Below are 57,671 nucleotides of genomic sequence, written 5' to 3'. Positions count from 1 at the left end.
CACTGGGTGGGTGTGGCCGTGATCATGGGCGGCATTGCGCTGCTGGCCGAGGGCGAGGAAAACTGAGGAAATCGACGGTGGGAGCCTGCTGGCTCCCACGTTGTGTACGGTTCAATCCTTGCGATGCGCCACCAGAAACCCGAGGCCATGGGCCACCGGAATATCCTTCACCCCCGCCTCCCGCTGCTGCTCGCCAATCTCCCGGTGAAAGGCCTTGACCCGGGTCCAGTGCATTTTCGGCCGGTAGTGGTGTTCGGCGTGGTAGCCGTTGTTCATCCACAACAGGTTGTAGAGCGGGCTGTAGGCGCTGACGCCCCAGGCAATCGGCGAATCCGGGTTGCCGCCAAAATGCTCGTAGTAGCCGTTGAGCGATGACAGCGCCTGACCCAGATACCAGAACGGCAACAACACCAGCACCGCCCGCCAGTCATACGCAGCCAGCCCCAGATAAAACGCCACTGTCACGCCGATTTCCACTTTGACCCAGCGCGCATCGTCGGGACGCTTGCGACGCATCTCGTCGTAGATCGGCTTGGGATCATCGCGAAAGAAACTCAAAAAGGTGTAGGCCCAGGGATTCTCGGGCTGGCCGTCCTTTCCCCGCTGGTAGATCGACAGCGGATCGATGGTCTTGCCATCGGCCCCCGGCCGGTCCGAATTGCCCCGGTGATGGCGGTTGTGGATGTCGCGGTAGAGGGTCTGGGAGAAACCGATGGTCACCGACAGCAGCAGGTCAAAGGCTCGGTTGAGCCACGCCGGCGTGAAGTAGGCGTTGTGGATCTGGTTGTGGGAAATGCTGTTGATGCTCCACGACAGGCTCACCGCATAGCCCAGCGCCAAAGGCAGCAACGCCCACCAGGACAGCGCATGAAAGGCTGTGACCAGCCACACGACAAAAGCGAAATGGGCCAGGCCGAGGGCGATGGGAATCAGGTCCCACAGCGAGTGAGCCAGCAGACGATAAACAGGGCGAGCCATGAAGAACATCCTGAAACAATGGGTTCGACACGGCTGTCTGCAAAGGCCAGACCAGTTCCCGCCTGGCTCACTTGAATTTATAGGCGATCGCCATCTGCACCTCGCCCTGATTGGTATCGCCGACGCTTTTGACAATGCTGCTGTCGGCCGCCGAGTTCGTCAGGTGAATCCAGCTGGCGCTGGCCACCAGCGACCACTGCGGCGCGATAGGGAACTCGAAACTCTGGGTCAGCGCAATATTCTGCAAGCCGCCGCCGGCGTTGTACGCACGGATGCCGGAGGCCAGGGCTTCCTTGTCGCTGACGCCGAAGAACGTGTTGTTCTGCCGGGCATTGGCGAAATGCGCGGTCAGATTGCTGCTGCCGATCACGCCGCCGCCCAGTGGATAGCCGATCTCGCCACCGACCCGACCGAGCACGCCGCCCTGCCCGCCGCCACCGCCGATGGCCTGGCCAACGGACGCGAACACCCGCCAGAAGTCGGCCGGGGCGTACTGCACGAAACCACCGGCCTCGGCCATGTCGGGCACATCGCGCAATCCGCGCAATTCGCCGTTGGAGGTACGGCCCGGCAGGTAATTCACATACGGACCGGCGCTGAAACCGTTGGCCTTCAAGGCGCTCCAGGTCAGGCCATCGTCGGTGCTGAGGCTGACATCGCCCCAGTCCAGATCGAGATACGGTATCGGTCGGGTTTCATAACGGCTGCCGCTGGGATCATGAGGCTGATAACCCAGGCCCACGCCCGCCTCCCCGGTAATCCCCTGCGCCATTGCGCCTGCTGAAAAAGCGCTCAGCGCCGCCAGTAAAAGCAGTGTCTTCCTCTTCATGAGGCCATTCCTTTAATTGAACATGCGCGCATCAATCCCCGGATGCCGCCCACCGCGCAAGCACTCATGTTGTTTGTAGCAAGCTACAAAAATTGTAGCTTCGAATCGCCAAAGCACCTCATCAGCCCCGCCAACAAGGGGGCCGAAGCACTTGGCACAGTCCCTGCTCTACCCCTCGGCAAGCGCACACAACGCGCTCTGACCAATAGGTAATGCAGATGATTGACTGGCATATCGTGTGTGATTTCGACGGGACCATCACCCGCACCGACGTGATCGACAGCATTCTCGAACGCTTCGCCGACCCGAGTTGGGAAGTGATCGAAAACCAGTGGCTGGCCGGTGAAATCGGTTCCCGTGAATGCCTCAGCCGCCAGCTCTCGCTGGTCAAGGCCACGCCCGGCCAATTGCTGGAATTCTTCGACAGCATCGAAATCGATCCGGACTTTCCCGACTTCGTCGACCACGCCATCGGCCTGGGCGCATCGTTCGAAGTGGTCAGCGACGGCATCGAACAAGGCATCGCGCGGATTCTTTCGCGCAACTACGTGACCCTGCTGCCGATCCTCGCCAACCGCCTGCGACAGCTGGATCACGAAAGCTGGCGCATCGACTTTCCGTATTCCAGCGATGCCTGCCGCGCGGCCTCCGGCAACTGCAAATGCAAATCCACGCCCGGCAACAAACGGGTGCTGGTGATCGGTGACGGCCAGTCCGACATGTGCGTGTCGTCCACCGCCGACTTCGTCTTCGCCAAGGGTCGCCTCGCCGAATACTGCGAACGCAACGCGATCCCTTACGCCCGCTTCGACAGCTTCGCTGAACTGCCGGCGCTGCTGGCCCTGCTGCCAAAGGCCAGCGCCGCCAACGCCACCTCTTTCAATGCCGAAGCTTTCAACTCGGAAACTTTCAATACAGAAACACAGGAACTCTTCCACCATGTCTGATATTCGAATTGCTACTGCGGAAGACCAGATTCTTCTGGAAAAAGAAGCCAAGTACTGCTCCTACGGCGACACCGTTCACTACATCGAACCGCCGCGCATTTTCAGCCGCTGCGAAGGCTCCTACGTCTGGGACACCGAAGACCAGGCCTACCTCGACCTGCAAATGTGGTACTCGGCGGTCAACTTCGGTTACGCCAACCCGCGCCTGAACAATGCGCTGAAACAGCAAATCGACACCCTGCCGCAGATCGCCAGCCAATACCTGCACAAAGGCAAGATCGAGCTTTCGGAAATGATCGCCGTGGACGCCAAGAAGAAGTTCGGCCTCGACGGTCGCGTGCACTTCAACGTCGGCGGTTCGCAGTCCATCGAGGACTCGCTGAAAGTCGTGCGCAACGCCAGCAACGGCAAGAGCCTGATGTTCGCCTTCGAGGGCGGTTACCACGGTCGTACCCTCGGCGCCTCGTCGATCACCTCCAGCTACCGCTATCGCCGCCGCTACGGCCACTTCGGCGAGCGCGCCAATTTCATCCCGTTCCCGTACCACTTCCGCGGCCCGAAAGGCATGACCAAGGAAGAGTACGGCAGCCACTGCGTGCAGCAGTTCGCCCGTCTGTTCGAAACTGAATACAACGGCGTCTGGGACCCGAAAGTCGGCCAGAGCGAATACGCAGCGTTTTACGTCGAGCCGATCCAGGGCACCGGCGGCTACGTGATTCCACCGATGAACTTCTACAGCGAACTCAAGCATGTGCTGGACCAGCACGGCATCCTGATGGTGGTCGACGAAATCCAGATGGGTTTCTATCGCACCGGCAAGCTGTGGTCGATCGAACACTTCGACGTCAAACCGGACGTGATCGTCTTCGGCAAGGCACTGACTAACGGCCTCAACCCGCTGGGCGGCATCTGGGCCAAGGAAGAACTGATCAACCCGAAAGTCTTCCCGCCAGGCTCGACCCACTCCACCTTCGCCTCCAACCCGCTGGGCACTGCCGTGGGCCTGGAAATGTTCAAGATGACCAGCGAAGTCGACTACGGCGCGATGGTCATGGCCAAGGGCAAATACTTCCTGGAAGGCCTGCAGGATCTGCAGAAGCGCTACCCGATCATCGGCGACGTCGATGGCCTGGGCCTGGCACTGCGCTGCGAAATCTGCGGCCCGGACGGTTTCACCCCGGACAAGGCCACCCTGGACTTCATGGTCGAGGAAGGCATGAAAGGCGACATCGAGATCGACGGCCGCAAACTGGGCCTGATCCTCGACGTGGGCGGCTACTACAAGAACGTGATCACCCTCGCGCCATCGCTGGAAATCAGCTACCCGGAAATCGACCTGGGCATCGCCCTGCTCGACCGTCTGCTGGCCCGGGCGATGAAACGATGAACGCTGCCGGGATCGATCTGGGCGAAGGCGACGCCGGTTTCGTTCTCGGCACAGGGGAGGTCGCGGTGTTGTTGATCCACGGCCTCACCGGCACCCCGACGGAGTTGCGTCGGGTCGCCGTGGGACTGGCCAAGGCCGGTTGCACGGTGTACGTGCCGACCCTCGCCGGGCACTGCGGCGGCAATGCCGATTTGCAGGCCACCGGCTGGCGCGACTGGTACGAAGGTGTGCGCAAGACTTTCGTCGGCATCCGTCGCCAGCACAGCAAAGTGTTTGTCGGCGGCCTGTCGATGGGTGCTGTGATGTCGATGTACGTGGCGTCCGAGCATCCGGGTCAGGTGGCCGGGTTGCTGATGTATTCCACGACCCTGAAATACGACGGCTGGAGCATCCACAAACTGGCGTTCCTGACGCCGTTGCTGATGAAAATCCCGTTCGGCGTGCACATCTGCAAGTTCGAGGAGAAACCACCCTACGGCATCAAGAATGAACGCCTGCGGGCCATCGTCGAACGGCAGATGAAGGAAGGCCACAGCAGTGAGGCCGGCCTGCTGACCATGGAGGGCGTGACCGTGCGCGAACTGCATCGGATGAACGCCGTGGTGCGCAAACGCATGCCTTCCATCACGGTGCCGGCCCTGGTGCTGCACTCCATCGAGGACGACATCACCAGCCGCTGGAACGCCGACTACGTGGAACGCAAGCTCGGTGGCGAAGTGGTGAAGATCCTGCTGGACGACTGCTATCACATGATCACGGTCGACCTGCAGTACCGACGCGTCGTGGAACTGAGTGTGCAATTCATCCAGAACCACCGCACCGACCTGCCGCTCACCGCGCCCTCCCTGCCGGCCGAGGAATACCGGCAGCGGGCGTGAGTCGACTGCAAAAACGATACGCCTTGCCGGTTAAGGAAACGACGTGATCACGGCCCAAGCCTTTTCAACCATCGAAGCGATTGATCGCGACGCATGGAATGCCTGCTTTCCCGAGGAGCTCGAAGACTGGGCCTATTATCGCGCCGTTGAACAGGCCGGCATCGACGGCTTCCAGTGGCGCTACCTGGCGCTGTTTGAAGACAACCACCTGATTGCGGCGGTCGTGGCCTTCACGACCGCCTATTCGCTCGACACCACCCTGCAGGGCACCGGCAAACGCTTGAGCCAATGGCTGCGCAGTTGCTGGCCGGGGCTGTTCGACATCCGCCTGTACGCCCTCGGTTCGCCGGTGGCGGAGCAGTGCCACGTCGGCACCCTCCCGTCTATTGATCCGACCCGCTGGCCTGACCTGTTCGCGCGCCTGCTGAAACTGGCTCGCGAGGACGCGGACCAGGCCGGAATCGGCCTGCTGGCGGTCAAGGATGCTTCCCACCGCAATCCGCAATGGCTCCAGGCCTGTCGCGAGGCCGGGTTGCAGAGCATGCCGGGGTTGCCCGGTGCCGAGCTGCCGATCACCTTCGCATCGGTCGACGCCTACCTCGGCACCCTGGGCAAATCCACCCGCAAGGACTTGCGCCGGACCCTGCGTGGTTCGGGCCCGCGCATCGAATGGCGGCGCTCGGTCGACGACCTGCTGCCGACCATGATGCGTCTGTACGAAGCGACCCTGGCCCGCAGCGACCTGACGTTCGAGTGCCTGCCGGCTGCGTACTTTCGCCAGGTGCTGGAACACCTCGACGAGCGTGCCGCCTGCGTTTTGTACTGGGTCGGCGATGAGCTGGTAGCGTTCAACCTGGTGCTGCTGGACGAACAACGGCTGGTCGACAAGTTCTTTGCCCACGATCTGGCCCGGACCCGCGAGCACAAACTGTACATGCGCAGCTGGCTGGCCAATGTCGGCTACTGTATTGAACACCGCATCCCGATCTACGCGTGCGGCCAGGCCGGTTATGCCAGTAAGCTGCGCCTGGGTTGCTCGTTCGTCGGCAACACCGTGTTTTTCCGCCACCGCCATCCCGTGCTCAATCAACTGCTGCGGCTGGTGAAGTTATTCATCCGCCCGGATCGTACCGACCCGGCCATGGCGACTGCGATAAGCGAACAACAATAAGCGAGCATGATGATCAACGACCGACGCGCCACCGCCCGACCCTTCGCCCTCTCCGGCTGGAGCCTGCAACGCAAACTGGTGCTGGCGTTCTGGCTGGTCAGCGTGATCCCGACCATGATCGCCGCGGAACTGGCGGCCACCACCCTGTCGCAGATTTTCGACAGCAACGTGCGGATCTGGCTGCAGGAATCGACCAAGATCGTCGAGGACGAGATTCGCGAGATCGTGCGCGACAACGCCCGCGTCGCACAGTTGTTCCTGCGCTACACCCGCCCGCCCACGGACCGGCAGTCGTCCAGACGCGACAAGCTCACCGCTGACATCGCTGACTCCATGGGCATCGACGTGGTCGCCCTGGTGCGCAACAGCGATCACAAAGTGGTATTCAGCACTGCCGCCGATGACATCGTGCGGCAAATCAGCACCGCGCCCAAAGCCGTGCTGCAGACTCTGCAGGTCGGCGGCGTGGCGACCGGCGCCGTGGTTTCAACCTTCGAAAGCGATCAGGACGGCACCGACTACAAACTGATTGTCGTGACCTACCTCGATAACAGTTTCCTCACCAGCGTCGCCGACGTGCACTCTCTGGATCTGCGCCTGTACCTGGCCAAGGGCGCCGACTTCTCGGAAATCTTTTCCACTCAGCGTTTTGAAGATCACCCGGCGATCGTGCCTGCAAAAATCGAGGACCAACTGCGCAGCACCAAGTTGCCGATCGAGCAGTCGACCAACCGCTACAGCGGCATCTACCGACCGATTCTCAACGAAAACGGTGAACTGCAAGGCGTGGTCTTCAGCGGTCTGCTGCGCCACACGACACTGGTCGGGCTGGTGAACCAGAGCAACCTGTTCATCCTGATCTTCATCCTCAGCTCGGCGGCTTCGCTCGCGGTGGGCTGGCTGGTATCCCAGCGCCTGACCATGCCGCTGCGCGGCCTGGCCAAAGGCGTGCAAGCGGTGATCGCCGGCGACTACCGTCAGCGCCTGCCCGTCACCGGCGGCGATGAACTGGCGGAACTGAGCAGCACCTTCAACCACATGAGCGAACGCCTCGGCGAGTTGCAGCACCTGGAATCGCAACTGCGACGCCGCGACCGCTTGCATGCGCTGGGTGAAGTCGCGATGGGCCTGGCCCATGAAATCCGCAACCCGCTGGGCATCATCAAGACCGCCACGCAGTTGCTGCACCGGCGCGCCGACCTGCCGGAGACCGACAAGCGTCATCTGGAATACGTGGTCAGCGAAGTCAGCCGCATCAACGACCTGATCACCGAATTTCTCGACTTCGCCAAACCCAGTGCACCGCTGCGCTCGACCCAACTGGCGCGGCCGCTGGTGGATGAGCTGGTGGGCTTCTGCGCCCCGGAACTGGCCAGCCACAATATCGATGTGCGGATCGACGACCGCGCTCCCGCCGCCACCCTGTATGCCGATGCGCGGCAACTCAAGCAGGCCGGCCTGAACCTGATCGTCAACGCCATCGACGCCATGCCCGACGGCGGTCGCCTGACCCTGGGCATCCACAGCGATAAGCACAATACGGTCATCAGCGTCAGCGACACGGGCCAGGGTATCGAAGCGGACATGCTCGAGCGGATCTTCACGCCGTTCGTCACCACCAAGGCGTCCGGCACCGGGCTCGGCCTGGCCAAGGTGTTCTCGATCATGGAAAGCCATGACGGGCGCATCGAATGCGTCAGCGAAAAAGATGCCGGGGCCACGTTCAGCCTGTACATTCCGGCCAACGGTGAAGATTTCGACGAGGACAGCGATGACGCATAACGTACTGGTGGTCGACGACGAGCCCAAGCTCTGCGACCTGCTGGCATCGGCCTTGAGTCAGAACGACATTGTGGTGTTCACCGCCGGCAACGGCCTGCACGCGCTCAAGGTGCTGGAAGCCGAAGACATCGATCTGGTGATCAGCGACTGGCGCATGCCCGGCATGGACGGCCCGCAACTGCTGGCGGAAATCAAAAACCGTTTCCCGCAGTTGCCGGTGATCGTCATGACCGCCTACAGCACGGTGAAAAACGCCGTGCAGTCGATGCGCAACGGCGCCTTCGACTACATCGCCAAACCTTTCGACATCGATGAACTGGACATCACCGTCAGCAAGGCCCTGCAATTTCGCGACATCCTCAAAGACAACCAGCGCATGCGCGCCGAGCTCGACGAACACCAGCAGATCGACAGCCTGGTTGGCGACAGCCCGAGCTTTCGTCGGGTACTGAGCGCGATCGACTCGGTGCGCGAAAGCAACGCCACCATCCTGCTGACCGGCGAAAGCGGCACCGGCAAGGAAATGGTCGCCCGGGCCATCCACAAGCACGGCAACCGCGCCGACAAGCCGTTTGTCGCGGTCAACTGTGCGGCGATCCCGGAAGGGCTGCTGGAGAGTGAAATGTTCGGCCACCGCAAAGGCGCGTTCACCGGTGCGGTGGCGGACCGGGTCGGGCGTTTCCAGCAGGCGGACAAGGGCACGCTGTTTCTCGACGAAATCGGCGAAATGCCGCTGGCGCTGCAAGCGAAAATCCTGCGCGCCTTGCAAGAACGCATCATCGAACCGGTGGGCGATCCGCGCGAGCGCAAGGTCGATGTGCGGGTCATCGCCGCGACCAACAAGAACCTGCTGGATGCGGTGGCCAACAAGGAGTTTCGCGAAGACCTGTATTACCGCCTCAACGTGTTCCCGATTCCGTTGCCGGCCCTGCGTGAGCGGGTCGAAGACATCGCGCCGCTGGCCCGGCATTTCGCTCACACCCTGGGCGCCGCGGCGGGCAAGCGCTTTAGCGGTTTCAGTGCCGAAGCGTTGCAGGCAATGGCCCGCTACTCGTGGCCGGGCAATATTCGTGAACTGCAGAACTGCGTCGAACGCGCGACCATCGTGGCGTCCGGCGCAGAGATTGAAGAGCAGGACTTGCCGGCCTATCTGTTTGCCTCACAGCCGACCGAGCCCGGCGCCCTGGTCGCTGAAGGCAGCGTGCCGGCCGACCTGGAAGCGGCACTGGCCGAGGTGGAAAAAGCCTACATCCTCGCCGCGCTGGCGCAGAGCAACGGCGTGCAGGCTGCGGCAGCGCAGTTGATCGGGATTTCCGAGCGCAGTTTCTGGTATCGACTGAAAAAACTGGGGATTCACGTGGACAAGATCGTCCGCTAGCCACGGTTCCCGGACAGTGCCCGGGAACCCTCGCAGCATCAGTTCACCGTGCCGCCCTTCGCCTCGCTCATGATCTGCCGGATCGCCCCGACAAAGGTCTCGACCGGCTGCCCGCCACTGACCGCGTATTGCCCGTTGAACACCACGGTCGGCACCGAGCTTACGCCGCGCGACAGCCACAATTGCTCTTCTTTGCGCACGTCGCTGGCGAATTCGTCGGATGCCAGAATCGCCTCGGCACGCTGTCGGTCGAGGCCGACGCTTTCGACAATCTGCGCCAGTTGCGAGTGATCGGACGGGTTGCCGCCATCAGTGAAATACGCCTTGAACAGCGCCTCTTTCAACGGCAACTGCAAGCCCTCCTCCCCGGCCCAGTGCAGCAGCCGATGAGCATCGAAGGTGTTGTAGATGCGGCTGTTCGAATCGGTGCGAAAACTGAAACCGACATCGGCCCCACGGGAGCGGATCACTTCACGATTCTTCTGTGACTGCTCTGGCGTCGATCCGTATTTTTCAAAGATATGCTCGCCGATGTTCTGCCCTTCCGGCCCCATCTTCGGGTTCAGCTCGAACGGCTGGAAACGGATCTCGGCCTGCACCTCGTTGCGCAGAATCTCCAGCGCCCGCAGCAAACCGTACAGACCGACGACGCACCACGGGCAGGACACGTCGCTGACAAAATCGATTTTCAGGGCAGAACTCATGACTCACCTCGCGCGTTCAATCGTGGCCAAAGACCTGCACGATACACCCGCTAGAGCAGATTGCGCTCGGTCACCGGTTCGATCTGCGCCCAGTGCGAAGTGTCTTCACGGTGTTGCTGCAAATACGGCAACACCGCCGCCAGCAACGGCGCCTTGAACGCCTCCTGAAAGCGATGGGCCAGGCCCGGAATCAGTTTCAACTGGCTGCCGCGAATGTGCGCCGCCAGATGCACGCCATGCATCACCGGCAGCAATGGGTCGGCCGTGCCGTGCACCACCAGCGTCGGCACCCGCAATTGATTGAGCAATGCCACGCGGCTCGGCTCGGCAAGGATCGCCATGATCTGACGCTTCACGCCTTCGGGGTTGAACGCCCGGTCATAGGACACCGCCGCCTGATGCAACAGCATCTGACGATCATCGGTGACCGTCGGGCTGCCCAGTGCTGCCAGCAGATCGGCCTGTTGTTCCAGCGCCACTTCGCGATTGGGTGCGCCGCGTCGCGACAGCAACTGCACCAGCGCCGCGCTCGGTGCCGGCAGGCCTTCGGCACCGGAGCTGGTCATGATCAGCGTCAGGCTTTCGACCCGTTGCGGCGCCATGGCCGCCAGGTGCTGGGCGATCATCCCGCCCATGCTCGCGCCGAGCACGTGGAATTGCTCGACGTGCAACGCGTCCATCAGGCCCAGCGCATCCTCGGCCATGTCGGTCAGGCTGTAAGGCGCCGCCACCGGCAGACCGAGCTTGTAACGCAGCACTTCAAACGTCAGGTTGGCCTCGGCCGGCGCCTGGCGCCAGGTCGAAAGACCCACGTCACGATTGTCATAGCGAATCACCCGAAAACCCTGCTGACACAGGGCGATCACCACTTCGTCAGGCCAGTGAATCAACTGCCCGCCCAGCCCCATCACCAGCAACAACGCCGGATCCGACGCACGACCAATGCTCTGGTACGCCAGGCTCACCTGCTGCAGATCGACCCGTTCGGTCGGTACATTGACGTCGCAACGCGACGCCGCATAAGACGCCTGCCCGAAAAAAACCGCGGCCAACAACGCCGCGATTGCAAAAAATCCCTTGAACATGAAAAACACCGAAACGCAGAACCCCAGTAGAGCGCGAGTCTGATGAAGTTTGTTCAAGCGCGCTGCCACAGTTCGATGACAGTTTGATGAAGAGTGCCAAGCGGTCATTTCCAGGCGCGATAACTATGCAACACCACTGCCCCCAGGCATTTCTTTTCAATGGTTCGTTATATGGAGTGGATCTCCCGCTCCCCGTCGCGAGCCACTGAGCATGTCCGAACACATTTTTACCGATCACCCGATGCCTGCACCGCACGTCTGGCCTGCTTCGTTGCCTTTGCCGACAAACATCGACAGCGCGCTGTTACACAGCGCCATGGATCGCTGGCGCAGTGCCAGTCATGGTTTGCGTGACCTGTTTGCCGGCGTACCGTCCATCCGCACTTCGCTGACTGACCTGCTGGAACGTGAGCTCGATCTGGGGGAGCGGGATTCAGGCCTTCTCTTTCCGGCGACTGATAAATACCCCGAGCAATTTGTCGGTTTCACGCCGCTGCTTGCCTTCATCTATCCAAAAGACCAACCGGAAACGACGCTCGCCCGCCCCTGTGCAGTAACCGGCCTCGACAGCAACCATGCGATGGCGTCCCTTACCCCCCATCAATTGCTGGTCCGGATCACGGCGCTGGCCCCGGAAACTGAACTGAACCGGCGCTGGGAGTCGTACTGGAATGCCCGCGCCCCCGGGACGGCTTTTTCACGTCGTGAACAGGCCGGCCGGCTGTACCAGTCTCATCTGGAGGCAACCGCTCAGGTAGCGCTGGCGCAGCGCAGCCTGACCGCCGACCATTTAGAACCGTTATGGCTGCTCATGAATGCCTCGTCGTCCCCGCCACGCCTGGGTGATCAACCCGTGCATAGCGAAGGGTTGGAGCTGGTGCTCGGCAACGACTCCCGGGGCAAAATTCCCGGTACGTGGGTGATCAGCGTCGGAGACCGACAATCCGGGCGGCAACTCCTGTATTTGCCCCATCATCCGGTGCCCTTGCAGTCCTTCGACGGACGCAGCGATATGGAGGCCTGGTTGTCTGGCCTGGGACTCGTTCCGAACGGACTGCTCACAACCGGGCTGCGCTTTGAATACAGTGCCAGAGCCCTGCCATTGACCACAGGCATGACGGACGTGCTGGCCCAGATGCAACAGGCCCGGATCAATACCTTGCGTCAGGGCTCGGCCGGCAAGTCCGGACTGGCCGAGCATGGCGCTCAGGCTCTGGACCAGACAGACAGGCTGGAACGCCAACTGCGCATTGCGGGGTCGCCGGCCTCCCCTCCTGCTGTGCCGGAGTGGAGGCCGTCCACCCGGGATGAAGAGCAACCGTTGTTCGGTGCGCTGACCACCGATATTCCATGGCCAGTGCGCCAGGCTGCACTCGAGCGACAGCGCGACGCCCTGCAAATCTGGTCAACCGTTGCCAGAAATGAAGAGCGCCAGGCGTTCAAGGATCAGCTCCAGCGTCTGGAAGCTGCTGAACTGGCGGCCGATATGGCAGCTCAAGCCATGCTGTACCGCGAACGCGCACTGGATACGGTTACCCTCGATCGCGAATTCACCGCCCTGCACCAGGCGCACAAAAAAGGGCTGCTCGCCGAAGCCGGACTGCAGCACACACTCAAGCAACTGAGTGAAGAACAGTACGTGGCACTGATGTCTGTTCTGGACACCTCCGGCGACGCCGATGCCGACTGGTGCGCAGCCGAGATATCGCTATCGGCGCGCGACCGGCCCAACGCCTCCCGACAGACGCTCAACGGACCGCTGGTCATCACCCACGAGGCCGCCCTGTCGGATCCCGCTGCGCCTCATGCTCTGCTGTTGTATTGGCCGGGTACTGGTGGCGGATTGCAACGGTTCGACAATCGTCGTGAACTGGAGTGCGAGGTGTTCAAGGTACAGGAGCAAGACCCGTTGCTGATGTTGCAACTGAGCCGGATCACAGGCGATCCGTTGCAGCATGTCCTGAATCAGGTGTCCGTCGAGTTCGAAGAGCAGGCAGGCGCCCTACGCCGGAACGACAGTGAAACACCCCGGTCGGCGCTACATGCCGAATATCTCGAAACCTTGCGCCGGCAGTTTGTCGCCAGACTGCAAGTGCCCGTCAGCGCCGCACGGCAACTGGCCTTGTCGCACCTTGGAGAACAAGACACCAGCGCTGCTCTGGCCTCCAGCCTGCCGGACTGGCTGAGCAATCTGTCCGGGTTCGACCGTAGCGAACTCAGGTGGCTGGTCGAGGCATACATCAAAGCCATACAACGTAGTCAGACCCTGATGGAAACGGCCCTGCCACCGCGTGACGAATTCACCCGAAAACATTTGCAAGCCCGCCTGCGCGAGGATTTTTCGCTCAAGGGGATTTTCGATGTGCAATTGGATCTGCCCGATTCAGTCGCGATGGAACACCATGCGTTCAACGCCCCTGGCGCGCCGGGCACCCCGAAGAAACTGGTATTGGTACCCAGCAAGACACGCAGCAAGATGTCCCTTGAAACCCTCGCCCAGACCAATATCGACAACACACCGTCGATGAGCATGGAGCCCCTGGCGCTACGCCTGGGCTTCATGAAAGTCGACGTCACCGCATCAGACGAGACCGAGCGCCAAATCCTGGCCGCCGGTATTACCAAGGCTTACCTGACCAGGACACTGCCCGACCTGGACCTGCCCAAAGCTTACGAAACCCTGATCCACCAGGTATTCATGGGATCGAACGCTGACACGCCGTTCGTCAACGAACATCGCCGCGAGTGCCTGCTGGAACCGTGGCGGTTGGTACTCAGACTGCAAGGCGAATGCGCCCGGCTGCAAAAACACATCAGCGCGCAGGACCTGCAAATCCTCGACATCGCCATCGATGCCGATACCGCCCCTGCCTGGCGTGCGAATAACAGGCACATCGTCTTGCTGCCGGCCCTGCTGACTTCCGGCGGCAGGGACACACCAAACGAAGGCCCGGTGACAATCTCCGGCGTGAGCTTCATAGAGGAACAGGTCAGCGGGACAACATTGCTGTACCTGACCGACAGCCCCGATGGGCAATGTCTGCGTCGCTACGACAATCTAGAAACCGCGCGCAAGGCGCTCTTCAACCTGTGCATGCAGAAAAAATGGTCTGGTTACCTGGCCGGCCGGGCTGTGCAAGGCGACGTACGCGCCCACGAGCACCGTATAGGGCAAGCCGTGTTCAAGCATTTCGATGCCCTGATCGGAGTGGGTGAACGCTGGCCGGCGACAACATCTTTGGCCGCGCACCTGCTCAATGCGCAAATGGGGCGACTGATCCAGGCCCATCGCAGCACTTCGCACTCCAATGCCGACCTGGCTGGTGAGCGTTACGCGTTGAGCGGCTCAAGAGTGTTTACCTACATCAAACTGGCGCTGAGTCTCGTGCCATTTGTCGGCACTGTCATTGGCCTGTACGACGCCTGGACCAGCGCCAATCAGGCCGTGTCTGCATTTCTGCGGGGTGCTGTGGGCGATGGACTGTCGGAAATCGAAGGGTTGCTGCTGGCGCTGATCGATGCGGCGATGGACATTCTGCCCACCGTAGGCGCAGGCACCGGGGCCGCAACAGTGACGCGTGGCCGGCAGTTGCGCAAATTGGCTGCCAGCCCTGCCACGTTTCACGTACCCGACAGGCGCAGCGCGCAACATCTGAGTGCGCGGTTTGCCGGCTACGAGTGCCAGCAGCCCATTTTCCTGAGCGGCATGGAACCGGCCAGCGCAGGTCTGTTTCGCAACGTCTACCGACATGCCGACGGCGATTTTGTTATCCGTCAGGGACGGATCTATCAGGTCGAACTGAGCAAGGACTCACGGGGCTGGCGCCTGGCCGGAAGTTCGCAGAAAACCTACAAGCAGCCAATCGCTCTGGATGAAGCGGGTAACTGGGACACCCATTTCGGGGTGTATGGAACGACATTCGACGGCGGTGGCGCAGGAGGCGGCAACGTATTCGGGCACCTCGCGGATGCGCTGGATCCTGTCTGGCCCATGAGCATTCGTCAACGTCTGCCACGCTGGTGGGGTGACCGGGTGTTTCGTCGCCATCACCAATTGACCCGGCAGACTGATGACCTCGCCCGGCAGATCGACGCCCGATTCGCCGAAAGCCACGCCGCCATCACCCGCTACAACGACGCCCCCCTCGATCAACGCCCGGCCTTGCGAGCGACCGCCGATGCGGCCTGCATCGGCGATATCGAAATAGCCAGCCGGCGTTACCGGTTACTGACCGATCTGTTGCCTCTGACCCATGGCAACAAACGACGCAAGGTCATCGAATGCATGAGCCTGGACGCCTGGAAAGTGACTGATCGGGTTCAACTGCGCGTTCATCACGTCAATCACCAGGTCAGCCCGCTGCTGGACCGGATTGACCCGCTGATCGAGCGTCTGATCGACCTGCCAGCAGAGCTGCTCGATGAACACATCTCCATTCACCGGGAGATTCGCAGATTGCGCCTGGAAACGATGCAAAAAACCGAGGAGATCGAAAGCCTGATGCGCGATCTCAACCAATGGTACGAACGCATCAGCCTGCCCCGGGACAAAGCGCATCTCCGTGCCGAAGTCGAGGGTTTGAACAAGCGCTTGAGCGAGAGCAACCTGCTCTATCTCAAGACCGGCAGCTTGCTGGAGATCGTCCAGCGCTACGACAACCTGAGCGAGCTGTCCTGGCACTTTCTGCAGAGTCAGGCACGAGAGTTGCGCGCCGGGATGGATCGTGCCCTCTACATCCAGTTCAGCCTGCCCGAGACCGGCGCGACCCGAGGCCAACGCAATCAGATCCTGCAGGACTGCCTCGATACGTATGCACAGTTTCGGCGAGCCATGACCGCGTGGACGGCCAGTTACTCCCAACATTTTTACATGGAAGACGTCCCTGCCCTGCTGGCCGGCATCGAGAAAATGGCCGACCGGGCCCGCAGAACCCTTGAACTGCCGACAGTGTCCGCACCCACCGGGCGCAGCAACAAAAAGATCTTCATCACCGAAGACGATCAATTACTGATCGGTGTCGAACACTGGGAGTCGACCACCCAGACACGCCGCTATCACTTGACCGGCAAGGGCGGTGTCGATGAGGTGTGGGAACAGGGCAGCAACGGCAAATACCGTCTCTTGAACACCCCTGCCCGATCGACTTCCCCCATCGAGCGAAATCTGGACGCGTTAGTCACCGAGGCGCGCACGCGACTGGATCGCTTGCCGACTTACGAGACCAAGGTGAACAACCATGCCCGGCAAGACATGCTCCCGGTCGACCTGGAACACATGATGGTCAGTGAAGCGGACGAACTGATTCGCCGCGCACAACGTATCGAGCAGATCGATGCGCAGCACCCGATCATCGCTACCCTGCGCGGCAAAGCGACCGAAGTCCGGATTCGCGGAAGACAAATGCGCACCCAGCAGTCACTGAACAGCAAGAACCCGACCGATGGCATGCTCGACGACCTGATCGGACAGCACGCCGTGGATATTCAAAAGGTTCAGCCACTGAAAAATCTCGGCAAACGCAAGGACGGTCGTATCGATTACCTGCAGGAATATGAAGTCCGCGACAGGACACAGGCACCACCACGACTGCTGTGGTATGCCCACTTCCATTATTCCAAGGCAACCCCCGGCTTTCGCGAATTCGAAAAGGCCCATTTGAAGCTGCCCGAACACCGGTCATTGACCCACGCCGACGATCCTTCCCTGCCTTATGCCGACATCGGCAAGCGCTCGTCGGTACTGATCCATTTCGAGAACCTGTGAAAACGAACGGGGGAGCGGTCAATGCGCTCCCCCGCTTTGTCAGGCCAACTGACTGCGCAACTGCCGTGCCGCCGCAACCATGTTCACCAATGCCGCTTCAGTCTCCGGCCAGGCACGAGTCTTCAACCCGCAATCGGGGTTGACCCACAAGCGCTGCGCCGGAATACGCTTCACGGCTTTGCTCATCAACTTGACCATTTCCGCCGTGTCCGGCACCCGTGGCGAGTGGATGTCGTAGACGCCCGGACCGATGTCGTTCGGGTAGTCGAACGCTTCGAAGGCTTCGAGCAGCTCCATGTCCGAGCGCGAGGTTTCGATGGTGATCACGTCGGCGTCCATGTCGGCGATGGCCTTGATCACGTCGTTGAATTCGCTGTAGCACATGTGGGTGTGAATCTGGGTTTCATCCTTCACGCCCGAGGCCGTCAGGCGGAACGCGTCCACGGCCCAGTCGAGGTATTCCTGCCATTGCTCACGGCGCAGCGGCAGGCCTTCACGGAACGCGGCTTCGTCGATCTGGACGATCTTGATCCCGGCGTTTTCCAGATCCACCACTTCGTCACGCAGGGCCAGCGCCAGTTGCTGTGCCTGGACTTTGCGCGACACGTCTTCGCGGGGGAACGACCACATCAGCATGGTCACCGGGCCGGTCAGCATGCCTTTCATGACCTTGTCGGTCAGGCTCTGGGCGTAGGTGATCCAGTCGACGGTCATGGCGTTCGGACGGGACAGATCACCATAAATCACCGCCGGTTTGACGCAACGGGAACCGTAGCTCTGGACCCAGCCGAACCGGGTGAACAGGTAACCATCGAGCTGCTCGGCGAAGTACTCGACCATGTCGTTGCGCTCGGCTTCACCGTGCACCAGCACATCCAGGCCCAGACGTTCCTGGACTTGCACCGCATGGCGGATTTCGCTGCGCATGGCATCGTGGTAATCGTTGGCCGACAGCTTGCCCTGCTTGAACGCCTGACGGGCCAGACGGATCGAGCCGGTCTGCGGGAACGAACCGATGGTGGTGGTCGGGAACGTCGGCAATTTCAGACGCGCCTGTTGTGCGGCGATGCGTTTGGCGAACGGCGAATGGCGCTGGCTGTCGCTGGCGCCGATCGCGTTGATCCGCGCCTGCACATCGGCCTTGTGAATGCGTGGCGAGCGGGCGCGGCTTTCTTGGATGGCGCGGCTTTCGGCCAGTGCGCTTTGCACTTTCGGCGCTTGCGGATCGTTCAAGGCATCACGCAAAACCGAGATTTCGCTGCACTTCTGCACGGCGAATGCCAGCCAGCTTTTCAGTTCCGGATCGAGCTTGTCCTCACGCTCGACATCCACCGGGCTGTGCAACAGCGAGCAGGAACTGCTGACCCACAGGTTGTCGCCAAAACGCTCCTGGGCCGGTTGCAGTTGTGCCAGCGCCTGCTCCAGTTCGCAGCGCCAGACGTTGCGACCGTTGACCAGGCCCACCGAAAGAATCTTGTAAGTCGGCAGTCGATCCAGCACCTGACCCAGTTGATCCGGCGCACGTACAGCGTCGATGTGCAGGCCTTGTACCGGCAGGCCGACGGCGAGGCCGAGGTTGTCTTGCAGACCGCTGAAATAGGTCGCCACCAGTTTCTTCAGCGGCGAGTACTGAAGGATGTGATAGGCGCGTTCGAACGCACTTTTCCACGCCTGCGGCAGGTCGAGGGTCAGGATCGGTTCGTCGATCTGCACCCACTCCACGCCCTGCGCGGCGAGGCGACCGAGGATTTCGTTGTAGACCGGCAGCAGGCGCTCGAGCAGGTCGAGCTTGTCGAAGTCGTTGCCTTTCGCCTTGCCCAGCCACAGGTAAGTCAGCGGGCCGATGATCACCGGTTTGACGTTGTGACCGAGGGCCTTGGCTTCTTCGACCTCATCGAACAGCTGTTCCCAGCTCAGTTTGAACGACTGGTCTGCGGTGAATTCCGGGACCAGGTAGTGGTAGTTGGTGTCGAACCACTTGGTCAGTTCTTGCGCATATTGGGTCTTGCCATGTTCGCCGCCACAGCAGGAGGTCGTGGCGCCACGGGCCATGGCGAAGAGTGTGTCGAGGGTCGGCAGGCCGCGTTCATCGCGCACGCCATCGAAGCGCTCGGGGATCACACCGAAGGTCAGCGAATGGGTCAGCACCTGGTCGTACCAGGCAAAGTCGCCGACCGGCAGCAGATCGATGCCGGCATCTTTCTGCAGTTGCCAGTGTTTGGCGCGCAGCTCACGGCCGACCTGATTCAAAGCGGCCTGATCAAGATCGCCTTTCCAGTAGGCTTCGAGGGCTTTTTTCAGTTCGCGGTCGGCGCCGATGCGCGGGAAACCAAGGGTGTGGGCCACGGCCATGTCGAGTGTTCTCCATTGCGTAAAAGATGGCGCCATTGTCGACAGCCAGGACAACATGAGACAAACTCAACCTTTTCGTGTTGATCACAAATTTTCCTCATGGAGCCTGCGGTGCTTGAGATCCGTCACCTGAAAACCCTGCACGCCCTGCGCGAAGCCGACAGCCTGGTCGATGCGGCCGACCGCCTGCACCTGACCCAGTCGGCGCTGTCCCACCAGTTCAAGGAACTGGAAGAACGCATGGGCATGCCGTTGTTCGTGCGCAAGACCAAACCCGTGCGTTTCACCAGCGCCGGCCTGCGCCTGCTGCAACTGGCGGACGCGACCCTGCCGCTGCTGCGCGGTGCCGAACGTGATATCGCGCGCCTGGCCGGTGGCACCGCCGGGCGTCTGCACATGGCGATCGAATGCCACAGCTGCTTCCAGTGGCTGATGCCGACCATCGACCAGTTCCGCGATGCGTGGCCGGAAGTCGAACTCGACCTGGCCTCGGGTTTCTCCTTCGCACCGCTGCCGGCGTTGGCCCGGGGCGATCTGGATCTGGTAGTGACGTCCGATCCGTTGGAAATTGCCGGCATCACCTACGTGCCGCTGTTCACCTACGAAGCGATGCTCGCGGTCGCCAACCAGCACGCATTGGCGAGCAAACCGTACATCGTCCCCGAAGACCTGCTGACCGAAACCCTGATCACTTATCCGGTTGAACGCGACCGGCTGGACATCTTCACCCGCTTCCTCGAACCGGCCGACATCGAACCTGCGCAAGTGCGCACTTCGGAGCTGACGGTGATGATGATGCAACTGGTGGCCAGCGGCCGTGGCGTGTGCGGCATGCCGCATTGGGCGCTGCATGAATACAGCTCGCGGGGTTACGTGAAGGCCAAGCGGCTGGGCGAGAAAGGTCTTTTTGCGACGCTGTATGCGGCGATCCGTGCCGACATGCTGGACGCGCCGTACATGCGCGATTTCCTGCTGACGGCCAAGGACACGTCGTTCTCGACGCTGGATGGGGTCAGCGCGGTTCGTTAAGGCTGGCGGATGGCACGAAAGGCGCGCACCACATGTGGATCTTGTCGAAGTAGTCCTCGCCGACCCGCACCGCCATCGGCTCCAGGCCGAACTGGACGAAGCCGCAGCGCTGGTACAGATGAAACGCCGCCTCGTTGCCGGCAGTGACGGTCAGTTGAATGACTTTCAGTGCCGGATGCTGCTGCGCTTCCCCCAGCACGGCCTCCATCAGTTTCAGGCCCAGCCCGCGCTGACGAAACTCAGCCGACACATACATGCCGAAGACCGTTGCCTTGTGCCGGGCCTTTTCCCGAGGCTCGAACGCCAGGCCGACAATGCCCGCCAACCGGCCTTCTTCGAACGCGCCAAACACCGCGTCGAGCTTGCTGGTCAGGCGTGATTCCCACCAACTCAAGGGCATCGCCGCGCGCTCGCGTACGCTGGAGGTGAAGGCCTGCGGATGCCGGTCATACGCTTCCAGCATCAATTCGCGATAGGCCAGCGCATGACTGGCGTCCAGCCGTTCGATCCACATGTTCAAGCCGACCGGCGTTGTTCAAGCATCAGCCGTACGGCCAGACCGCCCAGCACAAAACCCATGAAGTAACGCTGCGCCGCCAGCCACGTCGGATTGCTGACGAACCACGAAGCGATGCCCGCCGCGAACAGCGCGATCAACAGGTTGACGCTGAAACTGACGCTGATCTGGGTCAGGCCGAGAATGATGCTTTGAGTGAACACCGAGCCGTGTTCAGGCGAAATGAACTGCGGAAATACCGAAAGGTAGAACACTGCGATTTTCGGGTTCAGGGCGCTGGTGAGAAAGCCCATGGTGATCAGTTTGCGCGACGAATCCGCTGGCAGTTGCTGCGCCTCGAACGGCGAACGCGCGCCGGGCTTCACCGCCTGCCAGGCCAGCCACAGCAGGTACAGCGCGCCGGCCCACTTCAACACTTCATAGGCCATCGGCACCGCGAGAAACACCGCGGTCAAACCGGCGGCCGCCGCGAACAGATGCACGAAGAACCCTGCCACCACGCCGAGCAGAGAGGTCACTCCGGCCTTGCGTCCCTGGCAGATCGAACGGGAGATCAGGTAGATCATGTTCGGCCCCGGCGTCAGTACCATCAGCAGTGCAGCGGCAGCAAAAATCAGCAGGTCTTGAAGCGGGATCATGACGAAGTCCTTTGTACGAATGATCAGGCGATCGCGGTCAGCGAGGCTCGATAAAACGGCAGGATCAGGTCACGTGTCAATGGGGCGAGAACCACATCGCCGTCGGTGGCCGGATCGATCCAGATCACCTCTTCGATCTCGGCGGCCGGGTAGACGTCGGCGTCGATGGTCAGTTGAAAGATCTCGGCCTGCACGACAAACCCCGGCTCGTTGGCAGCCGGTGCCGAGAACTGGCCGAGAAAAGTCGCCTGCGCCGTATCGATCACCAGCCCCAGTTCTTCCTCCAGCTCACGGGCCAGCGCATGTACCGGCAGCTCCTGGGCCTCGATCTTGCCGCCGGGCTGCATGAACGCCGTGGTGTCGCGCTTGCGCACCAGCAGGGTCTGGCCGTCGGGGTTGAGCAGCAGCGCGGCGGCAATACGAATGATGCGGGGGGAAACAGCGGATACAGAGGTCATGGGGCAGCCACCGGCCTTGAGAAAAACCGCAAGGATCCCATGCCGGCGGCGCCAGCGTCACCTCATACGGTCTCAAGACTGGGCCAGAAGCGCCGCCTCGCCCTCCTCCGGCACTTTTACGAATACCTTGTATTTGCCACCTTCCATGGCTTCGAAACTGATCAGTTTGTCCACCAGCAGTGCACTCAGCACCTTGCCGGCATTGAGCAGCAACATGCCGTTATCGGCATTGAGGTTGCGCGCCAGCATCATTCCCGCCGCCAGTTCCCGGGTGCCCAGCACCTTGACGCTCGGATCGGTCAGGGTGATATCGCTGACCATCGCGCACACCTTGATGAAATCCTCGATCAGCTCGGGATCATAGAGCTTGCCCGCGTACTGACGCAGGTACAGCAATGCTTCATCGCTGTTCATCTGCCGTTCGAGAATCAAACCGCGCTGCAATTCGACAAAATCCACCGCCAGTTTCAACAGCCGCGAGCCCAGGGGAATGGCCTCGCCCTTGAGCCGGTCGGGAAACCCGCTGCCGTCCCAATGCTCCTGATGGTGCAGGATCAGCCGCGCGGCATCCTTCATCGGGTCCAGGGTCATCAGCAGCGACTCACTCTGCTTCGGATAACCCCGATAGCGGTCGCGTTCGGTGCTGTGCAGCAGGTCCGAGGGGGTGGTCATCATGCTGTCGGTCCAGCTCAGCTTGCCGATGTTGTAGAGCGCGGCAGCCATGGTCAGGTCACGGCTGGCGGCTTCGTCCAGACGATGCACCTTGCAGTAGCCGCGCACCAGTTCAATGATCTGCCGGTTGGTCTGCTTGGCCGGCGGCAGGCGCAGGTTGGCGAGCAACGAGAACACTTCGGTGCCGGTCACATAACTATGCTTGAGCTCCTCGTAGGCCAGGTCGAGCATGTCGGCGGTCTGTTGCAGCTCGGCGGTACGGGCGCTGACGTGTTTTTCCAGGGTGCTGTTGAGCAACTTCAACTGGTCGTTCTGCACCCGGGTCAATTGCTCCAGACGCTCGCGCTCCCGGGCCAGATGTTGATGTTCCAGCGCCTGGCGCAGGATCAGGAGCATTTCTTCGTCGTTCCAGGGTTTGCTGATATAGCGGTCGATCTGCCCTTCGTTGATGGCCTTGATGATCGCCGAAGGGTCGGCATACCCCGTCAACATGATCCGCGTGGTCGCCGGATACAGCTGGTGAACGTTGGCCAGCAAGGTGGCGCCGTCCATGTTGGGCATCCGCGCGTCACTCATCACCAGATCGACCGGGCGTTGCGCCATCATTTCCAGTGCCTGGGTACCGCTGGTGGCGAGCAACACGTCATAGGGCTGGCCACGCAGCAGACGGCGCAGGCTGTTGAGGATCGACTCCTCGTCATCGACCAGCAACACGGTGGGCCGGTGGGTCAAAGTCGGGGCGGATTGCTCTTCCATGGCGAGGCCTCACGGGAAACGGTGGACATGACAGGCGTCTCGGCAGACCTCCTCGCTTGCCCGCGCCTCAGTGACAGGCTAGATGATTTTTTCGCGCAGACCGCACAAATCATCGGGTAAGGCGAAGTGCCGAAGGGGCAACTATGCTCAAGTCGCTGGACGACACCATCGGCCTGCGCGCAGGCGTGTGATGAGGGGAAAAGGATGCTCCCGATGACGAACGTGCGTGAACTTGCGGGTATTGCGCCATGAGTGCGCAACTCGGGCAAATCAATCGTCGCGTACTGATCGTCGACGATACGGCGTCGATCCACGGCGATTTCGAGAAGATCCTCAAACCCGCCACGATTGAAGACGACAGCCTGGACGAAACCGAAAGCCTGCTGTTCGGCACCCCGTCCACCGCGTCTGCCACGCAAAAAGAACATTTCGAGCTGGATTCGGCCTTTCAGGGGCGCGAAGCCCTGGACAAGGTCGAGGCCGCCCTGGCCGCTGGTCGTCCTTACGCCATGGCCTTCATCGACATGCGCATGCCACCGGGCTGGGACGGCCTGGAAACCATCGAACGGCTCTGGCAGGTCGATCCCAAGCTGCAAGTGGCCCTGTGCACCGCCTACTCCGACTACTCCTGGGAAGACATCGACGAGCGGTTGCCGCTGAACGATCGCCTGCTGATCCTGAAAAAACCCTTCGATGCGATCGAAATCCGCCAGATGGCCAGCGCTCTGACCGTCAAATGGCAAATGACCGAAGACGCCGCGCTGAAGATGAACCTGCTGGAACAAGCCGTGCAGGACCGCACGCGGGAGCTGTCCGACGCCAACATCATCGTGCAGAACAGCCCGACCATCCTTTACCGGTTGCGCGGCGAGCCATCGTTTCCGCTGATGTACATCTCCCACAACATCACCCGCTACGGACATGTCGCGGCCGATCTGGTGGGGGCGGCCAACTGGGCGCAGGTGCTGATTCACCCGGACGATCAGGCCAATGTCGATGCCGCCATGGCGCGGGTGCTGGACCGGCATGCCCTGGGCGCTTCGATCGAGTTTCGCCTGCGCACCGGTCAGGGCACCTGGCGCTGGGTGGAGAACCGCTACATCCCGGTGCGCGACCACGACGGCCGGCTGCTGGAAGTGGAAGGCATCATCCTCGACATCACCGAACGCCGGGTGGCCGAGGAGAAAATGGCCCAACTGGCCCGTACGGACGGCCTCACCGGGCTGGCCAATCGCGCCACACTGATCGAACGCCTGCATCAAGCCTTTGCCGCCGCACGTCGGGGGGCGGCGCCATTCGCGGTGTTTTACCTGGACCTGGATCACTTCAAGCGAATCAACGACACCCTCGGTCATCCGGTCGGCGACCTGCTGTTGCAGCAAGTGGCACAACGGATCAAATCCGGCGTTCGGGAAAACGATGTAGTGGCGCGTCTGGGTGGTGATGAATTCGCGATCCTGCAACTGGACGTCAGCGAACCGACCCAATCCGCCGCCATGGCCACCAAGATCCTCGAGGCTCTGCAGGCGCCCTATCAACTGGCCGGCAACGCCGTGCGCATTTCGGTCAGCATCGGCATCAGCAGCTATAGCCCCGCCAGCTTCGATGCCGACAGCCTGTTGGGACAGGCCGACATGGCGCTGTACCGCGCCAAGGAATCCGGACGCAATCAGTATCACTTCCACTCCGAGGAAATCACCCGGGAGGTGGCCGAGCGCATGGTCCTTGCCGAAGAGTTGACGACGGCCCTCACCCAGGGAGGGCTGAAGCTCGATTACATGCCGGAAGTGGACCTGCACAGCGGCAAGATTCTCGGCATGGCCGCGCAGGTCAGTTGGCAACATCCCAGGCTTGGCCTGCTGCCGGCGTCGGCCTTCGTACCGGCGGCAGAAAAGACCGGCGCAATCATTCCACTCGGACGCTGGATCCTCGATCACGCTTGCTGGCAGATGCGTCAGTGGCAAAACGAGGGAGTGGCGCCACCGGTGATGGCGATCAAGATTTCCCTGGCACAGCTCAAGTCCGGTCCCGAACTGATCTACGACGTGTTGCGCACCACGGCCCGCTGGGAGCTGGCGCCATGGGATCTGCGTTTCGATGTCACCGAAGCCACACTGGCCCAGACCCAATGGACACACAACGATGCGTTGCCGCGCCTGCGCGAGTTGGGTGTGACCATCGCCATCGATGATTTCGGCACCGAATACTCATCGTTCGACTACCTGAAAACCTACCGGGTCAATCACCTCAAACTCGCCCAGTCCCTGATCGACAATGCGGCTCAGGATGAAGACGGCGCCAATCGGCTGCGGGCGATCGTCAATTTCGCCCGGGACCTGGCAATCGACATCAGCGCCGAAGGCGTCACGCCTGAGGATCAGGGCAGTGCCCTGGTGTCCTGCGCACCGTTGAAAAACGTGCAGGGCTTCAGCTTGAGCGAAGCGGTCAGCCCTGAACAGGCAGCCCGACTGCTGAAGGACTGGAGTGCGGCCGCCCCGCTGCCCAAGGAGGATGAAGGATGAAAACGCCTTTTCCCCAGACCAACCGGCGGATTCTGATCGTCGACGATACGCCGGCGATCCATGCCGATTTCCGCAAGATCCTCGCCCCCGAAAGCGGTGGCGAAGCGGATCTGAGTGGTCTTGAACAAACGCTGTTCGGTACCCGCCAGTCGCCGCACCTGACCTTCCAGCTCGACTCTGCCTACCAGGGCCAGGAAGCCTTGAAACTGGTGCAACACGCGCTGGACGAAGGCCGTCCCTATGCCCTCGCCTTCACCGACATGCGGATGCCGCCCGGCTGGGATGGTCTGGAAACCATTGAAAAACTGTGGGAGGTCGATCCCAACCTGCAAATCGCGCTGTGCACCGCCTACTCCGACTACAGCTGGGAAGCCATGGCCGAGCGCCTGGAGTTCGGCGATCAGTTACTGATCCTGAAAAAACCGTTCGACACCCTGGAAATCCGGCAGATGGCCAATGCCCTGACCTGGAAATGGCAACTGGCCCAGGACGCGGCGCTGAAGATGCTCAGCCTCGAACAAACCATCGAGGCGCGCGTGCACGAGTTGCTCAAGGTCTCGCACCTGTTGCAGTACGACAGCCTCACGGGCCTGCCCAACAGCACCTTGCTCGGTGACCGTCTGACTCAGTCACTGGCCGCTTGCCGGCGCCATGACAAACAACTGGTGGTGATGTTTCTCGGCCTGGATCGCTTCAAGCGCATCAACAATGCCCTGGGCCATCCGGCGGGCGACGAGATGCTCAAACGGGTCGGCCAGCAACTGCTGGCCTGCGTGCGCGAATCGGACTCGGTCTTTCGCTATGGCTCCGACGAGTTCGTGGTGATGCTCAGCGACATCATCCACCCGCAGCAGACGCGCAGCATCGCCGAAAAACTGCTGGCGGCCATCCGTGAGCCACAGACGATTGTCGGTCACGACGTCAGTGTCACCGCCAGCGTGGGCATCAGTATTTATCCGGACGACGGACTGGAAGCCATCGACCTGATCAAAAAAGCCGAAACGGCCATGCGCAATGCCAAGGAAAGCGGCCCGAACGAGATCGGTTTCTTCATCGAGGCCATGAACCAGCGCGCCCGGGAACAGCAAGGCATCGAATCGGGCATTCGCCAGGCCCTGCAACGGCACGAATTCGTCCTGCACTACCAGCCGAAAATCGATCTGGGCAGCGGCCGGGTGGTGGGCGCCGAAGCGCTGGTGCGCTGGCAAAAACCGGGACATGGCTGGGTGTATCCATCGGAGTTCATCCCGGTGGCCGAAGACAGCGGCCTGATCGTGCCTCTGAGCAAATGGGTGCTGGGCGAAGCTTGTCGTCAGACGCGGGACTGGCAAAAAGCCGGGCTGCCGCCGATCCGCATGTCGGTCAACACCTCGGCCATCGACTTTCGCCAGCGCCTCTTTGTCGAGGGCATCGAACAGGTGCTGGAAGAGACCGGGCTGGATCCCGTGCTGCTGGAACTGGAGATCACCGAGGGCGTGCTGATGCAGAACGTCGACGCGACCATGAGCGCGTTGAACCGGTTGAAAGCGCTGGGGGTCAAGCTGGCCATCGATGATTTCGGGACTGGGTATTCCAGCCTGAGTTACCTGCGGCGGTTCCCCATCGATGTGCTGAAAATCGATCAGTCGTTCATTCGCGGCCTGAGCCATGACAGCAGCGATGCCGCGCTGGTCGGCGCGATCATCAGCCTGGGCAAGAGCCTGAACCTGAACGTCATCGCCGAAGGGGTGGAGACCGCGCAACAGTTGGCTTTTCTCAGGTCCCACCACTGCGAGGAAGGCCAGGGCTACTACTTCAGCAAGGCCCTGCCGGCGGACGCCTTCGCCCGCCTGCTGATGACCGGGTTGCCGGGGCCATGGAGCGCATCATGAACACGCCGCCGAGGTGCCCGTCCCGCAGCGTTCTGTTCCTGCTGCTGTTCGTTCCCTGCGCCAATACCGTTGCCGCGCCGCTGGACGAGCCGCTGAAACCCTTGCCCGAGATTCCGAAACAGGACCCGAAACGCGTCGAACTGGGTCGCCAGCTTTTCCACGATCCACGGCTATCGGTCAACAACACCCTGTCCTGCGCCAGTTGCCATCAACTGGACAAAAACGGGGCCGACAGCCGCGCCTTTTCCCCGGGCTTCGATGGACAACCGGTGGCGGTCAACACGCCGACCGTGCTCAACGCCAGCCTCAATTTCCGCCAGTTCTGGGACGGTCGCGTCGAAACGCTGGAAGAGCAGACCAATGTCGTCATCACCAGCCCCCACGAAATGGGCAGCGACTGGAACACTGTTGTGCAACGGATCGCCGACGAACCCGACTATCGCCAGTCTTTCAGCGCCGCCTACCCGGATGCCGTGACGAAAGCCAATATCCAGAACGCCCTGGCGGCCTACGAACGCACGCTGCTGACACCCGACTCACGCTTCGATCAGTACCTTTTGGGCAACACGGACATCCTGACCCTGGATGAAAAATACGGCTATCAGCGCTTCAAGGACTACGGCTGCATCGCCTGCCATCAGGGGGTGAACATCGGCGGCAACATGTTCCAGAAGTTCGGGGTGTTCGGCGACTACATCGCCGATCGCGGCAACCCGACACTGGCCGACCAGGGGCGGTTCAACGTGACCGGCGACGAAGACGATCGCGCCGTGTTCAAGGTGCCGAGCCTGCGCAACGTCGCGCTGACCGCGCCGTACTTTCACGACGGCTCGGCGCCCACCCTCGAACGGGCCGTGGACGTGATGTTCCAGTATCAGTTGGGCCGCATGCCGAGCGAGGAAGACAAGGCGCTGATCATCGAGTTTCTCAAGACCCTGACCGGGCACTGGGAGGGCAAGCCATGATGAAGATGTCACGCCGGGTCAGCCTGATATTGCTCGGGCTCGTCGCCGTGCTGCTGGCCTCGACCCTGGTTTTTCTGTACCTCAAGTCCAGCTCCGAGCAGACCACGACCTACACCGAATCCCGGGACCTGATCCGCCAGATCAAGCAACAGGACGCCCTGTGGGAAAGCGAAATCCTCAAGGCCCGGGTGGCGATCTCGCACAATTACGACCCGCTGGTTTCACCGATGAACGAGATGAACCGCCTGTGGGCACGCTTCGACACCATGGAGTCCGGGCACGGGCGCAACGACTCCACGCAATGGGATGAGGCCCACGAAGGGTTCCTGAAAGCCATGCAGGAAAAGACCCGCCTGGTCGAACAGTTCAAGTCGCACAACGCGTTGTTGCGCAACTCCCTGGCGTTTCTGCCGACCGCCGAGGATGACATTCAGGCGCAACTGACCAATCTGTCCGACCTCGACAAGATTCAATTGCAGAACATCGTCACCGACACCTATGACCTGCTGCTCAGCGCACTGGAATTCGCCCAGGTCGCCTCCGACGACAAGGCGGCCGACATCGAGCTGGGTTTGAACAAACTCACGGTGAACGCGCAACGCTTGCCCCGGGACTTCCAGACGCCGATCAGGATCCTGAGCAATCACATCACCCTGATCCTGCGCGAGCAGCCGATCGTCAACCGCCTGCTCGACCAGATCGAAGCCATTCCCGTGGCCGAGCGACTGGACACCATCACCAACATGCTCGATCAGGATCAGCAGCGGGTCGAAAAGATCGACCAGAAATACCATTTCTACCTGCTGCTGTTTTCCGTCCTGCTGATGTTGTCACTGCTGTGGCTGGCCATCCGGCTGATCCGCAGCTTCGCCGAGATCAACCGGGTCAACGCGGCCCTGCAGACCGCCAACGATGTGCTGGAACAAAGGGTCGATGAACGGACCCGCGAGCTCAAGAACGTCCAGAGCGAATTGCTCGACGCCGCGCGCCAGGCCGGCATGGCCGAGATCGCGACCAACGTGTTGCACAACGTCGGCAACGTGCTCAACAGCGTGAACATTTCCTCCGACCTGATCTCGCGAAAACTGCGCAGCAGCAAGGCCCTGGGATTGGGCAAGGCCATGCAACTGATCAACGAACACCCGGACGACCTCGGGCCATTCCTGACCGAGGACGCCAAGGGCAAGCTGCTGCCCGGCTACCTCAACCAACTGGTAGGCGCCATCGCCCAGGAACAGCAGGAAATGGCCGACGAACTGGCCCAGATGAACAAGAGCGTCGATCACATCAAGGACATCGTCGCCACCCAGCAATCCTATGCCGGGGCCAACAGCATGACCGAGCCGCTGTACATCAACGAACTGCTCGAAGACGCCCTGCGCATGAATGCCGGCGCACTCACCCGGCACCATGTCACGGTGGTCAAGGAATACGGCGACGTGCCTCAGGTGATGGGCGACAAACACCGTTTGCTGCTGATCCTGATCAACCTCATCAGCAACGCCAAGTACGCGATGTCCGACCTCAGCAACCGCCCACGGACCATGACCCTGGGCGTGAAAATCGTCGACGAGAGTTTTCTGGAAATCAGCGTCAGGGACGATGGCGAAGGCATCGCCCCGGAAAACATGACACGGATCTTTGCCCACGGCTTCACGACCCGCAAGGAGGGTCATGGCTTCGGCCTGCACAGCTGCGCCCTGGCGGCCATCGAGATGAACGGCCATCTCACCGCCCACAGTGACGGGCCGGGGCTGGGCGCCATGTTCACCCTGCAGATTCCGCTGATCACCGTAACGGAGAACGCATGAGCGAACTGTCGAACCGCCGCATTCTGCTGATCGATGACATGCCGTCGATCCACGAAGACTTTCGCAAGATCCTCGCCCCGACCCAGGCGCAGTCAGCGGAACTGGACGAGATGGAAGCGGCCCTGTTCGGCGCACCTGCCAAGCCCCGGCGAGCAACGTTCGAACTGGACTCGGCCTATGGCGGTGAAGAGGGCCTGGCCAAACTCAACCTGGCGTTGCAGGAGCAGTGCCCGTACGCCCTGGCCTTTGTCGACATGCGCATGCCCGACGGTTGGGACGGGGCGAAAACCATCGAGCATCTCTGGCAACAGGATCCGCAATTGCAGGTGGTGGTTTGCACCGCATATTCCGACTATTCCTGGGACGAACTGCTGGATCGCCTGCACGCCCATGACCGGTTGCTGATCCTGAAAAAGCCGTTCGACAACATCGAGGTCCAGCAGATGGCCAACACCCTGCTGACCAAATGGCAGATGACCGAACGCGCGTCGCTGCAAATGCATCACCTGGAACATTTGGTTGACCAGCGCACCGCCCAGTTCAAGCAGGCCAGTGAAGCCTTGCAGCGAGAGATCGACGAACGCAAGCAACTGGAAGGCCAGTTGGTGCAGTCGGAAAAACTCGCCTCGCTGGGGCAACTGGCGGCCGGGGTTGCCCATGAAATCAACAACCCGATCGGGTTCATTTCCTCCAACCTCGGCACGCTCGACGGCTACTTCCAGCAGTTGCTGGCCATGCTCGGCGCCTATCACGCCGCCGGGCAGACCCTGGCCGCCGAGCCCGCTGCGCAGTTGCAGCAACTGCGCGAACACCTCGAAGTGGATTTTCTGCTCGAAGACATTCCGGTGCTGATCCGCGAATCCAAGGAAGGCATCGGCCGGGTCGGGCAGATCGTCAAGGACCTCAAGGACTTCTCCCGGGTCGATACCCAGCAGCAATGGCAGTGGGCGAACCTGCAACAGGGCATCGACTCGACCCTGAACATCGTCGCCAGCGAACTCAAGTACAAGGCCGATGTGGTCAAGGAGTATCAAGACCTTCCGGACATCGAATGCCTGCCCTCGCAGATCAATCAGGTGATCATGAACCTGGTGGTCAACGCGGCGCAGGCCATGGGCGCCGAACGCGGCACCATTACCCTGCGCACTGCTGTGCAGGGGGAGTCGGCGATCATCGAAGTGGCCGACAACGGCTCGGGCATTGCGCCCGAGACCCTGCAGAAAATCTTCGACCCGTTTTTCACGACCAAACCCGTAGGCCAGGGGACAGGGCTGGGGTTGTCCCTGTCCTATGGCATCGTGAAGAAACACGGCGGGGACATTTCCGTCAGCAGCACGCCGGGGACCGGCACAACCTTTCGCGTGCAACTGCCATTGCGCCAGACCCGGCCTGCTGCCTGATGTCAGGTCAGTTCAGGTCGCTTCCTGGAAGTCCATTTCCGGTGGCTGGCGACGGAAGCCGCCGGTCAGCACCGCCAGATACACCACGCCAATCGCCAGCCAGCTCAGGCCCAGGTACACCGCCAGGTGATCGAGGCTGACCATCAGCCACAAGTCCGCGACCAGGCCGATGAACGGGAAGACCAGAAACAGCACCAGCTCGCGCAGGCCTTTTTTCTCGCCACCGATCCAGTAGTGAAAAATCACCGACAGGTTGACCAGACTGAAGGCCAGGAACGCGCCGAAGTTGATGAACGAGGTCGACGTGGTCACATCGAGTTTCAGCGCCAGCAAGGCCACCACCGCGCAGAGCAGGATGCTGTTGACCGGCGTGCCGAAGCGCTCGTGCAAAGTGCCGAAGAACGACTTGGGCAACACACCGTCACGGCCCATCGCGAACAGCAGCCGCGAACCACTGGCCTGGGCGGACAGACCCGAGGCGAACTGACCGACAATCAGGCCGATCAGGAAGATCGAGACGAACAGGTCACCACCAATGTTGCGTGCAATTTCGTAGGCCGCCGAGTCGACGTTGTCGAACTGGAACGACGGATGCGCGATCTGCACGAAGTACGACACACCGACGAAGATCAGCCCGCCGATCAGGGTGATCAGCATGATTGCCCGAGGGATGGTGCGGCGCGGGTCGCGGGTTTCTTCAGTGAGGGTGCTGACCGCATCGAAACCGAGGAACGAGTAGCAGGCGATAGCCGCGCCACTCATGATCAGCGGCATCTGCATGTCGCCGTTGAAGAACGGTTTGATCGACCACAGCGGTGTGCTGGCATCACCGCCGATGTAATGCACGCACAGGGCGACGAAAGCGACCAGCACCAGAAACTGCACCAGCATCAGCAAGGCGTTGATGCCGTTGGCCAGCTTCAGGCCGATGATGTTGATCGCGCTGGTGATACCGATGAACGCCAGCACCCAGATCCACTGCGGGATCGACGGGAAGGCCGAAGCGAGGTACGCGGCGCCGATCAGCCAGATCGCCATCGGCAAAAACAGGTAATCGAGCAGCACCGCCCAACCGGCGATGAAACCGAGTTTCGGGCTGATGGCCTTGCGCACATAGCTGTAGGCCGAACCGGCCACCGGAAACGCGGCGGCCATGTGGCCGTAACTCATGGCGGTGAAGAACATCGCCACCAGTGCCGCCAGATACGCGGCCGGCACCATGCCGGCGGTGGATTGGGCGAGGATGCCGAACGTGCCGAGGACAATGATCGGCGTCATGTAGGCGATGCCGAACAGCACCACCGACCCCAGCGAAAGGGTGCGTTGCAAACGAGCCATGGGCGACTTACTCCGGATTTTATTGGATTTATGGCAGAGGCCGAGTTCGGCGAATGTTTCGGGTGTTGCTTTGTTGTTTTGGGTACAACTCAAAGGTTTGATCGTTCCCACGCTCCGCGTGGGAATGCCTCCATGGACGCTCCGCGTCCGCTCTTTGGACGCAGAGCGTCCCGGCTGCATGCCCACGCAGAGCGTGGGCACGATCGGATATCTTCTGTTCTTTAGCGCGAAGGGATCAGCAGCTCTCGTACTCCCGAGGCGTGTTCAACCACCTCCCCCGGCAACCTCAACCGCTGATCATCCAGATAGCGGTAATCCTTGCGCGCCAGTTCCAACTGGCCGAAATCCAGTTCAACGTTGAACCGCCCTTCCTCACGCCCGGCCTCGAACAGCACCGTACCCAGCGGATCCACCAGCGCACTGCCGCCGGCAAACATCAACCCGTCATCCCCGGCTTCCACACGGTTGACCATCAGCGCAAACGCCTGGTTTTCCTGGGCCCGGGCCATGATCGCGGTGCGGTGAGTCGGCCCGTACGGATCCATGTTGCCGTTGGTGACGATCAGCAATTCAGCGCCCAGTTGCGCCAGGGCGCGGGCCGATTCCGGGAACTCGATGTCGTAGCAGATCAACAGGCCGACCCGCACGCCGTTCCACAGGCACGTGGCGTAACGGTCGCCGGCCTCGAATACACCGCGATCCGACGCCCAGAGGTGGGTCTTGCGGTATTTCAGGGCGATGCCTTCGGGGGTGATCAGCAGCGTGGTGTTGTAGAAACGGCCGTTGTCGTTTTCGGCCATGCCGATCACCACGGCGATGTTGCTTTCGCGGGCGGCGGCCTGCACGGCGCTGACAGTCGGACCGTCTACCGCTTCGGCGATCTGCGCCACGGTGTCAGCGGTCGGAAAGCCCATCAGGTGGGTCTCGGGGAACACGATCAGTTGCGTGTCGGCCGGGCACGCGGCAATCGCCGCCAGGGCGCGTTCGAGGTTGTACGCCGTGTCTTTGTCACGGCCCGCCAGTTGGGCGAGTTCGACTTTCATGGGGAGTCCTTGTTATGAGCGCCGGGCGCCGAAAGATTGCCCGGCGGCTGTCTGTGGGCCAGTATGCTTCGCATTCGACTGGCCAGGGAATTACGCGGCCGGGGTAACCCGATAGGGGTAGAGGCATGATTCTTTCGTTTGACGACATCACCTGGCACCGCGCCGTCGGGCAGTTGATCGACGCCCTCGACAAGCCGAATTTCTGGGCGCAACTGGTGCGCCTGCTCGACCAGTACGTCCCGTTCGATAGCTGGGTGGCGCTGCTGTTCAGCGCCGACCGTCACCCTCAGGTGTTCGCCGAATGCCCGGGCGAAGACGGCAGTCCCGACCAGTTGTTCCAGGATTATCTGCGCGGGTTGTATCTGCTCGACCCGTTCTACATCGCCTGTCGCGAGCAATCGCGCACCGGGTTGTATCGCCTGTCGGAGGTCGCGCCGGAGCATTTCGAGCTGACCGAGTATTACCAGCGATACTTTCGTCTGAATGTGGTGGCCGACGAAATCCAGTTCAATTGCCAGCTCGAAGGCGACCGCACGCTGTGCCTGTCACTGGGCAGCAAGCAGCGCTTCAGCGGCGAGCAGATCGCCCTGCTGTCGCTGATCCAGCCGTGGGTGCTTGGCCTGTTGCGCCAGCGCCTGCCCTACGAAATCAATGAAATCGTCGCCCTCGCCCCGTCGCCGGCGCAACCGGACTGGCGGGTGCAACTCGAAGCGTCGGTGCAGCAACTCAAGGGCGCACAACTGACCGCCCGGGAACTGGATGTCGGGCGTTTGATGCTCAGCGGTTGCTCCAGTAAAGAAATCGCCCGTAAGCTGGAAATCTCTGTTGAAACCGTGAAAGTCCATAAGAAACACATGTACAGCAAGCTGGGGATCAAGTCCCAGTCGGAGCTGTTTTCGATCTTTCTGCAGGCGCAGAACGCCTGACTGCCGCAAAAAAACCGTCCGAACCAAGGAAACCGTATGAGCCTGTCACTCCTGAGCCGCTACGCCTTCTTTGCCGTCTGCGTGATTTTCACCCTCGCCAGCCTGCCCTTTCTCGACCATGACTGGTTGTGGCCGATCACCGCCGTCACCGGGGTGCTGAGCCTGATCGGTCTGTTCGACCTGATGCAGAGCCCGCACGCGGTACGCCGCAACTACCCGATCCTGGGCAACATCCGTTATCTGGTCGAGGGTATTCGCCCGGAAATCCGCCAGTACCTGCTGGAATCCGACAGCGACGCCCTGCCCTTTTCCCGCGCCCAGCGTTCGCTGGTGTACTCGCGGGCCAAGAACGAAAGCGCCGACAAACCGTTCGGCACCCTGATCGATGTGTATCAGTCCGGTTTCGAGTTCATCGGTCACTCGATGCGCCCGGCGCCGTTGAGCGACCCGAACAGCTTTCGCGTGACCGTTGGCGGCCCGCAATGCACCCAGCCGTACTCGGCGTCGGTGTTCAACATTTCGGCCATGAGTTTTGGCTCCCTCAGCGCCAACGCGATCCGCGCGCTGAACCAGGGTGCGAAACTCGGCAACTTCGCCCACGACACCGGTGAAGGCAGCATCAGCCCGTATCACCGCGAAAACGGCGGCGACCTGACCTGGGAACTGGGCAGCGGCTACTTCGGCTGCCGCACCAGCGACGGCCGTTTCGACCCGGAACGTTTCGCCGCCCAGGCGCAGACCCCGCAAGTGCGGATGATCGAAATCAAGATGAGCCAGGGCGCCAAACCCGGCCACGGCGGGATTCTGCCCAAGCACAAGGTGACCCAGGAAATCGCCGACACCCGCGGCATTTCCATGGGCGAAGACTGCATCTCACCGTCCCGCCACAGCGCGTTCTCCACGCCGATCGAGATGATGCATTTCATCCAGCAATTGCGTGAACTGTCCGGCGGTAAACCGGTGGGCTTCAAGTTCTGCCTCGGCCATCCGTGGGAGTTCATGGGCATCGCCAAGGCCATGCTGGAAACCGGCATCCTGCCGGACTTCATCGTGGTCGACGGCAAGGAAGGCGGCACTGGCGCCGCGCCGGTGGAGTTCACCGACCACATTGGCGTGCCGATGCGCGAAGGTCTGCTGTTCGTGCACAACACACTGGTCGGCCTGAATCTGCGGGACAAGATCAAACTCGGTGCCAGCGGCAAGATCGTCAGTGCGTTCGACATCGCCAGCGTGCTGGCCATCGGCGCCGACTGGGCCAACTCGGCGCGCGGCTTCATGTTCGCCATCGGCTGCATCCAGTCGCAAAGCTGCCACACCAACAAATGCCCGACCGGCGTCGCCACCCAGGACAATCTGCGCCAGCGCGCGCTGGTGGTGCCGGACAAGGCGCAGCGGGTCTACAACTTCCACCGCAATACGTTGAAGGCGCTGGCAGAAATGCTCGCCGCCGCCGGCCTCGAACATCCATCGCAACTGTCGGCCAAGCATCTGGTTCGGCGCATGTCGGCGACCGAGATCAAACTGTTCTCGCAGCTGCATGTGTTCCTGAAACCGGGGGAGTTGCTCACCGGGGAAGTGAACGGCGAGTTCTATTCGCGGATGTGGCAGATGGCGCGGGCGGACAGTTTCGAGCCGCAGGAGATCGCGGCCGCCTAGCGGTAACGCTCAGGGCATAGCACTTCGGATACTCACCAACTCAAGAGCCGACCATGGGGCGGCTCTTTCATGACGATGAAACCGTAATCGCCGATCAGATAGATGCGGTAATAGAGGCGATCCACCAAGGCTGGAAACCCCTGATAGCCGACGCGGGTGGCGTTGCGCCGTTCGCGTTCCGCGACCATGTTGGTGATACCGGCCGACGGCAGGTTTTCCGCGAGCATGAAGTAGTCGATGTTCAGCAAGTAGCGCAGCACCGGCAGTTGTTTGAACGTACCCTCCGCACCCGCCAGCCAGCGGTCGGAGTAAGTCACTGACAGATAAATCCGTTTGGCTTCGCGCAGTTCGCGATGGGAGGAAATGTCCTGGCTGAGGCTGTACAGGGCGCTATTGGCGAAGGTTTTTTCCATCATCAGCACCCTCCCGTAAGCGAAGGACAGCGACAACGTTGCCAGAAGCGGAATTGCCAACAACAGGGGCAGCCGCGAGTGCAGCGACGTCAACCCGACATAGGCCAGATAGAACAGCAAGATCAGCAGCACGCCGAACCCCATCAGGGTGCGTGCGCCTTCGTTGAAGTCGCGAAACAGCAGCGTCATGCCCGGCACCAGCAGCACAATCAACGGCAGCGTCAGCAGGCAGATAAATCCCAGGAGCAAACCTTGTGCGGTGGGCTCATTGCGCAGGCGAATCTGCCGTCCCAACCGCACACCACCGAACAGTGCACACAGCACCAACACAATAAACACCGTTGTGTAGCCGCCGTGAAACAGCAGCGCAACTTTCTCCATCACCCGACCGATATTGATGCCGATCTGCAACAGCGGATCAGCGCTACCGTTGAGCAACTCCGTGCGCCCGGATTCCGTGAACGGATAGGCCGTGACCGCATAGATCAGCACCGCCAGCACCAGTTGCGCCAGCCTCCATCCCGACAGGTGCCAGAACTCCGCCCACGGCACTCGCCGATGAACATTCCTCAGCAACTCCACACAACACAGCCCGAGAAACACATTGAGACTGACCTGATACAACCCGATCGCCAGCGCCAGTAACACCGACGGCACCAGCCATCGCTGTATTTTGGAATTACCACAAAAAGTGATCGCATAAATCACCGCGACCAGACTCAGGGCCATGCCGGCCCCGTCGTATTGATAGGACAGGTTCTGCAACAGGAACGGGTTGTACCAGAGCGGCAACGGCACCAGGCAACAGGCCAGGGTCGGTTCAGGGAAATAGTGAAAGGTCAGACGAGTAAGGGCCAAAGACATGGCCACCGTGGCGAGCAACAACGGCAAAGGAAAGATGTTCGGCGCAGCGCCGGTGAACGTCAGCGCCTGATACAGCCAGTCCATGAACAACCGCCCCTGCCCGGCCCAGACATTGCCGGCAGCCAGGGTGCGCCAGTTGTCGTCGATGTAGGGGAAGTCGGCGAGGATCAGCGGCAGGATGTACAGCGTCGTGGCGAGCAGGAAAAACAGCACGACCTGACGGCGGCCGAGTTCTCGTACGAGAAAATCGCTCATCCTCATTTCAGTGCCTCTGTTCACCGCTGTGCTGATTTCGACAGTGATAAAGCTTGGAACATGACAAGGGATCAGAAGTCGTTTTCACCGGTCTTTCAGACCAGCGGCTTTAAACCTGCACCAACGAAAAAGCCCCGGCCAATCGACCGGGGCTTTCAAGTTTCAGCGCTGGCGTTTTACGACGCCGAACGCACCGCGCCCTGAGACGCATCGCTCGGTTGCAGCTTGAACACGTAGAACAACACGGTCAGCAGCACCAGGAACGCCGGGCCGACATACAGCGCCACGCGAGTGTCCGGGAAGTACGCCATCAGACCTACCACCAGCACCAGGAACGCCAGCGCCAGATAGGAGCTGACCGGGAACAGCCACATCTTGTACTTCAGGCCCGCACGTTCGCTGGCGCTCAGGCCTTTGCGGAATTTCAGTTGAGCCAGCAGGATCATCACCCAGGTCCAGATCGCACCGAAGGTGGCGATCGAGGTGACCCAGACGAAGACTTTTTCCGGCACCAGATAATTCAGCAGCACACCCAGCAGCAGGGCGAAAATCGACAGCAGCAATGCCCGACGCGGCACGCCGTTGCTCGACGTGCGGGCGAAACCGGCCGGCGCCTGACCGTTCTGCGCCAGGCTGTAGAGCATGCGCCCGGTGCTGAAGATGCCGCCGTTGCACGACGACAGTGCGGCGGTGATCACCACGAAGTTAATGATGCCGGCAGCGGTCTTGATGCCCAGACGCTCGAAGGTCATCACGAACGGACTGCCCTGAGTGCCGATTTCATTCCACGGGTAGATCGACAGGATCACGAACAGCGCGCCGACGTAGAACAACAGAATCCGCCAGAACACCGAGCCGATCGCATTGGGAATGGTCTTCTGCGGGTTTTTCGCTTCACCGGCGGTCAGGCCGATCATTTCCACACCGAGGTAGGCGAACATCACCATTTGCAGGGACATCAGCACGCCCGTCACGCCGTTGGGCATAAAGCCGCCGTGGGCCCACAGGTTGGAAATCCCCAGCGCCACGCCGTCGTTGCCGAAACCGAAGGCGATGATACCGATGCCGCCGAGTACCATGGCGATGATGGTGACGATCTTGATCAGGGCGAACCAGAACTCGAATTCACCGAACGCCTTCACCGCGATCAGGTTGATCGAGCCCATGCTGATCAGCGCCGCCAGCGCCCAGATCCAGCGCGGCACATCGGGAAACCAGATGCCCATGTACACCGCCACCGCGGTGATTTCCGCGACGCAGGTCACCAGCCACAGGAACCAGTAGTTCCAGCCAGTCAGAAAGCCCGCCAACGGGCCGAGATAATCCTGTGCGTAACGGCTGAAGGAGCCGGCGACCGGGTTGTGCACGGCCATCTCGCCGAGGGCGCGCATGATCACCAGGATCGCCAGACCACCGATGATGTAAGACAGCATGATCGCCGGGCCGGCCATTTCGATGGCCTTGGCCGAACCGAGAAACAGACCGACACCGATACAGGCGCCGAGCGCCATCAGGCGAATGTGCCGTTCGCCGAGTTCGCGTTTGAGCGGGCCGCCTTGAGCGGTCTCGCCATGAGGCAGGTGATTGCCTGTTGGCATTTGGGGACATCCTCGTCTTGTTATTGGATAGACCACCGTGTGTCGAAGCGTCGGCCGATAGGCCTTGGCTTCCCGACACCGCGCCTGCCTCGTGGGCAGATGCGTCCTGCAGGGCCAGACCTGGAGGATCAGCGGGCTGGCAGTATAAAAAGCTTCCAGCAGGATATTTCACTCTAAAAGACGCGATATTCAGCGACATGATTCGCCAATCATCGGACTTTCGAGATAAACACTCCTGAAAAAACCGGATTATTCACTGCCGAAATGGGCGCCGAGTATTGCACAGCAATGGTGCAGCGTCATGCCCCTACCCAAGTCGTATTTACCCGCGCACTGCTCTAATACGGCCCTGTCGGGCTTGCAGTCCAGCATTGCGAAGCGACTGCCCGGTTTGCAGATTTGTTCAGGCTCGGCCCTTCACAATTTTTTCACCCGCGCCAACCACCGACTAAGCTTCAGACAAGTCCGATCAATCTGCGTGAATGGATCAATCGACTATGGGCGCTTTGTGGCAAACCGATTCGAGTGAAAAAGTGGTTCCGACTGAACGTGTGGATGAAGCGCCTGCACCTGAGAAACCCCGTCGTAATCGGCATGGGTGGAAGGCTTTCTGGCTATTGCTGTTGATCATTGCAATTGTGGTGGGCCTGGCCGCGACCAAGGAAATGCGCACCTCGCGTTTTCAATCCCGCGAGGTCAGCCAGTACGCCGCCAGACTGACCTATGAACTGCAACCGGGCCCCAGCGAAGCCATTCGTTATCCGGGCAACGGGCCGTTCGACCTGCGTCTGGGCTACAGCTCGCTGGACGAATTTCTGCCTCGGTTGCTCAAGCGCAATTATGTGATCACCGAACAGACGCGCTTCTCGCCAGCGCTGCTCGGCTATACCGACAAGGGTCTGTTCGTGCCCTACTCCGAGAAAATCCAGGCCGGGCTGTCGATCACCGATTGCCGCGCCGCGCCGCTGTATCAGTACAACTATCCGCAACAGCTGTATTCGAGTTTCGAGTCGATTCCGCCGGTGGTGGTCAACAGCCTGCTGTTCATCGAAAACCGTTTCCTGCTGGATCCCAAACAGCCGATGGCCAACCCGGCGGTGGACTGGCCGCGCTTCGGCATGGCCGCGTGGTCGCAAGTCGCCAAACTCTTGCACTTGCCAGGGCAGTCGGCGGGCGGCAGCACCCTGGCCACCCAACTGGAAAAATATCGCCACTCGCCTGACGGACTGACGGTGAACGGTGCCGAGAAAATCCGCCAGATGATTTCCGCCAGCGTGCGCGCCTACCAGGCCGGCCCGGATACCTTGCCGGCCCGGCGCAACATCATTCGTGACTACCTCAACAGCGTGCCATTGTCGGCGGTGCCGGGGCATGGCGAAGTCCACGGCATGGCCGAGGGTTTGCGGGTCTGGTACGGCGCCGACTTCAATGAAGCCAACGCAAAACTGGCCAGCACTGCGACTGATCCGAAGACCCTGGCGGACAAAGGCCTGGCCCTGCGCGAAATGCTCTCGCTGATGATCGCCCAACGCCGCCCTTCCCATTACCTGACCAAGGGCCGCGAAGAACTGGCCGACCTCACCGACAGCCACTTGCGCCTGCTCAAGCAGAACGGTGTGATCGACGCGGCGCTGGCCGATGCGTCCCTGGCCAGCAAGGTCACCTACCGCGACTGGCAGACCCAGCCGACCATCCAGCCGATCGAGACCAACAAAGGCATCAGCGTCGCGCGCAGCCGTCTGGCCTCGATGCTCAATCGTCCGCTGTACGACCTCGACCGCCTCGACCTCTCGGCCACCAGCACCCTGCAAGGCGAGCTGCAAACCCAGGCCACCGCCTACCTGAAAAAACTCGCCGACCCGGCCTATGCAACCGAAGTCGGGCTGATGGGCGAGCGCCTGCTGACGCCCACCAGCACCACTCAGGTGCGCTACAGCTTCACCCTGTTCGAGCTCACTCCGGACGGTTCGCGAGTGCGGGTGCAGACCGACAGCACCGACCAGCCGTTCGACATCAACGAGGGCAGCAAACTGGAACTGGGCTCCACGGCGAAGATGCGGGTGCTGACCACCTACCTGCAAATCATCTCGGAACTGCATGACAAGTACGGCGCCATGACCGTGCCGGAACTGAAGAAAGTCGACGTGCCGGATCAGGATCGCCTGACCCAGTGGGTGATCGATTACCTGATCCAGAACAAGGATCACGATCTGTCGAAAATGCTCGGCGCCGCCCTCGACCGCAAATATTCCGCCAGCCCCGGCGAAGCGTTTTTCACCGGTGGCGGCCTGCACGTGTTCCACAACTTCCGCAAGGAAGATAACGGCCGCATGCCGACCTTGCGCGATGCCCTGCGCGAGTCGATCAACCTGCCGTTCATTCGCCTGATGCGCGATCTGGTGCGTTACACCACCTATTCCGGCCCCAACAACAGCGCCGAATTGCTCAAGGACGACCGCGACCCGCGTCGTCAGGAATACCTCGCTTCGTTCGCCGACCGCGAAGGCACCTCGTTCCTGCTCAAGTTCTGGAAGAAGTACAAGAACAAGGACACCCAGGCCCGGCTCGATACGTTCCTCGACAGCATGCGCCCGACGCCGATCCGCATGGCCGCCGTGCACCGCTATCTGCTGCCCAACGCCAGTCAGGAAGACTTCAACACCTTCGTACGCTCGCACCTCAAGGGCGTCAAAATCACCGAAAAGCTCACCGACGAGCGCCTGGAACGCCTCTACCTCGCCTACGGTCCCGGCACCTATGATTTGCCGGATCAAGGCTTCATCGCCAAGGTCCACCCGCTGGACCTGTGGCTGATCGGCTACCTGCTCAATCACCCGGACGCGACCTGGGGCCAGATCGTCAAGGCCAGCCAGTTCGAGCGTCAGGAAGTCTACAGCTGGCTGTTCAAGAGCAAGCACAAGGGCGCCCGTGACAGCCGCATCCGCACCATGCTGGAGATCGAAGCGTTCCTCGACATCCATCAGCGCTGGCAGAAAGTCGGCTATCCGTTCGATCACCTGGTGCCGTCGCTGGCCACGGCCATCGGCAGCTCCGGCGACCGCCCCGCCGCGCTGGCCGAGTTGATCGGCACCATCCTCAACGACGGTGTGCGCATGCCGACCCTGCGCATCGACAGCCTGCATTTTGCTGCCGGCACGCCTTACGAAACCAAACTGGTCAACGACCCTCACGTAGGTAAACGTGTGATGCCGTCGGAAGTGGCCACGGCGATGCGTGAAGCGTTGTCGCAAGTAGTGGACTCGGGGACGGCCAAACGTGTTTCCGGCAGTTTCAAACTGAACGATGGAACACCGCTGACCATGGGCGGTAAAACCGGCACCGGCGACAACCGTATCGAAGCCATCGGTTCTGGCGGACGCATTTTGAGTTCCAAGTCGATCAACCGTACGGCGACCTTCGTGTTCTACATCGGCGACCACCATTTCGGCACACTCACTGCGTTCGTTCCGGGACGCTCGGCGGAGAACTTCAAGTTCACCTCGGCCCTGCCAGTGCAGGTGCTCAAGGGCATGGCGCCGATTTTGATGCCGTATCTGCAGCCGGGCAGTGATTCGCAATGCCGCCCCCCGCAGGTTCCCCAGGTGGCCCTGATGAACCTGCCATCGCTTAACCCCGATTGAAGTTGTGGAGGCAATAACTAATTATTTTATGCATTCCAATATTCAATGTTTTGCCTGCCAGGTTCGCACTCGAATAGCAGGCTTTTGAACTAATTCTCTGCACCCTTGAACGTTAGGCTGAACCTTCCTGACTTATTCAAGGCTGTACCCATGACCGCAACAACTGAATACAAAGGGCAACATTACGAATTAATCAAATCGCGGATCGATCCGGTATTTATCGATATGAAGCCGCAACACGGCGAAGCGTTGAGAAAGATCAAACCTCGCCATGAGCCGTGGATGACGCCGCAACTGGCCAGGGTCAATAAAAACGCCTGGGCAGCCCGTAACAGCGCCGACAAGGCACTGACCCGACTGAAAGACGTTCACTCGTTTGCCGAACCGCTGCTCAAGGCCCGTTTACGGGAAAAAACCGGCATTGATGTCGACACCGGAAATACGTTTCTGATGCTGTATCGCGAAGCCACATCGCCTTGGTACGTGATAGGGACATTAGGGGGTTCAACTACAAGAAAAGTGTCATTACTCGAAGCCGCGTTGAACAACTTTTCCTATAACGAAACTTACGCATCGAATTCCGCGTTTCTCGTCAAAAGAGAACATGTGGATGATCAGTACGATATTTCGCCACTTGATCGACTGATGACCGTTGCCCAGTTCCAGACGCTGTGTCGGGAACTGGATATCGGCAGGCTCTATCAAGCGCACCTGCAGGAAATGCTGTTGAACGACGAGCCGGTGGCGCGCAGTTATGTGCAGTCACGGGTTGTACAGAGTCACAAGGCCACGCTGCAGGCAGCCGCGCACATGGCGTTGGCGAAAAAAGAGATCAGCCGCGAAGGTTTTCAACTGATTCGCGCCCTGCTCGATGGTCGCGTGGCACTCAAGTTTGGCCAGCAGCCGATGCAGGCGTGCGAACTGAACATCATGGATCTGAAGATGACCGGCATCCTGATCCTGCGTCCCGATCCCGCTCAGCCGCTGCACTCCTCGCGAGTCATCGTCTACGTCCCGCACGACCCCGAACATCCGTTGAAGGAATACGACTCCCACCTCGCCTTTCTCAAGGAACTGACCGGTCAGTTAGAGAGGAACGAAACCCTGGCCTCCAGCAGTGGCAATTACTGGCAGTTCTTCAGCCAGTTCGTCGATCACCATGAGCGCGGGCACTTCTTCGCCGACCTCGAACAACGTCTGACGCATGTGAAATGGTATCCACACGAACGCGGAGACTCGCGTCCGTCCTGGCGCGAAACACCGATCAGCAACCCGAACCTGCAATACGGCGCGACAGCCATCACCGGGGCATTGTGGGAATCTCTCTATCAGCGGCAGCTCGACAAGATCCTCAACGATGCACGCAACATTGCCGTGCCTACCGCCGATGCGGACAAGAGCGCGCGCGCAGACTGGTGGGCGAACGTCTTCAAGATTGCCCAGGACATCCTGAACGTGGCGGTGATGGTGGCTGCGCCCTTTGTGCCTGTCGTCGGCCTTGCAATGCTTGGCTACACCGCCTGGCAATTGACCAATGAAGTCATCGAAGGTGTGGTGGATCTGACGCTGGCCCATTGGGAAGAAGCCGCGGAGCATGTGGTGGGGGTGGTCAACGATGTTCTTCAACTGGCGGCTTTCGCCAGTGGCGCCTTGATCGCCAAGCCGTTGCTGCTGAAGCTGTCTCCGTTGATTGAAAACATGAAAGCGGTGCGTTCGTTCGATGGCCGCACGCGCTTGTGGCACCCGGATCTCAAACCGTACGAGCAGTCGCAACTGACGCTTCCGGTTGGCTCCAGACCGGATGCCCTGGGTCTGCACCAACACGCCGGCAAGTCTGTACTGCCGCTGGAGGGCAGGCACTATGCGGTCAGGCTCGATCGCAACAGTGGTCACTATCGTGTCGAGCACCCTTCCCGACCGCAGACTTATTCACCACGACTGCAGCACAACGGCCGGGGGGCCTGGACTCACGAGGCCGAGTCCCCCCATGAGTGGGAAGGCGCGCGCCTGATGCGCCGAATGGGTCACTCGGTCGACGGTTTGAGTGACGCCGAGCTGGAACGAATACGCCGCATCAGTGGCACGCCGTTCGACTCCCTGCGCCGGATGCATGTGAAAAACACCCCGCCACCGCCGTTGCTGGACGATACGCTCACCCGCTTCAGGACCTGGCAGGAAGCCAAAAACGTCGGCGAACTCATTCGTACCGGACAGCCGCTCTATCCAGAATCGCACTGGTTCGACCGGATAGTCCCTGACATGCCGGGCTGGCCTGCCGACAAGGCCCTGAAGGTCTGGCAAAACAACGATCTGACCGGTGCTTACAGACAATACGGCAACCCTCGGGCATCTTCCCGTCAGACATTGTCCATCGGCATTGCCGATGTAATGGACAACAAACTCCCTGAGCGGCTGGTGGACTTTCTCGACGACGTCGACATGCAATCCCTGCTCGGCGGGAACTACCCGAAAGCCCAACGAGCGCAAATCTTGCGCAACCAGTTGGCCGAGCTCGCGGTTACCCGGCGAATGGAGATTTTCGACTATCAGTACAACTTCAAGAATCGCACGCCCGATACCGGGGCCCAGTTGATCCAGCGCCTCTTTCCGCGGTTGCCTGCACGGCTCGCCGAATCGGTGGCAGGCGAGGCGACAGCTGCCGAACACAGCATCATGACCGACCAGCAACGCATCCCGCTGCGCCTGAAGAGTCAGGCTCGCGAAATCGAATTCGAGGTTCTGGCGACCCGGGCCACTGAGGGCGTGCATGATCCGGCACTGCTGATACCCGACACCGAACGCCTCGCCCTGAATGCCTTGAAGGTCCACACCGACACTTACCAGGATTGGCGCATCGAGGTGCGCGAAGGCACGGACGACGGCCAGCTGCGCTGCAGCGCGGGCCCCGATGCTGCCACCACGGTGCGCAGGCTGATCAGGGACGAACACGGCCGCTATGAGGTGCATGACGCAGCTCACAACGGACTGCACGAGGCTGCCGGTTTCTACGACGCCGTACTGTCAGCCTTGCCCTCAGCCAAGCGCACGGCCCTTGGCTATCGCATCGGTGAAGGGCGAATGTTCAGGCAATGGGTGATGCTCATGTGCGAGACGCCGGCCGAACGCAGGACATTGCTGGCCCGCCCCTCCGTCCACCCATTCATCCCGCTGGAAACGGAACTGCTGCTGCGCGGCCCGAGATTGTCCAAGGCACCGCTGACCGTGGAAGAGAAAGTCAGAAATCTCTACCCGCATTTCAGCGAAACAGAAGTGACGGCGTTCACCCGGTCATTGCACTCCACGGGAGATGCACACTGGAAAATCGCGCGGCTTGAAAGTGAACTCAAGACGTTGAAGGAAAAACTGGAAGCCTGGAGACAGAGCTACCTGAGCAGTTGGGACGCTGACACCCCTGATGCCAACCAGCCTCGTGCCTATCATGACTATCAGCACAAAGGCGGGCGCTTCATCGCCGATCGCCTGCTGGAGTGTTTCGAACGCCGATCCGAGGTGTTCCAGGAGCGCAGCACCAGCCTTGAGAGCGGGTACGCGCTGGACTTGTCGAAAGAGATGCTGCCCCATGACCTTCAGCATTGGTGGAGGCAGTTGCCCGAAGGCCTCAAACCCTGGCTCGATCAGGTCACGACACTGAACCTGGACGGTCAGGGGTTCTCTTCGGCCTCGAACGGGCTGTTGAAGGATTTCCCTCAGCTGCGACAACTGAGCGCCAGACACTGCGGTCTCAAGACCCTGCCGGCCAGCGTCGGTCAGATGCAGCGTCTGGAAACCCTGCGTCTGAACGACAACCAGCTGCAACTGACACCCACCAATGCGCAGCAATTGAACACGCTGACACGCCTGGAAATCCTGAGACTGGACAACAATCCCGTCAGCATGCCCCTATCGGTCGGGCGCATGCCAAGGTTGCGAATCCTGAGCCTGATCAATACGCAGATCGACGCCTGGCCGCTGGGTCTGTTCGATGTTCCCCGCCCTCCAGGATTCTTCCTCGATCTGGGCAACAATCCGCTCAGGTACATCCCCGAAGTCGCGCCCGGTTCCAATGAAGCACGACTGATCGCCCGCACTCGCGTCCATCTGGATCAACTCACCAGACGAGCCCGCTCCACCTACGAGCAATATCGAAGGTCAGTGGGTATGCGCCCTTCGCAAAGCTACGCGACCATTGCTGAAGATTTGCTGGAGCAATGGCCGGTTTCCGTGGACACCGAACTGGCTGATGAAACGCCCGGCATCGGGGCTCTTCGCCCCGAGGCGTGGCACGAACTGGCTAGCGAACCCGGCTCCGACGGATTCTTCCAGGTGCTGCAGGATCTGACCCGTTCTGCCGATTACGAACAGGGTGGCGAAGCGCTGGATCAGTTGACCGACCGTGTCTGGCGAATGGTCGACGCCATGGACATCGACACCCGACTGCGCGAAGAGCTGTTCCTGATGTCCACCGATCCCGAAGGTTGCGAAGATGCCGGGGCCCAGTTGTTCAACAGCATGGGAATACGCGTACTGGAGTCGGAGGCACGCACCTTTTCCAGCTCTCCCGAGGAGCTTGAACGCCGATTGGCGACACTGGCCAAAGGCGCTGCACGACTCAAGCAAGTGAACGAGATCGCCCGAGCCGATATCGCGGCCCGAGAAGGCGAACCGGACGAGGTTGAAGTCCATCTGGCCTATGAAACCGGCCTGGCCAGACGCCTTGAACTGCCCTGGCAGTCCGAGGCCATGAAATTCCGTCAGGTTGCCGGGGTCAGCGATACAACCATTGATGACGCCTACGACAGCATTGTCGATGATGAAGCCGGTGACGGTCTGATCGACCAGATGCTCGACCAATCCTTCTGGGATCAGTATCTGCGTGAGACCTGGCCGGGAGAAATCGTAGCCAACACCCGTGCGCATCAGGAAAAGGCCGATCGGCTGATCGATTTGCGGGCAGCCCAGGCGAGTTGGGTCGAATCCGCTGATCGTTCACCGCCACTCAGGCGGACACTCGCCGAACTGGCGCGCAAACTCTCCATACCGGACGCAGCGGTCTTCACGCCGGAAAAAATGAGCCAGAAGACTTACGACGAGTTGCTTGAAGGCATTGGCCGGCAGGAGAAAACGCTGAAACGAAGACTGACTCGCGAGGCCATGGCCCGCGCAAGGATCTGACCCGACCGGAGTCACCTGAAGGCAACCGGCCCGGTTGCCTTCAAGGCGGGCGTCAGACTTCCGAATCCCAGATCACCGTGACATTGCCGGCGTATCGTCTGGCCTGGCCGGGCTGCAGCATCTGTTCGACGTAGTCCCTGGGTATTTCGAAATGCAACGTGCCCGCGGTCCGCTCCAGAAAGCGGTCCGGTTGAAAGCCCGGAGCATTCGGGCTGGAGGTCAGCGGCCGACGGCGCACCGGCTGACCGGCATCGTCGGTGATACTGTCGGGCAGGCTGACGCTCACGAAAACCTGTGCATCGGCTCCGCCACCCTCCGTATCCCGTAACCCGCAGGACTGCGCGCCGCCGTGCTGGCATTCGACAAACATCTTGAACCGCGACGACGACGAAATGTTGAAGGTCTGATCGCGGAACAATCGCACCGGTTTGCGCCCCTGTTGCAGCCAGGCCTGCCAGCCGCCTTGCGGCACCAGTACGACCTTGTTGCCGCCGGGGGGAATGTCGACCTTGAGCACATGCTGCACATCCAGCACGAACCTGAAGGTCACGGCCGAATTGTCCGGCAACAGATTGTCGCCGGTGTCGATGTCCATGCCAGGGCCGACGCCGTAAGTCAGTGCGCCGGTGTACAGGCCGGCCGACATCTGCAGCGGATTCGGCGTACGCAGTTCATAGGCCACGTCCAGATAACCGTACGACATCCACGGAATCATGAATGCCGTCTGTTTGGCGCACGTCCCTTGGGCAGGTGTTTTCCAGAAGAAGCGATAGAAATCCGGCCCGTAGGATGACATCGCTCCGGCGCGGCAAGGTAACGGCGCAATTACCCAACTGGTTCCCCAGAGTTTGAAATGCGCCTGCTGATCATCGGTTTCACCCGTCAGGCTGGCCGCCGTGTCGCTCAAGACATACTGGGAACCAAATCCGCCGATGCGCATTTCCACCGTTGCCGATTCACCGGTAAACACATTGGTGACCACCAGGCTGCGCCATTGCGCCGGCATCTTGAACATCGCGCCGTTACGCTCGGACGCCCCCGGTTCGATCGCTCGTATTGAAGCGAAACGCAGTGGCAGGCGAACACCCGACAGGGGTTTGCAATCGTTTGGATAAGTGCCGCAGTAGCCGCTCTGGGGTGTCTGGTTGATGAAGGTGTTGGTCTGTGGATTGGCCGGATCGGGAATGTAGACCGCACGGATTTCCTGCGTCACCGCCAATGCCGCTGACGACAATAGCCCTGCGCACACACCGCACCACCCTTTGGCCTGATTGAACCTGTTGATCTTGCGCAACCCTGAAACCATTACCAGCTCCTTGCTCAGCAATCGGTCTGTTGTACTTCAAGCGATCAGCCCGCCGGGGCCGCCACGTTGAAAATGATGTTGACGCTGCCGTAGTAATCGCCCGGTTTGTACCCGTCCGGGTGGACCCGTGGTTCGATTTCCAGTTGCACCCGTTTTCCCGCCACCGCCTCCTCACGGGACACGACCTGGCGCGGTACCGGATTGTGGTTCAGTTCGACGCCGTTGAAGGTGACGCGCAGGCTGATGTCATCCCGCGAGTCCTGGCCGCTGGAGAGAATGGCGAAACTGTCGAGACGGGCTTCGATGGCGTTGCTGTCGGTGCGCACATCGAAGTTCTTGCGCAAACCACCGAGGGTGGACGTCCTCAGGTCCCAGGGCAGCGTCTGCTGATGGTGGATCCAGTCCGATTCGCTGGGTATCACATAAAATTCCAGGGTCGGAATATCCACCGAGACTTCAAAGATGTGTTTCTCCTGCGCCGCAAATACGCCTCCCACCATTGGTGTCGAGACGCCGATGGTCACGGCAATGACCGCTTGCTTGATCATGTCACTTCCTTTTGCGTGGATAAAAAACCGCCTCCCTGGCGGCTTCGTTTCCGGACGGTGACCCTGTCAAGCAGAGTCGCCGATACCTTTCATTCCCCTGGAGATTTGGCGTTGAACACCAGATTGACCGTGCCAGAGTAGTCGCCGGGTTTGTAAACCCCTATCTTGACGGGTTTGATTTCCAGCAACACCCGGGCCCCCCCGGCGGCCATTTCCCGGGATACCACTTCACGGGAAGGAATACTCGCGGGCACTTGCACACCGTTGAAAAAGACATGCAACTGAATCAGTTCATCCTCCTTGCCGGTTGACAGGTAAGGCGCCCCCTCAAGGCGAGCCTCGATGGCACTGGTGTCGTTACGTACATCGAAATGCTTGCGCAAACTGCCCAGCGTCGAGTTCACAGGATCCCAGTCAAGCCTCTGAGGACGGTGAATCCAGTCCGACTCCGACGGAATAACGTAAAAAGGTCGGCTTGGGACCGACAATGCCACCCGGAAAGTATGCTCTTCACGGGCAGCCCGGCTCTCCTCGCTGCCCCAGAGCGCCATCAATGCAATCCCCATCCACAGCTTGTTCATGGCCATTACCCGCCCGCCACTTTCAGGTCCTTGCGGTGTTCACCCTCGATCAATTTGAAGCGGTACTCACGACCCGCCTCTTTGTCGAAAGCAAACGTTCTGCCGGCCAGGACATGGTGCTTGGTGGTCGCGCCACATTCGCTTTCCCGTGCTTGCGAGCAGTTCTTGAACTCATCGACGACCAAAACCGTATTGCCGTTGTTTCGCAACTCATAACGTTTCGGGGTTTCATTGACCACCGTGTCATAACGGCTGTCCTTGGGGCGCACAAAAAACACAATGCCAAAACCGGTCATCACATTGACACCCGCCGACAAGGCTTTCTTGTAGTCCTCGCGCTCCTCGCTGGACACCACGAAGTTGTCCTCCTTCTCCGGTACCACCGGCACGAAGCGCACCCGAAAGTAACGTTCGCGCTCACGTTCGCCCATATACAGCAGGCGCGTGCCCTGCATCCCCTTCGCCGGAATGATCAACCGCGCCGGGCTGGCCATCAGACCATTGCGGGAGGCGCCGTCGGCGGAGGCCTCAACCGGAATTTCCCGGGGCTTGCCATCAGGGTCGTAGACAATTTCCAGTACGTTGACCTTGACGAAGGCCGTGCTGTCACCACTGTTGAACACGCGTTTCAGATAGGTACTTTTACTGCCATCCAGATAGTCGTATACGGTGCCAACATTGATCTGCGGCCCGGCATTCGCGGCTCCACAGAGCAGTCCCAGCACACTCGACAAAAACAGACGTTTCATCGTTTTCCACTCCATAAAAAATAACGGCCGGCTCAGGTGCTCAAGCCTCCGAGTCCCAGACGACGGTGATGTAACCGAGGAACGTGTCGTTCATCCCTGGCTTGAGCAAACTCTCGATGGAGCCTTTGGGCATCTCGAACCGCAGTGAACCCTGTTTTCGGTCAACGTAATGTCCTGGCTGGAACGGGCCTGCCCATTCCTTATGCCGCAAGCCGAGATGAGTGACAGTCCCGCCGCCATTTGGCCCCCCGATGCCTGGGGGCAAACTCAACTTCACCTCGACATAAGTACGGTCTCCCGAGGTGGGGCTACGCAAATTGCACTGGTCGGGAGCAAACGACTCGGCGCACTCGAGCATCACCTTGAAGCGCGATGAGGCCGAGATGAAGAATGTCTGGTCGCGATAGATCCGCGACGGCTTGTGACCTCCATCGATCCAGCGCTGCCACCCGCCCTCGGGCTCCAGAGTGACTTTGTCGCCGTGCGGCGGCAGGTCGACCTTCAGCGTGTGTTGCACGTCCAGTACGAAGTCCAGGGTCAGATTGCCGTCGTCCGGCACCATCATCGGTCCCATCTGGAAATCACCGTTGGGGCCAAGGGTGTAGGACAGCGACCCTGTGTAAAGTCCGGATGACATGCCCAGCGGATTGGGAGTGCGCAATTCGTAAGCGAAATCAAGGGTGTCGAACGACATCGCCGGTATCCGGTACGCAGCGACTTTGGTGCACGATGCTTCGACGGGAGCTTTCCAGAAGAACCGATAGGTATCGGGGGAATACCATCCCACACCGCTGTATACACAGGGGGACGGCGCATAGACCCAACTGTTGTTGGTCCAGAGTTTCTGGTGACCTTCGAGGATGTCCGTCACTCCCACCAGATTGGCGGCAGAATCGCTCAGGAGAAACTTCGACCCGATACCGATGATCCGAACCTCGACGGTTTCAGACTCGCCGGTTTCACGATGACTGACCGTCAGTTGTCGCCAATTGGCCGGCACCTTTAATGACAATGCATCGCCGGGCGCACCTGGGGTGATCGCGCGAGTGGATTCGAACCGGACCGGTAACTGAATGCTGAACATATTGTTGTCCGTGCACTGGGCCGGATCGAGGGTGCAATAGCCACTGTTCGGCGTCTTGTTGACGAAGACGTTCTTGCTCGGCTGAGAAGAATCGGGCTGGAACAGCGCCCGGATTTCCTGATTGACCGCCTCGGCCGATGGCAGGCTCAGCGCTGCCAGCAGCCCCAGCCAGTACGGAGATCTTTTCATGGTCTCAACCCGCCTTCTGTTCGGTGGACGTGAGATCGGCCAGGGTGTCCGGCGTGCAACGCAGGTCGCCGATCATCAGCACGCTGTTTTCACTTCGGTGGTCTTTTTCATTGAGGCGGAACTGGCACAGCAGGTTGTTATCGCGGCGCACTTCGAGGGTCGGGGAGCCGGCGTTCATTTCCATCGAGAAGAACCCGTCGACTTCCGTGACCCCGCGACTGGCGTGATTGATCACGTGATGGCCCTTGAGCGGCCGGCCCTGTTCATCGATCAGGCGGCCGAGCACGGTCAGGGTTTTCATCACCCGAATCTGCCGGTAATCCACGCCGCCCTTGTTCAGGTGATAACTGGTGCGCGGCGGGTCGATGGTCGCGGCGGGCACATGGTTGCCCTCGAAATCGAAGCTCACGGAGCTGTTCTGGTACGCGGTCAACGGGATGAAGTTGCGTCCCGGCTTCAACGCCGCACCGCCACCACTGAGATCGTCGGCCCGCAGGACAATGCCGTCGATGTCCGACTCCACGTCGACGATCATGCCGGCGCCGCGCATCTCGTATTCGCTGGTCATCAGCATCTTTTGTCCGCCGACCACCAGGGTGCTGTCGAGGTTGAGGCCACCGGTAAAATTGTTGTTGTAGGACGAACGCTGAACGAAACCGTCGCCATTGACCGTGTCGGTGCGGAAATTGGCCTGGCTCGACAGGCCCATGCCGTAGGTGTCGCTCAACGCGGTGACCGAGACGTTTTGCAGCACGTGATCCTTGAAGTCCTTGCGCCAGCCGATCGAGGCATTGTTGTCGCGTCCGCCGTCACGGTCGGTACGGGAGCCGATGCTGCCGGTCAACTGCTGGCCTGGTGCGCCGATGGCCAGGTTCAGGCTCAGATCGACACCACGGTTGCGATCATTGCCGCTGCTGAAACTGCCTGGCCGGTCGAACAGCGACAGACGCCAGTTGGCGTCGTTGCCGAACAGCACCGCACGCCGGTTCCAGCCCAGATCCACACCGACGCCTTCGACGTTACCTTCGCTGTGAGAAACCCGGGCGTTGAGGGAGTTGCGCTGATCGAGCCGATGGTTGATCGCCAGTGACGAGTTGCTGGTCTGGCCGACAAATACGTTGCGTTGTCGCACACGGGTGCCGTCAGGCAGGGTGTCGTACAGGTTGGTAGTGTCCAGCCAGCTTCGGTTGTGGCTGAGGATCAGGCTGCCGGCGCCATAGTTGTAAAGACTTTGCAGATCCAGCCCTGTGCCGTAATCCCGACTCTGGTAGACGTTGGCGTACAGGCTGAGGTGGTTGGCCAGGGTCCAGTCGATGGACGTGCCGTATTGCAGTTTTTCCCGGATCTGTCTTGCCGACAATCCGAAAATCACCCGCGGATGCGCCAGATAGTTGATCGACGCTCCGGCCGTAGGACTGCCGCTGGCCTGTTGGTCCCAGTTGCTGAGCAGTTTGCTTTCTTCGCCGGCGAACAGGTTGTAGCGCCAGCGCTCGTCGAGGTTGCGCCAGTTGTTCGGTTTGTAGACCAGCTCCTGGGTAGTGGAGGTGATCTGGCCGTCTTCGATCAGCCGCACTTCCACTTCATAGATGCCGCCGGGCAGTGGCCGGGTATCCAGGGTCTGCAACCCGGCGGGAACCGATTGGGTGTTGATCAGCAGGCCGTCACGGTAAATCTCCACCGAACCCTGGCGGTTGGCCGTGACATAAATCGGGTAGACGCTGGGCATTGCATTGTTGATGGCCAGACTGTCGGAGCTGCCGTACATCACACCGACCGCCGTATCCGGGCTGGTGCCGAATGTACGTGGCTGACGGGTCAGACCTTCGGAATTGGGGGTGAAATAGCCCAGGCGAAAGAAGCTGCCTTGCAGCTCGCGCTGGGTGTAAAGCTCGTGCACGGCGTGGTAAAGCTTGTCGTCCGGGCCGCCCATGCGTGCCAGTTGCATGTTGAACGTCTGGCTCCAGTTGCCCAGGCTGCCACTGGCCTCCAGGCCATAGCGCCCGCCCAGATCCTGATCCTGGCCGCCATTCAGGTTGAGCTGGTTGCGCACCATCAGGCCGCTGCTGCCTTCCACAGGCTGGTCGTGATAACGCTTGGCCTCGAGATCGCGCTCGGCATTGCGGGTGAGGATCGAGACCAGGGAGTTTTCCAGGTTGTAGTGCACCGCCAGCACATCATCCGGACAAGATCCGGAGCAATCGCCCAGCGGCACACCTGGCTTGAGGAAAGCAGCCCATTTTTCCCGCTCGGCGGGGCCGTAGCGGTTCTCGCTGGTATCGGTGAATTCAAGCAGGGTGATGCGATCATCGCGCGACAGCACCACCAGGGCCTCGCCCAGAGGTTGCTGGTCAAGCTCGACCCGCACCGCCAGGGGTACGTCGAAGAAATGCTCCTCGAAATCCGCCGGCAAACCTTTGGCTTGCGCCAGCAGACTGCGAGGTGTCGTACCCGCAGGAGCAGGGGCCGCCATCGCACCGGCACAAAACAGCAGTGCAAGCGCAACCGCGATGGGTGTCATCGGGAACATGAACTCTTACTCTGATATCGAACAAGTTGAAGTCCGGCGGGACAATCGGGGAGTGGTTGTCCCGCCGGGAAACGCTACCGGGCAGTCAGCGCAGAGACTTGATCAACGTGCAGCAACCGGCGGCACGGCGTCGAAGGTCATCGCGACAGTACCGGTGTAATCACCCGGATTGAACGTGGTGCCCTTGGCGCTGATTTTCAGCGGAGCACGATAGTTCACATCGGACTCGGATTCGCCCACGACCATTTGCGGAGTCTGGGTCAGTACCTTGTTATTGAATGCCACTTCCAGAGGAATGACTTCATTTCCGTAGATCAACTGCGGAACACTTTCCAGGCTGGCATGAACCGAACCGTTATTGTTGCGCACATCGAAGAAACCATTGATTTCGCGCATCTTGCCGGTACTTGGCTGATAGCTCATGTCCTGGTCCTTGTTGACCAGGTCCGCATCGGTCGGTACCACGTAGAAACCGTTGGTCGGCACGTGGGCAATGAGGCTGATGGAGTGACGCGCTTCACCGGCGGCGAAGGTCACGGACGAGCTCAGGGCCAGGGCGGCGAGAGAAGCGGTGATTGCGATTTTCTTGAACATCGGTCAGTACCTGTTTTCTTTTAAGGAATCGAAACATTGAAGTTCATGTCCTACCGGCCGATAAGAACCGAAACATGGAAGTTCAACGCCGGGGCATGATCGACTCTTGGCTCAAGAATGTAAGCAGGCAACTTCCCACGAGCTCGTAGTTCAACAACCTCGTGACACGCAAGAAAAAACATCAAAATATCAAAATATATAAAAGCGACTGTAAGCAATACCCTACCCACAGTTAAAAAGAAAAAACGTTACAACACTTAAAGTCCGACGAGACGGCACTTTCTTTTGTTTTTAGAATATAAGCTCAAGCATTAATAGAGTGTGAGCTTTAACCTTCTGGTTATTCTTGTCTGGATGAACAAGTAACCCATATTCGTCCGGCTGCGCTCCTTTTGCACCTGCTGACCACTCGTCAGCTGCCATTTCCTCTCAGGCAAAAAGACCTTGCCCAGCCGTAAAGATATATCTTAAGTTGTATCTAAACACGACGAGAGAAGACTGAAATGAGAGACCATCATTCCCCCCACCGCGACCACGGCGACAGCCGTGACGGCTTCGAAAAACGCCACGGACGCGAACGCGGCGGTCGCGGCCCCCGGGTATTCGCACCGGGTGACCTGAAATTGCTGTTGCTGGCATTGATCGCCGAACAGCCCTGCCACGGCTACGACCTGATCCGCCAGATCGAAACCATGTTCGACGGCGCCTACAGCCCCAGCCCCGGCGTGATCTACCCGACCCTGACGTTTCTCGAAGAAAGCGAAATGATCACCGGCGATGCCGAGGGCGGCAAAAAGCGTTACGCGGTCACCGATGCCGGTCGCCAATCCCTCAGCGAACAAGCAGTGGCACTGGACGGCGTGCGCATGCGCATCGATGTCAGCAAGCGCTCGTTGCGCGGCCACGACCGGCCGCCGGAAATCCATGAAGCGGTGCATAACCTGCGCCACGCCCTGCAAATGCACCACGGGCGCTGGAGCCCGGAAGAAATCCTGCGGGTGCGCGACCTGCTCAACGACACCGCCAAAGCCATCGTCGACGGCCCCGCCGTTCAATCTGCTCCGGAGAAAGCCGAATGACTGAAGCACAGACCCAAGGCATCCACCGTGTGATGCATGAAATCAAACGCCGCCGCCTGGAAGTGCTGCGTGTGGTCGACCTGACCCCGCGCATGCGCCGCATCACCCTCGGCGGGCCGGAACTGGCCGGGTTCATCAGCCTGGGCACCGACGATCACGTCAAACTGCTGTTCCCGCAGAACGCCGAACAGGCCGCTGCGCTGGAAACCCTGGT

The 57,671-nt window shown here is 60.6% G+C and carries 40 protein-coding genes (2 of these 40 running past the window's edge); 20 read left to right on the top strand and 20 right to left on the bottom strand.

Translation table 11 applies throughout. The annotated features are described in order from the left end of the window. Positions 1-66, top strand: the final stretch of a protein-coding gene (locus AC1RMX_RS15495) for a DMT family transporter (RefSeq protein ID WP_373874115.1). It extends 318 nt beyond the left edge of the window; the window shows 66 of its 384 coding nt (coding positions 319-384); the start codon falls outside the window, past its left edge; its stop codon occupies positions 64-66. Positions 67-111: 45 nt separating this feature from the next. Here the strand turns inward: AC1RMX_RS15495 and AC1RMX_RS15490 are convergent, their stop codons facing one another. Continuing rightward, on the bottom strand, positions 112-978 hold the full coding sequence (locus AC1RMX_RS15490) for a fatty acid desaturase family protein (RefSeq protein ID WP_493072502.1): 867 nt from the start codon (positions 976-978) through the stop codon (positions 112-114). 67 nt (positions 979-1,045) lie between these two features. Then, entirely contained in the window at positions 1,046-1,807 is a 762-nt protein-coding gene (locus tag AC1RMX_RS15485; protein ID WP_096818491.1) for a MipA/OmpV family protein, read from the bottom strand. 218 nt (positions 1,808-2,025) lie between these two features. On the opposite strand from AC1RMX_RS15485, the gene AC1RMX_RS15480 reads away from it, so the two are divergent. Genes AC1RMX_RS15480 through AC1RMX_RS15455 form a run of 6 tightly spaced genes read left to right on the top strand, consistent with a single transcriptional unit; the run spans position 2,026 to position 9,350 of the window. Further along, positions 2,026-2,754, top strand: a complete 729-nt coding sequence (locus AC1RMX_RS15480; protein WP_096818663.1) for an HAD-IB family phosphatase — start codon at positions 2,026-2,028, stop codon at positions 2,752-2,754. After that, the gene (locus tag AC1RMX_RS15475) at positions 2,747-4,141 is read left to right on the top strand and encodes an aspartate aminotransferase family protein (protein ID WP_096818493.1); all 1,395 of its coding nucleotides are present in this window, start codon (positions 2,747-2,749) and stop codon (positions 4,139-4,141) included. The genes AC1RMX_RS15480 and AC1RMX_RS15475 overlap by 8 nt, the downstream gene beginning before the upstream one ends. Continuing rightward, positions 4,138-5,019 (top strand): alpha/beta hydrolase, encoded by an 882-nt coding sequence (locus tag AC1RMX_RS15470; RefSeq protein ID WP_096818495.1) that lies wholly within the window; start codon positions 4,138-4,140, stop codon positions 5,017-5,019. Before AC1RMX_RS15475 ends, AC1RMX_RS15470 begins: the two co-directional genes overlap by 4 nt. 43 nt (positions 5,020-5,062) lie before the next feature. Continuing rightward, a complete protein-coding gene (locus AC1RMX_RS15465) occupies positions 5,063-6,190 on the top strand; it encodes a GNAT family N-acetyltransferase (RefSeq protein ID WP_192558889.1) in 1,128 nt (375 codons plus the stop codon). Positions 6,191-6,199: 9 nt separating this feature from the next. Further along, positions 6,200-7,972, top strand: coding sequence for an ATP-binding protein (locus AC1RMX_RS15460; RefSeq protein WP_176504811.1), 1,773 nt, complete (start codon positions 6,200-6,202; stop codon positions 7,970-7,972). Next, the gene (locus AC1RMX_RS15455; protein WP_096818501.1) at positions 7,962-9,350 is read left to right on the top strand and encodes a sigma-54-dependent transcriptional regulator; all 1,389 of its coding nucleotides are present in this window, start codon (positions 7,962-7,964) and stop codon (positions 9,348-9,350) included. Before AC1RMX_RS15460 ends, AC1RMX_RS15455 begins: the two co-directional genes overlap by 11 nt. Positions 9,351-9,388: 38 nt before the next feature. On the opposite strand, the gene AC1RMX_RS15450 is transcribed toward AC1RMX_RS15455, so the two are convergent. Both AC1RMX_RS15450 and AC1RMX_RS15445 read right to left on the bottom strand, forming a co-directional pair. After that, positions 9,389-10,054, bottom strand: coding sequence for a DsbA family oxidoreductase (locus AC1RMX_RS15450; RefSeq protein ID WP_493072501.1), 666 nt, complete (start codon positions 10,052-10,054; stop codon positions 9,389-9,391). Between the two features lie 50 nt (positions 10,055-10,104). After that, the gene (locus tag AC1RMX_RS15445) at positions 10,105-11,139 is read right to left on the bottom strand and encodes an alpha/beta fold hydrolase (protein WP_493072500.1); all 1,035 of its coding nucleotides are present in this window, start codon (positions 11,137-11,139) and stop codon (positions 10,105-10,107) included. Positions 11,140-11,350: 211 nt separating this feature from the next. On the opposite strand from AC1RMX_RS15445, the gene AC1RMX_RS15440 reads away from it, so the two are divergent. Then, positions 11,351-16,903, top strand: a complete 5,553-nt coding sequence (locus tag AC1RMX_RS15440) for a dermonecrotic toxin domain-containing protein (RefSeq protein ID WP_493072499.1) — start codon at positions 11,351-11,353, stop codon at positions 16,901-16,903. A gap of 39 nt (positions 16,904-16,942) precedes the next feature. On the opposite strand, the gene metE is transcribed toward AC1RMX_RS15440, so the two are convergent. Further along, complete coding sequence (gene metE / locus AC1RMX_RS15435) at positions 16,943-19,255, bottom strand: 5-methyltetrahydropteroyltriglutamate--homocysteine S-methyltransferase (RefSeq protein WP_096818507.1); 2,313 nt, start codon at positions 19,253-19,255, stop codon at positions 16,943-16,945. A 111-nt stretch (positions 19,256-19,366) separates the two neighbouring features. Here metE and metR point away from each other — a divergent pair, with 111 nt between their 5' ends. Then, positions 19,367-20,284 (top strand): transcriptional regulator MetR, encoded by a 918-nt coding sequence (gene metR, locus AC1RMX_RS15430; protein WP_096818509.1) that lies wholly within the window; start codon positions 19,367-19,369, stop codon positions 20,282-20,284. Here metR and AC1RMX_RS15425 read toward each other — a convergent pair. From AC1RMX_RS15425 to nosR, 4 genes are all read right to left on the bottom strand, one after another. Further along, positions 20,268-20,798 (bottom strand): GNAT family N-acetyltransferase, encoded by a 531-nt coding sequence (locus AC1RMX_RS15425; protein ID WP_096818511.1) that lies wholly within the window; start codon positions 20,796-20,798, stop codon positions 20,268-20,270. The genes metR and AC1RMX_RS15425 overlap by 17 nt on opposite strands. A gap of 2 nt (positions 20,799-20,800) precedes the next feature. Continuing rightward, positions 20,801-21,439 carry a LysE family translocator gene (locus tag AC1RMX_RS15420; protein WP_096818512.1) on the bottom strand — a complete coding sequence of 213 codons (639 nt, stop codon included), beginning with the start codon at positions 21,437-21,439 and terminating at the stop codon, positions 20,801-20,803. 23 nt (positions 21,440-21,462) lie between these two features. Then, positions 21,463-21,897 carry an NUDIX hydrolase gene (locus tag AC1RMX_RS15415; protein WP_096818514.1) on the bottom strand — a complete coding sequence of 145 codons (435 nt, stop codon included), beginning with the start codon at positions 21,895-21,897 and terminating at the stop codon, positions 21,463-21,465. Between the two features lie 72 nt (positions 21,898-21,969). After that, positions 21,970-23,325 (bottom strand): response regulator c-di-GMP phosphodiesterase, NosR family, encoded by a 1,356-nt coding sequence (nosR, locus tag AC1RMX_RS15410; protein WP_096818516.1) that lies wholly within the window; start codon positions 23,323-23,325, stop codon positions 21,970-21,972. A gap of 248 nt (positions 23,326-23,573) precedes the next feature. On the opposite strand from nosR, the gene AC1RMX_RS15405 reads away from it, so the two are divergent. The 5 genes from AC1RMX_RS15405 to AC1RMX_RS15385 are packed head-to-tail and all read left to right on the top strand — an operon-like array spanning position 23,574 to position 31,894. Further along, on the top strand, positions 23,574-25,847 hold the full coding sequence (locus AC1RMX_RS15405) for a GGDEF/EAL domain-containing response regulator (protein ID WP_096818517.1): 2,274 nt from the start codon (positions 23,574-23,576) through the stop codon (positions 25,845-25,847). Further along, positions 25,844-27,718 carry a putative bifunctional diguanylate cyclase/phosphodiesterase gene (locus AC1RMX_RS15400; protein ID WP_096818519.1) on the top strand — a complete coding sequence of 625 codons (1,875 nt, stop codon included), beginning with the start codon at positions 25,844-25,846 and terminating at the stop codon, positions 27,716-27,718. The genes AC1RMX_RS15405 and AC1RMX_RS15400 overlap by 4 nt, the downstream gene beginning before the upstream one ends. Continuing rightward, positions 27,715-28,683, top strand: a complete 969-nt coding sequence (locus tag AC1RMX_RS15395; protein ID WP_096818521.1) for a cytochrome-c peroxidase — start codon at positions 27,715-27,717, stop codon at positions 28,681-28,683. Before AC1RMX_RS15400 ends, AC1RMX_RS15395 begins: the two co-directional genes overlap by 4 nt. Further along, positions 28,680-30,494 carry a DAHL domain-containing protein gene (locus AC1RMX_RS15390; protein ID WP_102620787.1) on the top strand — a complete coding sequence of 605 codons (1,815 nt, stop codon included), beginning with the start codon at positions 28,680-28,682 and terminating at the stop codon, positions 30,492-30,494. The genes AC1RMX_RS15395 and AC1RMX_RS15390 overlap by 4 nt, the downstream gene beginning before the upstream one ends. Next, positions 30,491-31,894: an ATP-binding protein gene (locus AC1RMX_RS15385; protein ID WP_096818524.1), complete on the top strand. Its 1,404-nt coding sequence runs from the start codon at positions 30,491-30,493 to the stop codon at positions 31,892-31,894. The genes AC1RMX_RS15390 and AC1RMX_RS15385 overlap by 4 nt, the downstream gene beginning before the upstream one ends. A gap of 12 nt (positions 31,895-31,906) precedes the next feature. On the opposite strand, the gene AC1RMX_RS15380 is transcribed toward AC1RMX_RS15385, so the two are convergent. Further along, positions 31,907-33,232 carry an APC family permease gene (locus AC1RMX_RS15380; RefSeq protein ID WP_096818526.1) on the bottom strand — a complete coding sequence of 442 codons (1,326 nt, stop codon included), beginning with the start codon at positions 33,230-33,232 and terminating at the stop codon, positions 31,907-31,909. A gap of 221 nt (positions 33,233-33,453) precedes the next feature. Further along, complete coding sequence (locus tag AC1RMX_RS15375; protein ID WP_096818528.1) at positions 33,454-34,275, bottom strand: carbon-nitrogen hydrolase family protein; 822 nt, start codon at positions 34,273-34,275, stop codon at positions 33,454-33,456. A 125-nt stretch (positions 34,276-34,400) separates the two neighbouring features. On the opposite strand from AC1RMX_RS15375, the gene AC1RMX_RS15370 reads away from it, so the two are divergent. Together AC1RMX_RS15370 and AC1RMX_RS15365 are read left to right on the top strand one after the other, a co-directional pair. Beyond that, complete coding sequence (locus tag AC1RMX_RS15370; protein ID WP_096818529.1) at positions 34,401-35,201, top strand: helix-turn-helix transcriptional regulator; 801 nt, start codon at positions 34,401-34,403, stop codon at positions 35,199-35,201. Positions 35,202-35,237: 36 nt separating this feature from the next. Continuing rightward, positions 35,238-36,857 (top strand): FMN-binding glutamate synthase family protein, encoded by a 1,620-nt coding sequence (locus tag AC1RMX_RS15365; protein ID WP_096818530.1) that lies wholly within the window; start codon positions 35,238-35,240, stop codon positions 36,855-36,857. A gap of 32 nt (positions 36,858-36,889) precedes the next feature. Here AC1RMX_RS15365 and AC1RMX_RS15360 read toward each other — a convergent pair whose 3' ends face one another. Together AC1RMX_RS15360 and AC1RMX_RS15355 are read right to left on the bottom strand one after the other, a co-directional pair. After that, positions 36,890-38,395 carry a glucosyltransferase domain-containing protein gene (locus AC1RMX_RS15360; RefSeq protein ID WP_493072498.1) on the bottom strand — a complete coding sequence of 502 codons (1,506 nt, stop codon included), beginning with the start codon at positions 38,393-38,395 and terminating at the stop codon, positions 36,890-36,892. A 170-nt stretch (positions 38,396-38,565) separates the two neighbouring features. Further along, positions 38,566-39,987, bottom strand: a complete 1,422-nt coding sequence (locus AC1RMX_RS15355; RefSeq protein WP_096818534.1) for an amino acid permease — start codon at positions 39,985-39,987, stop codon at positions 38,566-38,568. A gap of 497 nt (positions 39,988-40,484) precedes the next feature. Here AC1RMX_RS15355 and AC1RMX_RS15350 point away from each other — a divergent pair, with 497 nt between their 5' ends. Both AC1RMX_RS15350 and AC1RMX_RS15345 read left to right on the top strand, forming a co-directional pair. Then, complete coding sequence (locus AC1RMX_RS15350) at positions 40,485-43,628, top strand: transglycosylase domain-containing protein (protein ID WP_102620794.1); 3,144 nt, start codon at positions 40,485-40,487, stop codon at positions 43,626-43,628. A gap of 150 nt (positions 43,629-43,778) precedes the next feature. Further along, positions 43,779-48,800, top strand: a complete 5,022-nt coding sequence (locus tag AC1RMX_RS15345; RefSeq protein WP_493072497.1) for an NEL-type E3 ubiquitin ligase domain-containing protein — start codon at positions 43,779-43,781, stop codon at positions 48,798-48,800. Positions 48,801-48,852: 52 nt separating this feature from the next. On the opposite strand, the gene AC1RMX_RS15340 is transcribed toward AC1RMX_RS15345, so the two are convergent. From AC1RMX_RS15340 to AC1RMX_RS15310, 7 genes are all read right to left on the bottom strand, one after another. Then, positions 48,853-50,106: a hypothetical protein gene (locus tag AC1RMX_RS15340; RefSeq protein ID WP_493072496.1), complete on the bottom strand. Its 1,254-nt coding sequence runs from the start codon at positions 50,104-50,106 to the stop codon at positions 48,853-48,855. 44 nt (positions 50,107-50,150) lie between these two features. Next, positions 50,151-50,654: a CS1 type fimbrial major subunit gene (locus tag AC1RMX_RS15335; protein ID WP_096818541.1), complete on the bottom strand. Its 504-nt coding sequence runs from the start codon at positions 50,652-50,654 to the stop codon at positions 50,151-50,153. A gap of 89 nt (positions 50,655-50,743) precedes the next feature. After that, positions 50,744-51,235, bottom strand: coding sequence for a CS1 type fimbrial major subunit (locus AC1RMX_RS15330; protein WP_493072495.1), 492 nt, complete (start codon positions 51,233-51,235; stop codon positions 50,744-50,746). Between the two features lie 5 nt (positions 51,236-51,240). Beyond that, positions 51,241-51,984, bottom strand: a complete 744-nt coding sequence (locus AC1RMX_RS15325) for a pilus assembly protein (RefSeq protein ID WP_096818544.1) — start codon at positions 51,982-51,984, stop codon at positions 51,241-51,243. A 40-nt stretch (positions 51,985-52,024) separates the two neighbouring features. Further along, positions 52,025-53,257 (bottom strand): hypothetical protein, encoded by a 1,233-nt coding sequence (locus tag AC1RMX_RS15320; protein ID WP_096818546.1) that lies wholly within the window; start codon positions 53,255-53,257, stop codon positions 52,025-52,027. Positions 53,258-53,261: 4 nt separating this feature from the next. Then, complete coding sequence (locus AC1RMX_RS15315) at positions 53,262-55,784, bottom strand: TcfC E-set like domain-containing protein (RefSeq protein WP_493072494.1); 2,523 nt, start codon at positions 55,782-55,784, stop codon at positions 53,262-53,264. 102 nt (positions 55,785-55,886) lie between these two features. Beyond that, positions 55,887-56,378, bottom strand: a complete 492-nt coding sequence (locus AC1RMX_RS15310) for a CS1 type fimbrial major subunit (RefSeq protein ID WP_493072493.1) — start codon at positions 56,376-56,378, stop codon at positions 55,887-55,889. A gap of 503 nt (positions 56,379-56,881) precedes the next feature. On the opposite strand from AC1RMX_RS15310, the gene AC1RMX_RS15305 reads away from it, so the two are divergent. Further along, entirely contained in the window at positions 56,882-57,457 is a 576-nt protein-coding gene (locus AC1RMX_RS15305; protein ID WP_011335784.1) for a PadR family transcriptional regulator, read from the top strand. After that, a protein-coding gene (locus AC1RMX_RS15300) for a siderophore-interacting protein (protein ID WP_493072492.1) crosses the window boundary here: on the top strand, positions 57,454-57,671 show its beginning. Its footprint extends 568 nt past the window's final position; the window shows 218 of its 786 coding nt (coding positions 1-218); its start codon is at positions 57,454-57,456; its stop codon lies off the right edge, out of view. Before AC1RMX_RS15305 ends, AC1RMX_RS15300 begins: the two co-directional genes overlap by 4 nt.

The sequence above is a fragment of the Pseudomonas sp. GW822-FHT03F04 genome (assembly GCF_058801405.1).
Note: the sequence above shows the minus strand (reverse complement) of the source record. Positions and strands in the feature narration are given on the sequence as shown.

Bases quoted from the DNA above. Each gene is read 5' to 3' on its own strand.
- AC1RMX_RS15360 (WP_493072498.1), bottom strand. From the start codon at position 38,395: ATGAGGATGAGCGATTTTCTCGTACGAGAACTCGGCCGCCGTCAGGTC.
- AC1RMX_RS15440 (WP_493072499.1), top strand. From the start codon at position 11,351: ATGTCCGAACACATTTTTACCGATCACCCGATGCCTGCACCGCACGTC.
- AC1RMX_RS15425 (WP_096818511.1), bottom strand. From the start codon at position 20,798: ATGTGGATCGAACGGCTGGACGCCAGTCATGCGCTGGCCTATCGCGAA.
- AC1RMX_RS15390 (WP_102620787.1), top strand. From the start codon at position 28,680: ATGATGAAGATGTCACGCCGGGTCAGCCTGATATTGCTCGGGCTCGTC.
- AC1RMX_RS15420 (WP_096818512.1), bottom strand. From the start codon at position 21,439: ATGATCCCGCTTCAAGACCTGCTGATTTTTGCTGCCGCTGCACTGCTG.
- AC1RMX_RS15385 (WP_096818524.1), top strand. From the start codon at position 30,491: ATGAGCGAACTGTCGAACCGCCGCATTCTGCTGATCGATGACATGCCG.
- AC1RMX_RS15415 (WP_096818514.1), bottom strand. From the start codon at position 21,897: ATGACCTCTGTATCCGCTGTTTCCCCCCGCATCATTCGTATTGCCGCC.
- AC1RMX_RS15480 (WP_096818663.1), top strand. From the start codon at position 2,026: ATGATTGACTGGCATATCGTGTGTGATTTCGACGGGACCATCACCCGC.
- AC1RMX_RS15395 (WP_096818521.1), top strand. From the start codon at position 27,715: ATGAACACGCCGCCGAGGTGCCCGTCCCGCAGCGTTCTGTTCCTGCTG.
- AC1RMX_RS15380 (WP_096818526.1), bottom strand. From the start codon at position 33,232: ATGGCTCGTTTGCAACGCACCCTTTCGCTGGGGTCGGTGGTGCTGTTC.
- metE (WP_096818507.1), bottom strand. From the start codon at position 19,255: ATGGCCGTGGCCCACACCCTTGGTTTCCCGCGCATCGGCGCCGACCGC.
- AC1RMX_RS15490 (WP_493072502.1), bottom strand. From the start codon at position 978: ATGGCTCGCCCTGTTTATCGTCTGCTGGCTCACTCGCTGTGGGACCTG.
- AC1RMX_RS15335 (WP_096818541.1), bottom strand. From the start codon at position 50,654: ATGATCAAGCAAGCGGTCATTGCCGTGACCATCGGCGTCTCGACACCA.
- AC1RMX_RS15365 (WP_096818530.1), top strand. From the start codon at position 35,238: ATGAGCCTGTCACTCCTGAGCCGCTACGCCTTCTTTGCCGTCTGCGTG.
- AC1RMX_RS15325 (WP_096818544.1), bottom strand. From the start codon at position 51,984: ATGAAACGTCTGTTTTTGTCGAGTGTGCTGGGACTGCTCTGTGGAGCC.
- AC1RMX_RS15375 (WP_096818528.1), bottom strand. From the start codon at position 34,275: ATGAAAGTCGAACTCGCCCAACTGGCGGGCCGTGACAAAGACACGGCG.
- AC1RMX_RS15445 (WP_493072500.1), bottom strand. From the start codon at position 11,139: ATGTTCAAGGGATTTTTTGCAATCGCGGCGTTGTTGGCCGCGGTTTTT.
- AC1RMX_RS15310 (WP_493072493.1), bottom strand. From the start codon at position 56,378: ATGTTCAAGAAAATCGCAATCACCGCTTCTCTCGCCGCCCTGGCCCTG.
- AC1RMX_RS15355 (WP_096818534.1), bottom strand. From the start codon at position 39,987: ATGCCAACAGGCAATCACCTGCCTCATGGCGAGACCGCTCAAGGCGGC.
- AC1RMX_RS15460 (WP_176504811.1), top strand. From the start codon at position 6,200: ATGATCAACGACCGACGCGCCACCGCCCGACCCTTCGCCCTCTCCGGC.
- AC1RMX_RS15305 (WP_011335784.1), top strand. From the start codon at position 56,882: ATGAGAGACCATCATTCCCCCCACCGCGACCACGGCGACAGCCGTGAC.
- AC1RMX_RS15485 (WP_096818491.1), bottom strand. From the start codon at position 1,807: ATGAAGAGGAAGACACTGCTTTTACTGGCGGCGCTGAGCGCTTTTTCA.
- AC1RMX_RS15400 (WP_096818519.1), top strand. From the start codon at position 25,844: ATGAAAACGCCTTTTCCCCAGACCAACCGGCGGATTCTGATCGTCGAC.
- AC1RMX_RS15315 (WP_493072494.1), bottom strand. From the start codon at position 55,784: ATGTTCCCGATGACACCCATCGCGGTTGCGCTTGCACTGCTGTTTTGT.
- AC1RMX_RS15320 (WP_096818546.1), bottom strand. From the start codon at position 53,257: ATGAAAAGATCTCCGTACTGGCTGGGGCTGCTGGCAGCGCTGAGCCTG.
- AC1RMX_RS15475 (WP_096818493.1), top strand. From the start codon at position 2,747: ATGTCTGATATTCGAATTGCTACTGCGGAAGACCAGATTCTTCTGGAA.
- AC1RMX_RS15450 (WP_493072501.1), bottom strand. From the start codon at position 10,054: ATGAGTTCTGCCCTGAAAATCGATTTTGTCAGCGACGTGTCCTGCCCG.
- AC1RMX_RS15345 (WP_493072497.1), top strand. From the start codon at position 43,779: ATGACCGCAACAACTGAATACAAAGGGCAACATTACGAATTAATCAAA.
- AC1RMX_RS15350 (WP_102620794.1), top strand. From the start codon at position 40,485: ATGGGCGCTTTGTGGCAAACCGATTCGAGTGAAAAAGTGGTTCCGACT.
- AC1RMX_RS15405 (WP_096818517.1), top strand. From the start codon at position 23,574: ATGAGTGCGCAACTCGGGCAAATCAATCGTCGCGTACTGATCGTCGAC.
- AC1RMX_RS15470 (WP_096818495.1), top strand. From the start codon at position 4,138: ATGAACGCTGCCGGGATCGATCTGGGCGAAGGCGACGCCGGTTTCGTT.
- AC1RMX_RS15455 (WP_096818501.1), top strand. From the start codon at position 7,962: ATGACGCATAACGTACTGGTGGTCGACGACGAGCCCAAGCTCTGCGAC.
- AC1RMX_RS15330 (WP_493072495.1), bottom strand. From the start codon at position 51,235: ATGAACAAGCTGTGGATGGGGATTGCATTGATGGCGCTCTGGGGCAGC.
- AC1RMX_RS15370 (WP_096818529.1), top strand. From the start codon at position 34,401: ATGATTCTTTCGTTTGACGACATCACCTGGCACCGCGCCGTCGGGCAG.
- AC1RMX_RS15340 (WP_493072496.1), bottom strand. From the start codon at position 50,106: ATGGTTTCAGGGTTGCGCAAGATCAACAGGTTCAATCAGGCCAAAGGG.
- nosR (WP_096818516.1), bottom strand. From the start codon at position 23,325: ATGGAAGAGCAATCCGCCCCGACTTTGACCCACCGGCCCACCGTGTTG.